The sequence below is a fragment of the Cohnella hashimotonis genome (assembly GCF_030014955.1).
In the GTDB taxonomy this organism is placed as follows: Bacteria; Bacillota; Bacilli; order Paenibacillales; family Paenibacillaceae; genus Cohnella; species Cohnella hashimotonis.
In genome coordinates, this window is record NZ_JAGRPV010000001.1 from 5130613 (window position 1) to 5188283 (window position 57671).

At 56.7% G+C, this 57671-nt stretch carries 39 protein-coding genes and 2 tRNA genes (2 of these 41 only partly in view); 11 read left to right on the forward strand and 30 right to left on the reverse strand.

The window, feature by feature from the left end:
- From KB449_RS20740 to thrS, 9 genes are all read right to left on the reverse strand, one after another.
- On the reverse strand, nucleotides 1-781 hold the start of the coding sequence (locus tag KB449_RS20740; RefSeq protein WP_282910177.1) for a phage tail spike protein. Its footprint begins 1958 nt before the window's first position; only the first 781 of its 2739 coding nucleotides appear in the window; the start codon lies at nucleotides 779-781; its stop codon lies off the left edge, out of view.
- 14 nt (nucleotides 782-795) lie between these two features.
- Nucleotides 796-1572, reverse strand: a complete 777-nt coding sequence (locus tag KB449_RS20745) for a distal tail protein Dit (protein WP_282910178.1) — start codon at nucleotides 1570-1572, stop codon at nucleotides 796-798.
- Nucleotides 1573-1618: 46 nt separating this feature from the next.
- On the reverse strand, nucleotides 1619-5740 hold the full coding sequence (locus KB449_RS20750; protein WP_282910179.1) for a hypothetical protein: 4122 nt from the start codon (nucleotides 5738-5740) through the stop codon (nucleotides 1619-1621).
- A gap of 36 nt (nucleotides 5741-5776) precedes the next feature.
- Entirely contained in the window at nucleotides 5777-6265 is a 489-nt protein-coding gene (locus KB449_RS20755; RefSeq protein WP_282910180.1) for a hypothetical protein, read from the reverse strand.
- A 185-nt stretch (nucleotides 6266-6450) separates the two neighbouring features.
- Nucleotides 6451-7245, reverse strand: coding sequence for a hypothetical protein (locus KB449_RS20760; protein ID WP_282910181.1), 795 nt, complete (start codon nucleotides 7243-7245; stop codon nucleotides 6451-6453).
- 15 nt (nucleotides 7246-7260) lie between these two features.
- Complete coding sequence (locus KB449_RS20765; RefSeq protein WP_282910182.1) at nucleotides 7261-7746, reverse strand: hypothetical protein; 486 nt, start codon at nucleotides 7744-7746, stop codon at nucleotides 7261-7263.
- Between the two features lie 529 nt (nucleotides 7747-8275).
- Complete coding sequence (locus tag KB449_RS20770; protein WP_282910183.1) at nucleotides 8276-10849, reverse strand: RNA dependent RNA polymerase; 2574 nt, start codon at nucleotides 10847-10849, stop codon at nucleotides 8276-8278.
- A gap of 6 nt (nucleotides 10850-10855) precedes the next feature.
- Nucleotides 10856-10981, reverse strand: coding sequence for a hypothetical protein (locus KB449_RS20775; protein WP_282910184.1), 126 nt, complete (start codon nucleotides 10979-10981; stop codon nucleotides 10856-10858).
- Nucleotides 10982-11294: 313 nt separating this feature from the next.
- Complete coding sequence (gene thrS / locus KB449_RS20780; RefSeq protein WP_282910185.1) at nucleotides 11295-13214, reverse strand: threonine--tRNA ligase; 1920 nt, start codon at nucleotides 13212-13214, stop codon at nucleotides 11295-11297.
- Between the two features lie 494 nt (nucleotides 13215-13708).
- Here thrS and KB449_RS20785 point away from each other — a divergent pair, with 494 nt between their 5' ends.
- The 7 genes from KB449_RS20785 (at nucleotide 13709) to KB449_RS20815 (ending at nucleotide 20370) form a co-directional block, all read left to right on the forward strand.
- On the forward strand, nucleotides 13709-14410 hold the full coding sequence (locus KB449_RS20785; RefSeq protein ID WP_282910186.1) for a response regulator transcription factor: 702 nt from the start codon (nucleotides 13709-13711) through the stop codon (nucleotides 14408-14410).
- Nucleotides 14411-14472: 62 nt separating this feature from the next.
- Nucleotides 14473-15708 (forward strand): sensor histidine kinase, encoded by a 1236-nt coding sequence (locus KB449_RS20790; protein WP_282910187.1) that lies wholly within the window; start codon nucleotides 14473-14475, stop codon nucleotides 15706-15708.
- 114 nt (nucleotides 15709-15822) lie between these two features.
- On the forward strand, nucleotides 15823-17085 hold the full coding sequence (locus KB449_RS20795) for a glycosyltransferase family 39 protein (protein WP_282910188.1): 1263 nt from the start codon (nucleotides 15823-15825) through the stop codon (nucleotides 17083-17085).
- The gene (locus KB449_RS20800) at nucleotides 17072-17797 is read left to right on the forward strand and encodes a glycosyltransferase family 2 protein (RefSeq protein WP_282910189.1); all 726 of its coding nucleotides are present in this window, start codon (nucleotides 17072-17074) and stop codon (nucleotides 17795-17797) included. The genes KB449_RS20795 and KB449_RS20800 overlap by 14 nt, the downstream gene beginning before the upstream one ends.
- A complete protein-coding gene (locus KB449_RS20805; RefSeq protein ID WP_282910190.1) occupies nucleotides 17787-18239 on the forward strand; it encodes a DUF2304 domain-containing protein in 453 nt (150 codons plus the stop codon). The genes KB449_RS20800 and KB449_RS20805 overlap by 11 nt, the downstream gene beginning before the upstream one ends.
- Complete coding sequence (locus KB449_RS20810) at nucleotides 18236-18580, forward strand: EamA family transporter (RefSeq protein WP_282910191.1); 345 nt, start codon at nucleotides 18236-18238, stop codon at nucleotides 18578-18580. The genes KB449_RS20805 and KB449_RS20810 overlap by 4 nt, the downstream gene beginning before the upstream one ends.
- A gap of 20 nt (nucleotides 18581-18600) precedes the next feature.
- The gene (locus KB449_RS20815) at nucleotides 18601-20370 is read left to right on the forward strand and encodes a stalk domain-containing protein (protein WP_282910192.1); all 1770 of its coding nucleotides are present in this window, start codon (nucleotides 18601-18603) and stop codon (nucleotides 20368-20370) included.
- 570 nt (nucleotides 20371-20940) lie between these two features.
- Here the strand turns inward: KB449_RS20815 and KB449_RS20820 are convergent.
- The 3 genes from KB449_RS20820 to KB449_RS20830 all read right to left on the reverse strand — a co-directional run bounded on the left by KB449_RS20820 (nucleotide 20941) and on the right by KB449_RS20830 (nucleotide 22532).
- Nucleotides 20941-21639: a MarR family winged helix-turn-helix transcriptional regulator gene (locus KB449_RS20820; protein WP_350356235.1), complete on the reverse strand. Its 699-nt coding sequence runs from the start codon at nucleotides 21637-21639 to the stop codon at nucleotides 20941-20943.
- 169 nt (nucleotides 21640-21808) lie between these two features.
- Nucleotides 21809-21884, reverse strand: a tRNA-Lys gene (locus tag KB449_RS20825).
- Between the two features lie 572 nt (nucleotides 21885-22456).
- Nucleotides 22457-22532 (reverse strand) — tRNA-Lys (locus tag KB449_RS20830).
- Nucleotides 22533-22762: 230 nt separating this feature from the next.
- Between KB449_RS20830 and KB449_RS20835 the strand changes: the two genes are divergently transcribed.
- Nucleotides 22763-24718, forward strand: a complete 1956-nt coding sequence (locus tag KB449_RS20835) for an ABC-F family ATP-binding cassette domain-containing protein (protein WP_282910193.1) — start codon at nucleotides 22763-22765, stop codon at nucleotides 24716-24718.
- 86 nt (nucleotides 24719-24804) lie between these two features.
- Here the strand turns inward: KB449_RS20835 and KB449_RS20840 are convergent, their stop codons facing one another.
- Nucleotides 24805-25818, reverse strand: coding sequence for a copper amine oxidase N-terminal domain-containing protein (locus KB449_RS20840; protein WP_282910194.1), 1014 nt, complete (start codon nucleotides 25816-25818; stop codon nucleotides 24805-24807).
- 260 nt (nucleotides 25819-26078) lie between these two features.
- Here KB449_RS20840 and def point away from each other — a divergent pair, with 260 nt between their 5' ends.
- Nucleotides 26079-26606: a peptide deformylase gene (def, locus tag KB449_RS20845; RefSeq protein ID WP_282910195.1), complete on the forward strand. Its 528-nt coding sequence runs from the start codon at nucleotides 26079-26081 to the stop codon at nucleotides 26604-26606.
- Nucleotides 26607-26676: 70 nt separating this feature from the next.
- Complete coding sequence (locus KB449_RS20850; protein WP_282910196.1) at nucleotides 26677-30369, forward strand: Npt1/Npt2 family nucleotide transporter; 3693 nt, start codon at nucleotides 26677-26679, stop codon at nucleotides 30367-30369.
- A gap of 427 nt (nucleotides 30370-30796) precedes the next feature.
- Here KB449_RS20850 and KB449_RS20855 read toward each other — a convergent pair whose 3' ends face one another.
- Genes KB449_RS20855 through KB449_RS20865 form a run of 3 tightly spaced genes read right to left on the reverse strand, consistent with a single transcriptional unit; the run spans nucleotide 30797 to nucleotide 33899 of the window.
- A complete protein-coding gene (locus tag KB449_RS20855; protein ID WP_282910197.1) occupies nucleotides 30797-31882 on the reverse strand; it encodes a Gfo/Idh/MocA family protein in 1086 nt (361 codons plus the stop codon).
- A complete protein-coding gene (locus tag KB449_RS20860; protein WP_282910198.1) occupies nucleotides 31863-32900 on the reverse strand; it encodes an AraC family transcriptional regulator in 1038 nt (345 codons plus the stop codon). Before KB449_RS20860 ends, KB449_RS20855 begins: the two co-directional genes overlap by 20 nt.
- 6 nt (nucleotides 32901-32906) lie before the next feature.
- Nucleotides 32907-33899: a Gfo/Idh/MocA family protein gene (locus KB449_RS20865; protein ID WP_282910199.1), complete on the reverse strand. Its 993-nt coding sequence runs from the start codon at nucleotides 33897-33899 to the stop codon at nucleotides 32907-32909.
- 193 nt (nucleotides 33900-34092) lie between these two features.
- Between KB449_RS20865 and KB449_RS20870 the strand changes: the two genes are divergently transcribed.
- Nucleotides 34093-35313 carry a M20 family metallopeptidase gene (locus KB449_RS20870; protein ID WP_282910200.1) on the forward strand — a complete coding sequence of 407 codons (1221 nt, stop codon included), beginning with the start codon at nucleotides 34093-34095 and terminating at the stop codon, nucleotides 35311-35313.
- A gap of 170 nt (nucleotides 35314-35483) precedes the next feature.
- On the opposite strand, the gene KB449_RS20875 is transcribed toward KB449_RS20870, so the two are convergent.
- The 14 genes from KB449_RS20875 to KB449_RS20940 form a co-directional block, all read right to left on the reverse strand.
- The gene (locus tag KB449_RS20875; RefSeq protein ID WP_282910201.1) at nucleotides 35484-36578 is read right to left on the reverse strand and encodes an SGNH/GDSL hydrolase family protein; all 1095 of its coding nucleotides are present in this window, start codon (nucleotides 36576-36578) and stop codon (nucleotides 35484-35486) included.
- A gap of 117 nt (nucleotides 36579-36695) precedes the next feature.
- On the reverse strand, nucleotides 36696-38561 hold the full coding sequence (locus KB449_RS20880) for a carbohydrate-binding protein (RefSeq protein ID WP_282910202.1): 1866 nt from the start codon (nucleotides 38559-38561) through the stop codon (nucleotides 36696-36698).
- 5 nt (nucleotides 38562-38566) lie between these two features.
- Nucleotides 38567-43027, reverse strand: a complete 4461-nt coding sequence (locus tag KB449_RS20885; protein ID WP_282910203.1) for an S-layer homology domain-containing protein — start codon at nucleotides 43025-43027, stop codon at nucleotides 38567-38569.
- A gap of 114 nt (nucleotides 43028-43141) precedes the next feature.
- On the reverse strand, nucleotides 43142-44341 hold the full coding sequence (locus tag KB449_RS20890; protein ID WP_282910204.1) for an enolase C-terminal domain-like protein: 1200 nt from the start codon (nucleotides 44339-44341) through the stop codon (nucleotides 43142-43144).
- A 68-nt stretch (nucleotides 44342-44409) separates the two neighbouring features.
- Nucleotides 44410-45171, reverse strand: coding sequence for an SDR family NAD(P)-dependent oxidoreductase (locus tag KB449_RS20895; RefSeq protein ID WP_282910205.1), 762 nt, complete (start codon nucleotides 45169-45171; stop codon nucleotides 44410-44412).
- A gap of 3 nt (nucleotides 45172-45174) precedes the next feature.
- Entirely contained in the window at nucleotides 45175-45669 is a 495-nt protein-coding gene (locus tag KB449_RS20900; protein WP_282910206.1) for a GNAT family N-acetyltransferase, read from the reverse strand.
- Between the two features lie 14 nt (nucleotides 45670-45683).
- Nucleotides 45684-46655, reverse strand: coding sequence for an NAD-dependent epimerase/dehydratase family protein (locus KB449_RS20905; RefSeq protein ID WP_282910207.1), 972 nt, complete (start codon nucleotides 46653-46655; stop codon nucleotides 45684-45686).
- Nucleotides 46656-46683: 28 nt separating this feature from the next.
- Nucleotides 46684-49335: a family 78 glycoside hydrolase catalytic domain gene (locus KB449_RS20910; protein WP_282910208.1), complete on the reverse strand. Its 2652-nt coding sequence runs from the start codon at nucleotides 49333-49335 to the stop codon at nucleotides 46684-46686.
- Nucleotides 49336-49428: 93 nt separating this feature from the next.
- Nucleotides 49429-51159, reverse strand: coding sequence for a dihydroxy-acid dehydratase (ilvD, locus tag KB449_RS20915; RefSeq protein ID WP_282910209.1), 1731 nt, complete (start codon nucleotides 51157-51159; stop codon nucleotides 49429-49431).
- 32 nt (nucleotides 51160-51191) lie between these two features.
- Entirely contained in the window at nucleotides 51192-52076 is an 885-nt protein-coding gene (locus KB449_RS20920) for a carbohydrate ABC transporter permease (RefSeq protein WP_282910210.1), read from the reverse strand.
- 17 nt (nucleotides 52077-52093) lie between these two features.
- Complete coding sequence (locus KB449_RS20925; protein WP_282910211.1) at nucleotides 52094-53002, reverse strand: ABC transporter permease; 909 nt, start codon at nucleotides 53000-53002, stop codon at nucleotides 52094-52096.
- 63 nt (nucleotides 53003-53065) lie between these two features.
- Nucleotides 53066-54778, reverse strand: a complete 1713-nt coding sequence (locus KB449_RS20930) for an extracellular solute-binding protein (protein ID WP_282910212.1) — start codon at nucleotides 54776-54778, stop codon at nucleotides 53066-53068.
- 145 nt (nucleotides 54779-54923) lie between these two features.
- Nucleotides 54924-56555: a response regulator transcription factor gene (locus KB449_RS20935; protein ID WP_282910213.1), complete on the reverse strand. Its 1632-nt coding sequence runs from the start codon at nucleotides 56553-56555 to the stop codon at nucleotides 54924-54926.
- A protein-coding gene (locus tag KB449_RS20940; RefSeq protein WP_282910214.1) for a sensor histidine kinase crosses the window boundary here: on the reverse strand, nucleotides 56552-57671 show its 3' portion. 629 nt of this gene lie beyond the right edge of the window; only the last 1120 of its 1749 coding nucleotides appear in the window; the start codon falls outside the window, past its right edge; it ends in the stop codon at nucleotides 56552-56554. The genes KB449_RS20935 and KB449_RS20940 overlap by 4 nt, the downstream gene beginning before the upstream one ends.

The following is a 57671-nucleotide window of genomic DNA, read 5'->3' on the forward strand; positions in this document are numbered from 1 at the left end:
CGTCCCGCTCGAACGGATACATAAAGAAACTGTAATCCTCGATATAGTTTTGCCCGGTGATCGTCTGGCCCGTAATGTCGATGCCTTCCGCCCCGGCCGCACTGAAACGGGTGTAGAACTCGTCCGAATTCTCGGTGACCGTCGCATGCTTCAGCAGACTGCCGTAGCTGACCTCCAGTCCCTTGTTCCGGCCGTAATTGTCGAACTTATACAGATTCACCTTGCGTTGCACGGAGTCGTAGTCGATTAGAGCACCGAACGTATTGGCAATCTGCGTGACGAAGTCAAGCACATTGCCGCTGTAGTCGAACGAGCGGTACATCAAGTCAAACGCTGCATCCACATAGCCTAACGACCAGATCGTCGGGCCGAGCGCATCCTGCAGCACCTGCGAAGCCGAATGGCTGACGGCGCTGTACCGGCGAATCGTCTTGTCTGCCAGCTCGAAGGCCAGTCCGTAGGCTTCGATCGATTTGTAATCCGAGCTCTCGTCCATGCTGCTCGACGGCGTGCGGATCAGATACCATTCCTCCGTTACGCCCTGCACGAATTTGATCAAATATCGGTTTCTGGCGTGTTCGATGTTCGGGTTCGGAATGAGCCGGCTCCGCTTGTGCACGCGATGCGGCAGCCTGAAGTCGATTGTCGGGATCGCGCCGAGCTGAATCGTCCTCGTAACTCCATAGGCCTCCGTCAGCTCGCCGACGATCGTCCGGTCCGGCCTGGCGATATAAAGCCTCGGTTTGACCAGCTCGGGATAGTCTTCAATATCCAGTATCATGATGCGGTCACCTCCTACTGATTTCGTTTGAGCTGATACTTCAGCTTAAGCCTGCACTTGCCCTTGACGAGTAAATAGTTGTAGTACACGGGCAGCCTCAAGTAATCCCCGACCAAATTCCCGTAGCGATAAGTCTCGATAAGACTGGATTCAATATCCCTGGACTCGCCGTCCATCGTGACAATCTCTCCATCCACAAGATCGGTCAGCGTCGTCTCAGCACCGCCGTTCGACTGGTTTATGATGGTCACATCGCCGGCGCCGACCTTCTCGATCGTCACGATCGGCAGGCATTCCTCGTCCCCGAAGTTATTGAACGCGATGCTCGTCCCCGCAGCCGGATTGGCCGAGAGATCGTGCAGTTCCTCATACACCGGCGTATAGGAATAGGGGTCCGCGCATTCGAAGAGGAGCGTCATATAGCCGCTCCGCGCGCAGTCGTGGACAAGCTCGTTGTCCTCGACGAACAAGCCGTAGAAAATGCGGTCCGGATCGTCGGAGAACACGAGAGGCGCGTGATATTGAGGGGAATAAAGCCATCGCACCGCCTCCCGAATCCGCTCTTCATTCCACGCGTCCATAAACGCCAAGGTGATCGGGAACTTAAGGGGCTCCTTGTCGAAGCCCATGAAGTAGGGACGATCGTTGCCCCTGACTTTGTCGCTGCGAAGCGTTCGGCGTCCGACGAGCGGCTCGGACTGCAAGCCTGTGTTCAGGTTCACATTGACCAGATTAAATTCGGCCGACGAACGGCCATTGTACATTACATATTCGCTCGAACGAATGGACAAATTCGCACACCTCCTTAAGGATAGAAAAAGAGGACCCGGCGGGTCCTCAGCGCTGCTTGGTTCGAATCTTGCGTTCGATTAAATCCATGAACGATTGCGCCCCCGCTTCCCCGCCCTCGAACGTATTGCCTGAGATCGTGAAGCTGAAGTTCGTATTCCCCGCCACCGGCACGGAGACCGTAGATATAGCCGGCGAGAGACTGCCGATGATGCGGTTGGCGATATCGTTGATGAACTGGATCGGTTTGTTCAGCACGACCTCCGAATTGCGAAGAATACCCATCACTTCGTCGGACTTCAACGCCTTCTGCACCCAGGAAATTTGCGTCGTTTTGGGCTCGCCGACTTCGCCGCCGTCGTGAAAATAGGTGATGTTTTTGGCCTCATCGTAGCTGAGGTTCGCAAAGCCCCATCTCTTTCTTAGCGCTTCGGCTTCCTGAGTCAATGACTGATAGTAGGAACCGTCTTTAATCGCTTTCGACGTGCCGATCTGCTCCGCTTCATGCTTTAGCTTCAAGTACCGCTCGTAGTCCGTCTGCTTCGCAGACGCTCCCGTGCCTGAAGCAACTGCATTCATGTCATTTGCAGCGAAGGTCGTCGATGGGTTGGTGCCCAGCATATTGATGCCGTTCAACACCGCTTTGACTTTCTGAATTTCGTCCAGCTTCTGAGCGATATTTATATCGATGCTGCTGCCGATCGCATTCATGTAGGTCTGTGCATTAGCGGAAAACCCCTGCAGCGCGGACTCCATGTTGGTGATGCTGTTGTTTAGGATGGCTTCTTTCAGAGCGCGATATTGGGAATCCTGTGCAAGCTCAGTCTGCCATTTCTGATCCGCTGCCTCCTTGGCGGCATTGATCTCCTTTTCTTTATTGGCCAGCAGATCGTCGAAATTTTCTTCCCGCAATGTACGCGAACGATCTTGCTCAAGCTCGGCAATCTCTTCGTTTTTGTCCGCCAGCTGCTTGCGGATTTCAGCCTGCTTCGCTTTCCCTTCAATCGAAGAATCAAGGGAATATTTATTCAGACGATTCTGAAGCTCCTGTGCCTCTTTTTGCAGCTTGTCTCGCGAGGACTCGAAGTCTTCCGTTTTATTTTCACGGTTGAAGGCTTGTTTCTGGAGACCGATAATCTCCTTATAAGCGTCCATTTCTTTTTCGAGTGCCTTTACTGCGGCCTCTCCTTGACGCTTGTAGTGCTCTTCCACAACGCTCAGCGCATCCTCGGCAGCCTTTTTGACATCGGCCGCCCAGCTGTCTGCCGCCTGCTTCTGCGCGACTTGCAGGTCCAGGAGCTTCGCCTTTTGTTCGGTCAGATATTCGTTCACGGCCGCGATCTGTCCTTCTTCCAGACCGCCCTGCTTCAGCCTTTTTTCAGCCCAGTCGAACTCGCTCTGTACAAAGTTGACTTTGCTTTGCAACAGCGTATTTTGCTTTTCCTGCTGCGCATTGTACGCAGCCGTTCCCTTCTCGTACAGCTGCAGTGTCTTCTGTCCGGCGTCAAATTGGTCGTCCAGCGCTTCGAACCCTTTGCGTTGCTTGTCGAGGTAGGTGTTCGTGTTCTCAAGTTTTAGCTTACTCAACGCCTCTTGGGTCTCTTCAATAGAACTCTTAAAATTGAGGATCTCTGCCGCATTCGCAGACCATCCCTGCTTCACTGCGTAGAGTTGGTCGAACAAGTTTTGCGCTGCCTGCTGTTGCTCCTCAAGGGCCTCAATAGCCGTATTTTTCTGCTCGACTGTAAGCTTCTTGTCTTCGTGAACGGCTTGCGACTTCGTCGCGAATTCATTTAGATCACGCTTGAAGCCCACAGACGCCTCTCCGTCCGCGTCGAACCAATCCGAGGTGTCGAATTTGGAGTTATTCGCACGCAGATTGGTCGCCTTTTTATTCAGAGTGACTTGAGCCGCTTCAAGCGCAGCTACAGCATTCTTTTGAGCTTCCAGCTTTTTCGTCGTAAAATCAAGCGTTTTTCCGTAATCCTGCGCTTTCTCGGCTGCCTTGATCTGGCGATCCAAAGCTTCGATATTTTTGTTTCGTGCATCGAAGAGCGCGTTTAGTTCCTTGACTTCTTCCTTAGTAATGTCGAGGCTCATTATGGCGTCATCGAGTACGGGTTTGGGATCTGACGCCCCACTGCCGCCTGATCCACCTCCACCGCTACCACCACTGCCAGTCTCCATTGAATCTAACTGGTTATAGTAGAAATTTAAATGCTCGTCCTGTTCCTTTGCCATTTTTTCTCGACGAGCTTGCTCCGCTTGCTCTTTTAATATTTCTTCGTTTAGATATTTAGCGCGATCGGCAGTATAAGCCGTTTCATTATAGTTTTTAAGATTAAATGAGACTTGATCGGGATCGTACAACTTGAAATCAGGGGACCCCGGTTTAGGCGCTTCTTTTTTTTTAACAGGTCCTTGATCCTTACTGGACCCGCCTTCCCTCAAAGCTTGCTGTTCCAATTGATAAGCCTTAATACGCTGCTTGGCATTGTCGATCGCAGCATCCGTCGACAGCTTTTCATTCTTGGCATCTTCAATTGCTTTTAGCAGCTTTTCTTTGCGCAGATCCTCCAGAGCAGAGGTCTCGATCGTCCAGCCGTCGGCTGTCCGCTGAATGTGGGAAAGCAATTCGGGGTACTGTTTGATCAACTCGTCGACTGCTTGTTTACTTAATGTTTGTCCATTTTGCATGGTTGCCATCGCCTGATTCAGTGGCTCTAGCTCCTGCTTGGTTTGGCTGAATGTAGCTGCGATCTTGGCCGACTCGGCATTCAGATCCAACGTTGACGATGTACCGTATTGGATCTGATCGATATAGGCCATCAGTTGATCATCGGTCAATTGAAGCGATCTTTGAAGCTGGGTTGCTGCCCTCGAGAACGTTTCCGCCCCTATATCCGAACTGTACATTTGCTTAATAGCATTCGCTATTTCCGTTGTTTTAGTTCGGATCTCGTTCTTGTTCAAACCTTCCAGATTGAAGCCGGCGAGTAGGTTTTGAACGTTCTCTGTCACTGTTTCATCCACTTTAATGCCGTTAAGCTCCAGCGTGCTCTCAACAATATCCGCCATGTTATTTTTGATATTGGCGGCCGCTTCGGCGCTGCTTTGTTCGAGATTCAAGATGTCTAGATTAAGCTGTGCAATTTCGGCAGCGGAGAGCTTGTCATCACTTCGTTTCGCATAACCATCGGCATACCCGGATTCGACTTTTTTCCTTTTTGAATCAATCTCGCTTTGATTACCTGAAATTTTGGACAGATCGTCTTTAAAGATAGATGCTTTCTGGCCGACCGTTTTTTCATTGTTAACCTTTTCCGTCAACGCGGCCAACTTTTCCGTATAGCTGAGTTCTTGCTGAATAGCTTCTACATTTTTCAGATGGGCGTTGCCTTGCTCGTCGATGTGATCGACCAGATTGGGCAGCAGCTCAGCGATCTGATTCATCGTCTTCTGATAACGCTCGGCCTGCTCGCTATCCGCAAACGTCGTGCCATGTTTGGTAGCGGTATTCAGCTCCTGATATTGCTTAACCAATTGCTTAATCGTATCTTTATGATTCGTCCACGTCTGGGCCAGCTTCTCGATTCGCTGCCGTTCGGCTTCCATCTCTTCTTTATGTTGCTTGTGCTTTTCGATCAACGAGGTGATTCCACTGACGACAAAAGAGATAGCAAGCGACAAACCGAGCGAGAGCGTGGCTTCAAGAGCAGCAGCGGCAACTCGAACGCCAATAAGCCCTAGTCTAAGCAGGTTTAACTTTAAGGCGGTCGCTCCTGCAGCACCTGACATCGTAGTTATTTTGTTTTTCAGGGATTCGATTTGAGAATGCAATAAACCATCTTTAGGAATCAGCTTCTCAAACAATCCCTCTCCGCCCAGTCCTGCTATACCTCCAGAAAAAGAATTCAACGACGACGAAAGGTTCTCCGCAAACTTCGAAGCCGAGTCCGACGCCTCTTTCGCTTTGCCCGTCAAGGCATCCAGCTGACTTTGAATGTCCTTTAACGCGGTTAGGTTGCTCTCCACGTTCACGATCAGGCTCAGCTTCCGAAGCGCCGAGCTCTTCTCCAGCGATTTGATCGCTTCATTTATGTTCTTCAGGGACGACGCCTGGTTCAGGATCGCCGACACCTGCACGTTGAGATCGTTGGTACTCGCCATATGTATACCGCTCCCCCTCTAGTTCGTGTCCGGCGGTCAGTCGTCCGCCGGCTTGCTGATCTCCTCGCTCCGCTCTTCGCGAGACATCATCTCTTCCAGTGGCGGCGCCATGGCGCCGGCATCGCCGCTTTGCTCCATCCGCATCACAGCTTCCGTCAGCTTGTCGAGTTCTTCCTTGGGGAAGGCCCGTACGATCTCCTCCAGCAAGCCCAGATCGACGAGCTTCTCGCATAGCACGATCAGCTTCTCGACGTCCTTCGGCAGGTTCGCGAGCGACGTGAAGTGCTTGATCAGCAGCATATAATAAAGGAAGCTGACATCCTTGACGATCTCAAGCCCCAGCCCCCTTTGCTTTAATTGGGCTACCATCCCGGCGTAGTCCAGCACAAATCGCTGCATATCGGTCGCCTTGAACGCCATATGAACATCCACATAGCTGCCGTCGTGCAGCGTGACGCGTTTTAGACGCCCGAACCGCTCCCTATGCAGCTTCTGGACTTCCGTTATCTTCAATGCCTTGCTCATCTTCATCTCTCCCGAATGATTAATAGTGTTGATACGATAAAGTCTATTGCATATGAAGCGGGAACGATCCCGCGCACGCCGCCTCATTCCCCTTCAGTTGCAACAGACGGAACGCAAAGGCAAGAAGCCGGAGCGGATGATTGCGATCCGCTCCGGCTGATGCTCTGTCCTAGCCGACCCGCTCCTTAGATCAACTGCGAGCCGTCATACAGCGTAATCTTGTAAAGATCCTGCTGACCCGGACGCTTGAGAATGGAAATCGGCATCGAGTGCTCGCTCGGATCGCCGGTAGCCTGCATCTGGATGTTCCAGTTGTCCTCCATCTTGGCGGCGCCGATCTCGATCTGCGCCAGGTAGTCCTTCTGGTCGTACGGAGATTTGACGATTGCATCCAGTACGAGGCCGAACGAGCCGGCGAACTTGTCCGCGGAGATCGTGATCGTCTGCGCACCCGAGTCCGTATTGGTATTGTAGTAGGCGACGATCTTGGCGCCGTCGGCCAGCTCGCTCGCATGGAAAGACAGCACCTTAGCCGTACGGCTGTATTCGCCGGCAGCGACCGTCGAGGACGCGAATTCGATCTCTTCGCCATGCGTACCGTCTTCGTTTAGTTTAAAGACGGCGACCAGGGCGCCGCTTCCGCTCGGCGTGAAGTTCAGCGTCGCCTTGTCGCTCGACACCTCGAGCACGTCGCGCTGCTGAACGGCCTTTACGCCTTTCAACACATCGTTGCCGGTCATCATAGCCAGCGCCGCATTGTCGAACACGGCGTTCGACATCGTGATTTTGGCGTCGCGGGTCGAAGAGAAGCCGACGATTTTCGGATTGCCGCTGCCGCCGCGAGCGTATACGGTCTCGGCCGTATTTTCCAGTTGGGACGTCTTGAGATCGGACAGGTAGAAGAGCGGCTTACGCGTAGCTACGTCTACGAAGGTTGCTTTCGGTACATCGCGGATTACCCATTGATTAAGTGCTGTCATAGTTGGAACATCTCCTTATTTGTGGTCGATTATTTTAGCGATATGAAGGTCCTTCAGGTTCATCTTCTTGGCATCGATATTGCCGGTATAAATACCGAACAAGGTGTAATGAATGGAGTCCAGGTTCTCCACCCTGCGATAGCCGTCGTAAAACTGATACATCGAAAGTCGCATAATCTCATCCAACAGCGGCTTCCCCGACTTCCAGGAGAGCGCCGAGATCATGCTATGTAGATTAATGTCCGGCTTCGGTTTGGGACGCGCCTTTTTCCTGGCGAGCATCTCGGCGATCACCTTGGCCGTGACCTCGTCCGCGGGATTGTATTGGTCCTCATCTCGCTTCAGAAGTCTCACATGATTGCCGATCCTCACAACCTCCTGGATGAGGTCGAAGTTGGTCCGGTCTATGCGCGAGCCGTTGGCGAAGTAAAAATACGGATCCGCCGACGTCTGCACGTCGCACATCTCCGTCTTGGCCTTGAATACCGTGCGGAACGCCAACTCGGCTATCTGCCGGAATTCTGGATTGCAATAGCAATTTATGAAAAAGACCTCGAAATGACTTAGCTCTTTCGATAGGTCTGTCGGGAGGCTGTTCTTGTCGAACAGCAAAACGGATAACAGCTGATTATATTTACCTTCTCCCATTTCCACGACCTCGCGGACCGTCGGTGCGTACAGCGGTTCGCAATTAGGGATAGGAACAGGCAATGCGGCTAAGAGCAGCAACTCGATGTCTTCCCGGTTCACTTATCAATCATGACGACCAGTCCCTTCACAAGCATTAGAGCAGCAATGAACCCGCACTGAATTTTTTCGGAACGCGAGGGTGCCGATTCTGGCTATCGGCAGCATCCTCTTCCCATGCGGCGGCGGGTTCATGCCGTCTCCCTTAAAGACCGTTCTAAAATGGGCTTATCTGCACGAAAACCTTGATACATCAAGGATTTCTCTTCCACCCCCAGGTTTGATGCCGGCTCCTAACAGCCCCAAAACCCCGCCATATCAAGGATTACAGGATTTTCAATAATCAAACATATGTTCGCCTTTTTATTCGCATTCGTTCCCTTGTTCTTTCCCGATTGGCTTTAGCGGCACATGGCTCGCATTTCTTTTGATTACGGGACGTCTTGATCACCCGCTCGCCGCATCCCTCGCACATGATATGGCCGTCATCTAATTTCATGGACACATTCTTTTTTAGATTTCGAACCAGAATATCGCCGAAGCACGACCACAGCGTCGTTTTGTAGCTGCTTTGTTTCAATCCGTACAAATAAGCCACAAGCACATCAACGACTGCGTCGATGTCGTCATTGATCTCCAGCAGCTCCTTGCGTATTTTCATGTATAAGTAATCTTGCTGTGTGTCTTCGCCGTCTCCGGCCATTGTTTTTCCAAAGAAATGCTTTTTTAAATCGCGTTCCGCATAAGCCTTGATGATGGCTGCATCCGGTTCCCGATCCGGCTTCGACATCAGTAATCGATAGTCCAGCTTCCCGATCTGCGCTGCGGAGAACCGGATGCGGACGTTGGGAATGAGTTTGCCCAAGCGGTTGATAACGCTCTGGTTGGCAGGCTCGATCTCATGCTCTTGCTTGTCCTTGGCGTATTTAAAAAAGTGCGGAAGCTTGGCCCGCGCATAGCTCTTGATCAGTTCGTGTTTATCCTCGGGCCGCTCCAACTTATACAGTGTCTTCGCATAATCGATCGTAAAGTTGTTTTCCATGCACAGCCATTTGATCACATCGAGATCGACCGTCGGACTGTTCCAGATTTTCGTGATCTCATTGGAAATGGATCCGATATTGCCACCGGTATATGCAGCCCTGATTCCTCCATATATGCTGCGGGCATTGATCGTCTGGGCGCCTGCCTTGGCCATCTCGTAATATAGGGGAACAATGTCGCGCATTTCTCTTTCCGCTGCCTTCACCAGCGCCGGCTCGGCGCATACGAGGCTTTTGTCCCCGTCGTTGTCGAACATGAGCAGCTTGCCGATGGCATCGCGACAGCTCGTATACAAGCCTTTGGTTACAAACCATCGTTTCTTTTCTTTGTCCGACTTGTTCGTCCTTACCGCATGCTCCCGGTACATATGTGGGGCGCGCAGGCAGTCCAGCCTTGTCTCGTTGCCGTAAAGACTGCAGAACACTTCACCGTCCGCCAACAGACCCGACGGGCGCGCTTCGCCGAGAAACAAACGCTGGCAAAAAGCGTAAAGGTCGGGACAAATGTACGTATATTTGCCATCGACGTCCAGCTTCCCAGACTTGGCTGCCTTGATTTTACTCTTTTTGACCTGCTTCAATATTTCTTTGCTATACGTGTCGCTCAAGAGCTCCGGGTAGATCTCAAGCGCTTGCTGGTAGCTATTTTTGTCTTTATTCGCATCCACCACGCCCAGTACTTTTAGCATCGTTTCTTTATCCGTCCCAAGCCTGACGATGAGATCCCGGGATGCCGCGCTAAGCTCCAGGAGCTCGTCATCTGTCAGCGATGTTAAGGTCTGCAGCATTTGATAGTTAAGCTTAGCGTCGGCGAGGCGCTCCTCTTCCTCGTTGCATTTCCCCGCCCGGCAGCCATGCGTCCGATACAAACGCTGATACTGTTGCCAGGACTGATAATAGTTCCACATTTTAAACTGGCTCTTCGTAAAAATGACCTCGATGCCTTCTTTGAGAATATCCCGGCTTTGTCCGTAAATGTCCTTCACGATCCCGACGCGCATATCCGATCCGCTCTTTCGATGTTCCCGGATAAACTTATCGAACGGAAACGGAACGAGCAGTCCTTTGATCCAAGGCAGTCTGACCATCATGCTGCGCTTTTGAAGCCGGGGGAGAATCATGCCGCAGCCGTCCGTATGCGTTATGGGAATATCCAGCTCCGTCCTCTGGATCTCGTACGTGCCGATGTCGATATGATCGGCAAGGCTCCGGACCGCCGTCTCCAGATCGTCGACGACGATCGCCTTGTCGATATCGAATTCCGGCCACTCTTCCGTTGCCGTAGCGCAAAGCGCGAGATACGCCAAGTATTTGTTGCTGTTGATGCCTCCCTGACGGTTGATCGATTCCGTCGTCAGGCCGCAGGACAGCGCCATCTGATGCTGCTGCAGCAGGCTTTCCCGGATGAACAGCGTTTTTTTCGTACGAATCTGACCTGCGCTTGCGGTAAAGCACACATATTTGCTGCCTCCGTGCATGAATCCGTTCAAAATGAGATCCTCCAGGACAGCCAGATAGTACGTTTGAATAACGAACAAATCCTCGGACAGCGCATCCGGGGCAATGCCGAGCGTCCGGGTCAACGCGGATTCGAAAACGCCGATGATGTTTTTCTGCTTAAGTCCGCGGGCATCCAGTTTTCTGATGTCGACGTTCTGCGCGAACGCCTGCTTCATTTGTTCCTTCAGCCTCTTTAACCGTTTATTCGCAAAGGCAAGGCGATCTGCCGCTCGATTGCCAAGATTTTGAGCCGACTTCAAATAGGCCATGTACTTTCTTGTGCGATGCATGCGCCGACTGATGCGTTGTTCGACTGACGTATAAAAATGGCCCGTATCCAAACCGTACATATAAATTTGCCGATGTAAACTCATGCAAATCTACCTCCTGTCTAATAAGTCCTGTTCTGCCATTCGAATGATCTCACGCAAATCCTCATCGTAATAATCGCCGTAATCCAGTTCGCCATCGTAATATAGATCCTGCCAGTTAAGCGGTTTGTCCACTGCTGCACCTCCAGCTTGCAATTCATCCTTCTACTTAGAGATGGCATTCGTTCGACAAGCCGGTTGCTGACTGTCACAAAAGCACGACAAAAAGCCCCCGTTTTTGTTCGACGAGGGCCAAATTTAAATTAATATCCTATCCGTTAATCAACCGCAGCTTCTCCAGTAGACGCTTCAAGGCGATCGTCGCCGTCGACCGGCTCGAAGCCGTTGACGGATTGAAGCTTTCGGCGGCCTACCGGCCAACCTCCGGCAAAAGCGGCTCGATGGTTCGAAATAGGAACCCGCGATCTGCAGACTCAGCGAGACTCCATTATGGATTGATTAGATTCTTTGTCTTTATCTCTCGCACAAGCCTTTCCGACAGCGCTCCAATCGTCATCTCCTCCGCCTCCCCGTCGCCCCGGCGCCTCACGGACACCGTGCCGCGCTCGCGTTCTTTTTCGCCGACGACCAGCATGTACGGCACCTTCTGCAGCTGCGCTTCGCGAATCTTATAGCCGAGCTTCTCGCTCCGCAGATCCGCTTCGACACGGATGCCCGCCTCGGCCAGCTCGCGCTTGATCTGCAGCGCATCATCGGCGAACGGATCCGAGACCGGCAGCAGCTTCGCCTGCACCGGTGCCAGCCATAGCGGGAACGCGCCGCCGTAATGCTCGGTGAGCATCCCGACGAACCGGTCGATCGAGCCGTAGATCGCCCTGTGAATGACGATCGGCCGATGCTTCAGGCCATCCTCGCCGACGTACGTCAGATCGAACTTGTCAGGCATCTGGTAGTCGAGCTGGATCGTGCCGCATTGCCAGCTGCGCCCCAGCGCATCGAGGATATGAAAGTCGATCTTCGGCCCGTAAAAAGCGCCGTCGCCTTCGTTCAACTGGTACGACAGTCCCAGCTTCTCCAGCGCGTTCTGCAGCCCCCGCTCGGCCTCGTCCCACGTTTCCGCCGTCCCGAGATAGTCGTCCGGGCGCGTCGACAGCTCGATCTTGTAGTCGAAGCCGAACACGCGGTAAATCTCGTCGATCAGGGAGATCGTTCGTTTGATCTCCTCCTCGATCTGATCCTGGCGCAAGAAGATATGCGCGTCGTCCTGGCAGAACGTGCGCACCCGCATCATTCCGTTCAAGGCGCCGGAAAACTCGTGCCGGTGAACTTGGCCGAACTCGGACAGCCGAATCGGAAGCTCGCGGTAGGAATGCAGCTCGTTTTTGTAAATCAGCATATGTCCCGGGCAGTTCATCGGCTTCAGCGCGAACTTCGTGTCGTCCACCTGCGTGAAGTACATGTTGTCTTTATAATGATCCCAATGGCCCGATTGCTCCCAGATGCGGTTGTTCATCATGAACGGCGTGCGCACTTCATCATAATCCCGCTTGCCCTGGATCTCGCGCGAGAAGTTTTCGAGCTCCGTCCGGATCGTCATCCCCTTTGGCAGGTAGAATGGCATGCCTGGCGCTTCTTCGGAGAACATAAACAGCTCAAGCTCCTTGCCGAGCTTGCGATGATCGCGCTTCTTGGCTTCCTCCAGCAGGCGCAAATGCTCGAGCAGATCGGCTTCCTTGGGGAAAGAAGTGCCGTAAATGCGCTGCAGCATCTTGTTGTTCGCGTCTCCCCGCCAATAAGCGCCGGCTACGCTCATCAGCTTAAACGCCTTGATGCGCCCGGTCGACGGGAGATGCGGCCCCCGGCACAGGTCGGCGAATTCGCCTTGCTCGTAAACCGTAATAACTGCATCCAAAGGCAGGTCGCGGATCAGTTCCAGCTTGAGCGGATCGGCCGCGAATCGACGCTCGGCCTCTTCCCTGCTTACCGCATGCCGGACGATCGGCAGATCTTCCGCGGCGACACGCGCCATCTCGCGTTCGATATCGGCCAGATCGTTCTCCGAGAGCGTTCGCTCCAGCTCGATATCGTAATAAAATCCGTCCCGAATGACCGGACCGATGCCCAACTTAACCTTTTCCGCGCCGCCGTATAAGCGACGGATCGCCTGGGCCATCAAATGCGCCGTGCTGTGACGGTAAATCTCCAGGCCTTCCTGCTGCGCAAGCGTCAAAATCTCGACCCGCGCGTCTCCTTCGATCGGCGCATCCAGGTCGACCGGCTTGCCGTCGATTTTGCCCGCGATCACATTCTTGCGGAGGCTCGGCCCGATCATTTCCGCCAGTTCGCCGACGGTGGTACCGCCAGCCACCTCTCGCATTTGTCCATCCGCCAACGTTACCTTTACCATTGCACAAGCCTCCTTAGGGTGTATTTGAACGCAAAAAAACGCACAATCCCTCAAGGGACGAGTGCGTTCAGCTCGTGGTTCCACCCTAATTCGACCTGCGTCGCACACGCATCGGCAGCAAGCCGACCCATGACGGGCAAAGTCCTCATCGGTATCCGGTAACGGGGATAAGACGGTATCGCCTACTGACGCGGCGCTAACGGACCGCGAGTTCGACGCTACGGCTGCAAAGGGGTAATCCGCTTCCGGTCGCCGTAGAGGCTCGCACCTTGCACCTCATTCTCTGTCCGGTCCATGAAGGGGATCATGTCTTTGGTCAATGCCTGAATAGATAGGATTGCTTGGCGTTTATTATAGTGCCCGAGGCGGCTTAGGTCAACCGCATGTTCGCCGTCCCCGCAAAGTTTAAGCATGTCTTAAGAATTGCCGGTGCCGCTTGTATGCTATATTGAGGTTAACGGATCACGGAAAAGTTTGTTGCGCAGGAGGAAGAAATGGCTGTAAGAGGAACGATATTGCTGGTCGACGACGAAAAAGAAATCATTAAGCTGATGGAAATATACTTCGTGAACGAAGGCTACTCTCTGCTCAGGGCGTCGGACGGGCTCGAAGCGCTTGACCTGCTCGAACGGCATCCGGTCGACCTGATCATCATGGACGTCATGATGCCCCGGATGGACGGCATCGCAGCCTGCATGCGCATCCGCGAGACGCGCGAGCTGCCGATCATTTTGCTGTCGGCCAAGAGCCAGGACATCGATAAGATCGCGGGACTGAGCATCGGCGCGGACGACTACGTCACGAAGCCTTTCAACCCGCTCGAGCTGGTGGCGCGCGTGAAGTCGCAGCTGCGACGTTACAAGCAGTTCGGTCGGCCGGATATCCGCGACGAAGCGCAGATCGAGATTGACGATCTCGTCATCAATACCGCCACGCACAAGGTTACGGCCGACGGCGAGGAGATTAAGCTGACGCCCCGCGAATTCGCCATCCTGCGGCTGCTCGCCGTCAATCGCGGCATCGTGCTCAGCATGGATAAGATTTACCAGGAGGTATGGAACGAGCCGTTCATGGAGTCCAAAAACACGGTCATGGTCCATATCCGCAAGCTGCGGGAGAAAATCGAAAAGGACCCGCAGGCTCCCCGTTATATCAAGACGGTGTGGGGCATCGGATACAAGATCGATCCGGATTAAGGCCGCCGGTTGCGCCTTGACCGTCAACCATTTTTCGCATAGAAAGAAGCGTGTTTTGCCTCATGTCCTTTAAGCTCGACTTCAGATGGCTGCAAACGGTCCGCTGGAAGTTCCTGGCCGCCGCGCTCGCGGCCGTCGCGCTGACGGCGGCGACGTTGTACGGCTTATATCTGCTCGCGCAATATCTGATTAAGATTCCCTTCTTCCATGTGCCGATGGCCCCTGCGATCAATCGCGTCGGCTCCACGCCCATTCTGATCGTGCTGGGTACGGTCCTCTTTTTCGTCTATTATTTCCTGTTTAGCCGAAGCACGATCCGCCGGCTCGAAGAGCTGGACGCCGCGCTGCGCGGCATGGAGAACGGCGAGCTCGTCCCTGGGACGCTAACGCCCTCCAAGGACGAGCTCGGCCAAGCCGCGGGCAGCATCGACAGGCTGGGAAAGAAGCTGACCGAATATTCGGAACGCATCACAGAGGGCTTGCAGGCGGTCGCAAGCGGCCGGCTCGAATACCGCATCGAGGCCGATCGCTCGTACGGCGATCTCGCGCGCATCGCCGACAGCATCAACGCGATGGCGGAACAGCTGGACCGTTCGATTCGCGACGAACGACACGCCGAGAAAACGAAAAACGACCTGATCACGGGCGTATCGCACGACCTTCGAACGCCCCTTACGTCGATCCTGGGCTTCTTGGAGGTCATCGAGCAGGACCGGTACAAAGACGAGGTCGAGCTGCGCCATTACGTCAATATCGCCTACGAAAAGGCGCGTTCGCTAAAAAAACTGATCGACGATCTGTTCGAATATACGCGCATCGGAGGCGGCATGCCGCTCGCCTGGACGGCGCTCGATCTGACGGGCCTGCTGCGCCAGCTCGCGGAAGAATTCGTGCCGATCCTTGAGAAGGCTTCGATGACCTGCCGTCTGGCCGCGCCGGAAGCGCTGCTCGTCATCGAAGGCGACGGCAACCTGCTGGTGAGAGCTTTCGAAAATCTGGTCTCCAACGCGATCGCGCACGGCAGCGGAAGTCCTTATGTGGACATTCAGATCGAACGCCGGGAGGATATCGCGCTGATCCGCATCATCAACTACGGCGAGCCGATCCCCGCGATGGATCTTCCGTTTATTTTCGACCGCTTTTACCGCGGGGACCGGTCCCGTGCCTCCGGCGGGACAGGCCTCGGGCTCGCCATCGTCAAGAGCATCGCCGAGGTGCACGGCGGACGCGTCGATGCCCGCAGCGACAGGAGCCGTACCGTCTTCGAAATATCGCTGCCCGTCGCGCGCAGCTCATAACATCGTCAGCTTTTGTTAAGGATTTGATAAGCTTTCGTGCAGGCGGTCGTTAAGATTCCTCTACTATACTTGCTTTCGTTGGCAAGGATACGAAGAGGAAGGGGATTTATGGACATGAACGGGTTAACGTCCGCCAGAATGCCGGCGTTCAAGCCGGCGTTTGCCGTCGCGTTCGCGCTGATTTTCGCGTTGGCCGCATTTTTAAGATTCGATTTTTTAACCTCCGTCACGCATCACGTTACCCACGATACCGTCTACTACGATCAAATGGTCCGGCAACTGCTGGAGAAGGGCGTTTACGGCTACAAAAGCGAAGCGCCGAACGCGCAGGTCCCCCCCGGCTATCCCCTGTTCATGGCTGCAGTGTACAAGCTGGTCGGGTATACGGACCGCGATCCGTATCCGTACATTCGTTATGCGCAGGCTGCGATGAGCCTCGCGACGATGTGGATCGCCGCCCGCATCGCGCACCGTCTCGGCGGTCCCGTCGCAGCGCTAGCGACAGCTGCCGCTATGGCCGTCTATCCGCCGTTCGTCTGGGTGAACGGCGCGATTCTGACGGAGACGCTGGCCGCCCTCCTGCTGCTGACTTACCTCGCGCTTCAGCTCCGCGCGCTGAACAAGCTGACGCCAGGCGCTTCTATGCTGGCGGGCGCCGCGCTCGGGCTTGCTATGCTTGCGCGTTCCGAGTTCGCCGTCCTGCTGCCCGTCTCCTATCTGCTTTTCTGGCTGATCCGCAAGGACGCGATCAAGACCGTCAAGCTTCTGCTCTGCGCCGGGCTAGGCACGGCTCTCGTGCTGTCTCCTTGGATCCTCCGCAACGTCGTTACCCTCCACAAGCCGATCATCGCCTCTACGCAGGTCAACCCGTTCGCGGCCGGGACTTATCCGGACAAGAATTACGAAGACGGGCTCGTCGACCGGCACGGCAAGACGCAGATGGAAGTCGCCAAGGAGCGCCTCCGCATCGGTTTTACCCAACATACCTGGACCTATGTGAAATGGTACACGGTCGGCAAGCTGCGCGAAATCTACGGCCGTATGTTTTTTGGATCCGGGCATGCGCCGATGTACATGGACTTTCCGTTCCGGCAGCCTTTTCACGTCGCCATCGTCTTCGGCGGCTTGCTTTCCGGCGCGCTGATGCTGCGCAAATGGCGCAGTCCCGCAACGCTTCCCCTCGTCATTCTCGCCGCGATCTCGGTGACGCGCCTCGCTTTCGTGCCTGAGTACAGGTACAACTTTACGGCGATGCCGATCCTCATCGTGCTGGACGGGCTGCTGGTCGCCGCGCTCGCCGGTTGGGCGCTTCAGCGCGTTCGCGGGTCCAAAGACGCGGCTCCCGGGAAGGAGGCGGTCACGTATGAAGCAGGCTGAACTGCTCATTATCGTCCCCGCCTTCAATGAAGCAGAAGGAATCCGCGGCGTCCTCGCCGATATCCGGAGCCGTATACCGGATGCCGACATCGTTGTCGTGAACGACGGCTCGGCCGATGCGACCGCCGCGGAGTCGGCCGCCGCCGGAGCCGCCGTGATCACGTTAAGCTGCAACCTGGGCATCGGCGGCGCCGTGCAGACCGGCTACCGCTATGCGGCGGAGCGGGGCTACCGCCTGGCCGCCCAGATGGACGGCGACGGGCAGCATTTGCCCGAGGAGATGGGCCGCATGCGACTCGCCCTCGCCCGAAGCGGCGCGGATATGGTCGTCGGCTCGCGCTTCGTCGAGCGGCGGGGCTTCCAGTCGAGCCGCGCCAGGAGAATGGGGATTGCGCTGCTTGCCGGTCTGCTCACGCGGCTTCTGGGCCGCGAAGTAACCGATCCGACTTCAGGCTTCAGGCTATGCGGACCGAGGGCGATCGCGCTGTTCGCCTCCGATTATCCGACGGACTACCCCGAGGTCGAAGCGCTCGTCGAGATGGACAACGCGGGCTTGCGCTGCGTCGAGGTGCCCGTCGTCATGCGGGAGCGGCGGACCGGCACGTCCAGCATTTCCCCGTTCAAATCCGTTTATTACATGTGCAAGGTGACGGTCGCCGTGCTCATCGCGAAGACGCGCAAAAAGAAATGGAGCGTCCGCTATGAAGCTTAATCTATACCTGCTCAGCTTCCTGCTCAGCGCTTCCTTCTTCGTCGTCCTGATCTATATGATCCGCGGCCGCAAGCTCAGGGAGCAGTATGCGCTGCTCTGGCTGGCGCTCAGCGCCATCATGATGACGCTGTCCCTGTTCCCTTCGGTCATCGATCGCATGGCACGCCTGATCGGGGTGGCGTATGCGCCGTCGCTCCTGTACTTGCTGGGACTCGTCTTCGTGCTGTTCCTCCTGCTGCATCTGACGATCGCGATGTCCGCAACGACTCGCCGCGTCATCGACCTTACGCAGACGCTTGCTCTGCTCGAGCAGCGCAACATAAGTGCCGATAACGGTTGCGCCGGACAACAGGAGGAAGCTCGCATTAAACTTCCTTGCCATAATACCCAGGTTTTTGCGGACAAGAGCCATAGGACGGACCCAGGCGGGAAAACGATATGAGCGGCCTTATGCTGGCGGTCAATATCGTCCTGCTTGCGGCCGGACAGCTATTTTGGAAAAAGGCGCTTACGATCGCAGGCGGCATCAGCCTTCAAAGCTTGCCGTCGCTGGTCATGTCTCCCCTCTTCCTGCTCGGGGCGATCTGTTATGGCGCCGCGACGCTGTCCTGGATTGCCGTGCTGTCCCGGCTGCCGCTCAGTCTCGCTTACCCGCTCCAAAGCCTGACTTACGCGCTCGTCATGCTGGCCGCCTGGCAGCTGTTCGGCGAAGCCGTGCCCGCGACTCGCTGGATCGGGGCCGGCATCATCCTGGTCGGCGCAATCGTCGTCGGCCTGAAGTAAAGAGAGGAGAAATACATCGCATGCGATTGGCAAAATGGAGTCTGGCAGCGCTGCTCGCCGCCGGTCAGACGGAGGTTTTGGATCCGTCGCCAGCCCGGGCGGAGGGCCTTACGCTGGAGAGCGGCGCTGCCTCAGCAACAAACCTGTCCGGCAAGCTCTTCTTGACCGTGGGCAGTGCGAATGCCGCTTTCGAAGGAGAGACCTATGCGGCAGCACGCCCAGTCGTCGTCAAGAAAGGCGTGACCTACGTGGCGCTTCGATTCATGGCCGAGCGCCTGCAAGGGACGCTGTACCCCGATCCCGCGACCGGCGAGACCGTGCTATTCGCTGGAGGCGTGTCGCTGAAATATAAGCCAGGGAGCGAACAAATTAAAGTCGACGGGGCCGCGCGCAAGATGAACGGTGCGCCCTATGCGGACCGTTACGTTTTGATGGTCCCTTTGACTTCGATCGCACAAGGCTTGAACCTGCCGCTGTCCGTAGCCGGCTCGTCGCTCGTTCTGCAGCTCCGCGCCCCCCATTCGGTACCCCAAGCCTACTTCGAGACGGACAAGGCGTCGTACAAAATCGGCGAACCGGTACAATTCACGGACTTGAGCGCGGACGAGGACGCCGCGATCGTGACGCGCACTTGGAATCGGAAGCAGCCTGCGTACTTCGAACCGGGCGATGCGACGATTACGCTTACGGTCAAAGATCGGTACGGCTCGGTATCGTCCTACAGCCGCACGATCCATATCGAAGACGAGGTTTTATATACAAAGGAAACGTTCGATTTGCTTTACGCACCGGTCGGCCAGAACATAGCGGTTAACGGCTATGCCGTGAAAACGATGGAAGCCCTGCCTTATTCCTACGGTACCGAAGGACCCGCACTGCTCCGGAGCAGCGGTCCGGAGACGGTTTACGAGGACGGCATTTTATACGGGGACGTCGCGACGGGGCCGGTCCGATTTCTTTTGCATCATAAAAACAGCGCCGGCCGAAATATGAAACTTGCCGTCTTGGCGACAAACGCGGGCACGACAGCGGCCACCCTCACGCCGGGTGCTGCGGGCGCGGCGGGCCCGACCATCTCTCCCGGCCAGGCCGGAAAGATGTCGCTTGCGAGGTATTTAAGCGCGCTCGCTTCGGGCGAAGCGGATCAGGCTATCACGCTGGAACCGGGCCAAAACGCCCTGCTGTTCGCCAACCTGCAGTCCCTTCCGGCCATGCCGGACGGCGATGTCATCACTTTTACCGGCGAGGTCAGCAGCGATGCGCAGATCCGTTATACGGTCTTGATGACAACGGAGGGCCGCGATCCGATTCAGGCGCTGCCTAATCTGCCGGTACTCGATCCTAGGGAATCGATCGTCCGCGGCACGTTCCCCGGTGCGACGAGAACGTTCGACTATGCAGAGCCCGTAGGAAACCGCATGGTCAAGCTCTCCCTGACCGACAATGCGGCGGACCCGTTCCAGGAAGGAACGGACGGCATTTTGAATACGGTCGCCGTTAACTCGGGAAATTACGGTTTATTGTACAGCGTGAAGCTGCGCAATGTCGCGCCGCGGACGCTGATCGTCTTCAATCCGCGCGGCGGTATGTACGCTGGCGCGGCGCTCGTGAACGGCCAGACGGTCACCTTCTCCCATCTGGGCGCCGCCGGCATACAGAACGAAGCAAGCGTGCTGTACCGGACGGGGAATGCTGAGGAGGAAGTCGACATCGCGATCAGCCCCGCAGCAGGCAGCAACCTGCCGTTCTGCCTGCTGTTCGTGCCGCTGCCGGATACGTCCGGCGGGTAGGGAAAACTCAGGTCGGGCGCGGCAGGCATGTTGGGCAATTGCGAGGTCGAATAGACTCTCGGTAAAAGATGCTGCGCATCTGGGTTCGGGCAGGCGGCTTACGGGCAGGCGGTTTAGCCGACTGGCGATTCCAGGCTGAATAGCGAGTCGGACGGACTGACGATCCAGGCGGTCGGGCGATTCAGGCTGCCAGGCATGTCGGGCGATTCAGCGGTCTGGCGGTCGGAGGGTCTGGCAGTCGGAGGGTCGGGCGGTCGGACAATCTGGGGGTCGGGCGGTCGGGCGGTCGGACGGTCGGACGGTCTGGCGGTCTGGCGGTCTGGGGGTCTGGCGGTCGGGCGATCTGGGGGTCGGGCGGTCGGGCGATCTGGGGGTCGGGCGGGCGGGCGATCTGGGGATCTGGCGGTCGGGCGGTCGGGCGGTCGGGCGGTCGGGCGGTCTGGCGGTCGGGCGGTCTGGCGGTCTGGCGGTCTGGCGGTCTGGCGGTCGGGCGGTCTGGGGGTCGGGCGATGTGGGGGTCGGGCGGGCGGTCTGGCGGTCTGGCAGTCGGGCGAAGCCGGCGATCTAGGATCAGCCGTCCCGCCCTTCTCCCAGTGTCGCCGCATGCAGCCCGATCCGTTTGAGGAGCTCGGCGAGCATGCGCTTCTCTTCTGGCGTGGCAACCGACAGATTGCGCGAAATCATGGCCGAGTGCTTGGGGAAAATATCGTCGAACAAAGCGCGACCAGCGTCAGTCAGCACCGCGTTCGACGTCCTGCGGTCCTCCAGACTCTGCCTCCGCTCGACGTAACCCTTTTTCTCCAGCTTGTCGATGACATAAGTGATGCTGCCGCTCGGGATCGCCATCCGCTCGCTGATCTTCTGGATCGGCTGCGGCCCTTTGTTGTACAGCAGCTCGAGGATCATGAAGTTGTCCGGGCTGAGCCCATGACTCTCGATATCCCGTCCGACATTGCTGAAGATCGCTCGCGAGGCGCGCAGCCAGATGCGGAACAACCGCAGATCGTCCTCCGCCACATCACGCAGAAGCTCCATCGGTTTCATTGGCTCGGCAGATTCTGCCGATTCCGCCGGCTTCGTCGGTTCCATCGATTCTGCCGATTTCTCCAGCTTCTTCGGTTCCATCGATTCTGCAGATTCCGCCGATTCCTTCGGCTTCGTCGGTTCCAACGATTCTGCCGGTTCTGCCGGTTCTGCCGGTTCTGCCGGTTCTGCCGATTCCTTCGGCTTCGTCGGTCCAATCGGCTCCGTCCGCTTCATCGGTTCCATTGGTTCGCCCTCCTCCCTTGCTAACGATTCGTTATAGGAAAATCCTAATCTTAGGATAAATGAAAGTCAAGCTGAAAGGAATATCGTCCGGCGCGTTTAAAATCGAAAATGTAACCAAATGCAAAAAGAGCAGTGACGATAAATCGTCGCTGCTCTTGAACTTTAGAGGTGGTAGGCCCTGTGGGGATCGAACCCACGACCCGTTGATTAAGAGTCAACTGCTCTGCCAGCTGAGCTAAGGACCTGTAAAGAACTTTTATAATATAACATAGCCGGGACAGGAATGCCAAGCCTTTTTCAAAAAAAGTTGAAATTTTCGATCCGCGCCGCGAAGCCGCAAGAGCTGCGGCAATTTCGTAGCGATTCGCGAGCATAAATGCGCCACTACGCCAGCCTCCGAATTCGAGGTGATCCGCGCAAACGGGTACAATAAAGATCTGTTGCTGCCTTTCTTCGCCATACGCTCTCGGCCACGCAGAAATAACGATGCGCGACATCCTTACTTCGAGGAAAACAGCGCTACGGGACGCATTAGCGATACGCCATATCCTTATATCGCTCGGAACGTGCCCCATCACCGATATAACGATGCGCCACATCCTTATTCATGGAAAAACAACCCAAAGGGACAAAATAGCGATACGCCATATCCTTATATTGCTCGAAACGTACCCCATCACCGACATAACGATGCGCCACATCCTTATTCCATCATTTGCAGCACGACCGCCTCTTGATCCGGCGATCCGGCTCCTGACCCCATAAAGTAAAAAGAGAACGGTGCGAAAGATCGCCGCCGTTCTCGTCGTTTACGGGATGGTAGGCCCTGTGGGGATCGAACCCACGACCCGTTGATTAAGAGTCAACTGCTCTGCCAGCTGAGCTAAGGACCTGTAAAGAACTCTTATAATATAGCACACCCTTCTCCCTCAGTGCAAGTCCAAATTCAGAAAAATTTTCGAAAGGTCGAACAGCGAACGTTTTACGCCGATACGGACGGCCCTTAAGCGGCATTCGCCGTGAGAAAACGGTTGTTACCGTACAGGCGACTGCCGCCGGGAATATGTTATGATACGTTTAATTCCTGTCATCTCCTATATAAATATAAAGCGAGTGGTAACCCATGGCGACGATTGTTACGGTCGAGCATTTGACTAAAAGCTACGGGGACAAGGTCCTCTTTGAAGACATCTCCTTCGGCATCGAGGAAGGCGACAAAATCGGCATCATCGGCGTAAACGGAACCGGTAAGTCCAGCCTGCTGAAGGCGGTCGCGGGCATCGAGCCTGCCGATGCCGGCCGGATCAGCGCGGCCGGACGCACGCGCATCCGCATGCTCGCGCAGGATCCGGTCTTTGCGCCCGGGGAGACGGCGCTATCGCACGTGCTCGGCGGCGATTCGCCGCAGCTCGCCGCGCTTCGCGCATACGCGGCTGCGCTCGAAGCGCTGGAGCGCGAGCCCGAGCGGGCCGGCCTGCAGGAGAAGCTGATCGCGGCCAGCCAGAAGATGGACGAGCTAGACGCCTGGACGATGGAGACCGATGCCAAGACTGCGCTGGCCAGGCTCGGCATCACGAGCTTCGATATGCCGGTAGACACAATGTCCGGCGGCCAGCGCAAGCGCGTCGCGATGGCGGCGGCGCTCCTCCAGCCGTCCGATCTGCTCATCCTGGACGAGCCGACCAACCATATCGACAACGAGTCGGTCTCCTGGCTCGAGAGCATGCTGCAGAAGCGCCGCGGCGCCCTGCTCATGGTCACGCACGACCGCTACTTCCTGGACCGGGTGAGTAATCGCATCCTGGAGCTGGACCGCGGGCGCGCCTTCTTCTATGAAGCGAACTACAGCCGCTTCCTGGAGCTGAAGCTCGAGCGCGAGGAGCGCGAGGCGGCCTCCGAGGCCAAGCGCAAAAACCTGCTGCGCAACGAGCTCGCCTGGATCCGCCGCGGCGCGCAGGCCCGCTCAACGAAGCAGAAGGCGCGCATCGACCGGTACGAGGCGCTGAAGGCCAACGCGCCCAAGGCATCGGCCGGCAAGCTCGACATTTCGATCGCCTCCTCCCGGCTCGGCCGCAAGATCGTGGAGCTTGACGATATGTCCAAGCGTTACGGCGACCGCACGCTGATCGACGGCTTCAGCTACACGGCCGTGCCGGAGGATCGCGTCGGCATCGTCGGCCGCAACGGCACCGGCAAGTCGACGCTGCTCAAGCTGATCGCCGGCCGCCTGCAGCCGGATGGCGGCTTGGTGGAGCTCGGCGACACCGTCCGGATCGGCTGGTTTTCCCAGGAGCATGAGGAAATGGACGAGAACCTGCGGGTCATCGAATATATCCGCGAAGGCGCGGAGCAGATTACGACGGCGGAGGGCGAGCAAATCTCGGCCGCGCAGATGCTGGAGCGCTTCCTGTTCCCGCCTTCGGCGCAGTGGACCCAAATCTCCAGGCTGTCCGGCGGGGAAAAGCGTCGGCTGCAGCTGCTGCGCGTACTGACCGAAGCGCCGAACGTGCTGCTGCTCGACGAGCCGACCAACGACCTGGATATCGCGACGCTGTCGGTGCTCGAGGATTATCTGGACGACTTCCCCGGCGTCGTATTCGTCGTCTCGCACGATCGCTACTTCCTCGACCGGACGGTCGATCGCATATTCGGGTTCGAAGGCGGCGGCGTTATCCGGCAGCATACCGGCAACTACTCGGATTACCAGGCGTACGCGGAAAAGCAGCTGGCGCTCGAGGCGGCGGCTCAGAACGCGGCGACGGCGAAAAAGCCGGCGACGACCGCTTCTGCGGATCCGGCTTCAGGCTCCGCTGCCGACGCGCGCGCAAGCGGCAAAGCGCTGAAAATGTCTTACAAGGACCAAAAGGACTACGAGCAGATCGACGGCTGGATCGCCGAAGCCGAGGAGCGAATGGCCGATCTGGGCAAGCAGATGGAAGACGCCGCGAGCGACTCTTACCGGCTGCAGCAGCTCACGACGGAGCTGGCCGAGCAGGAGGCGAAGCTGGACGGCCTGCTCGAGCGATGGACGGAGCTTAACGAGCTCGCGGAAGCGATCGCGGCGCAGAAGAAAAACTGAAGGCGAAATACAAGAAGGACCGGATCGATCGCGAGATTGATTCGGTCCTTCAATTTATGGAAAGAACGTTGCCGATAAAAACATCGTTACTTCAACTCGACCTTAACCGCCGTATAAGACGAAGTCCACATGCCAGTTACCCAAGCTCTGATCGTTTTCCCGACCATCCGTTCGGTGAATACGCGCTCCACTTCGCTTCCTTCTATGAGCAGCTTCGCATCCTCAAAAAGGGAGATGGTCAGCGGGTACTCCCTCGCTATGCCGCGGAACGCCCCCGACACCTGAATCGTCTTGCTGGCCGTGTCGACTTTTTCGACGACGCCTTGGATATCCGGATCGCGGGTGCAGCACTCGGCGACATCGATTTCCAATGGAAACGCCTCGCCCGCGATGCGGTATATTGCAGCCCTGACGGCGGTAAGCTCCGCATCGCCAAGCTTCCTTTCCACCTCCCCGTAGCTTCGGATTTGCAGCAGCACCCGCCGGTTTTCCACGCTTCCGCTCAGCGACATCGCGCCCAGACCGTCCATAAGCTCGGCTTGGCGCTCGAAGACGGCGTCCATCAATTGCGCGAGCCGCTTGTCGGGCCATTCCTCCGTCTCCTCTTCGACCCTCTCGTAATCCACGCGCACGGTGAAAGGAGAACCGCCCGCCGCGATGCGTGCGCCGAGAGGCAGGCTGACCGATCCGAGCGGGACATAAAGCGTGCCAGCGCTCATCGAAGCGGGCTGGCTCAACAAATATTCCTCGCCGTTAAAGACGAATTTGGAGGCGCCCGCCGTAATCGCCGCAGTATTGCCGTCTATCGTCGCGGTCGCGACATTCGTATCGTCTTCCCATTTCACCTGACCGCCAAGCGCGGAGAAAAAGGGGCGAAAGGGTACGAGCGTACGCCCTTGCCGAATCTTCGCGGGAATCTCGACGCTTGCTGCTTCGCCGACGGTCACGATCACCTTGACCGGGGTCTGCGCCGCCTTGGCAGCCACGGGTATTGCACCTGCCGTAAGCGCAGGAATGCCAGCAGCCGCCACCGCTCCCGGCATAACCGGCATCGACAGCAGCAGCGCCGCCGCAGCCATCAAGCTCGTCCAATTTCCCATTATCCTCATCCTCCTGCCGGTTCACATTATTTCTAAAGGATAAATGGAATTTTTAAACAAAACAAGATGCTGTCTTCCGTTTATATTCTCAAGAAAGACCGGACTTCCAATGCGCACGCCTCCTGCGTAAATACGATATTATTCAACACAAAACAGATAAAAAGACGCAGAAGTTGCATGCATATGATGCGTCCTACGGTTCACAAAACCACGGGCAGACGGTAAAATAAAGCTATATTTGGAAGGAGCGGAGAACTCGCATGACGATTCGAACGATACTGCCGTTCGGCGAAGAGCTGCTGCGGAAAAAGTCGAAGCCCGCCGATGGCATCACGCCGCGCATCGAAAAGCTGCTGGACGACATGGCGGAGACGCTCTATGCGACGGACGGGCGGGCCGGACTCGCGGCGCCGCAGATCGGCATTTTGCGACGGGTGATTGTCATGGATTGCGGCGACGGACTGATCGAGCTGGTGAACCCGGAGATCTTGGAGATGAAAGGCGAACAGGTCGGAGCCGAAGCGTGCCTGTCCTTTCCGGGCTATGCCGGCATCGTGAAGCGCGCGAGCGAGATTACGATCACGACGCTGAACCGGCAGGGTGAGACCGAGACGATCCGTGCCGAGGGCTTCCTGGCCCGCTGCATCCAGCACGAGATCGATCACCTCGACGGCATCCTCTTCATCGATCGCGTCCACGGCGCCACCTTGTATCATGAGGAAAACGGGGACAAAATCTCGATCCATCAAGTGAGGAAAATCGCAGGTCCGGCGCCTGCCGTTCGCTAGTCTTTTACCGAATCCTATCCCATGTCGTCCAAAGGGGAATACCCGTCTGATTGCCAACAAATTCAGTTCCATGCTCGGCCGGTTCGCCGGCCAAGGAGCGGGGAACGGCGGCGAGTACGCGAAGGTCGCGCTGCTGTTCCTCTATTTTTTCTGCACCGTAGCCGCCTCCATTATGGGCAGAACGGCCGCCGACGCGCTGTTCTTAAGCCGCTTCGACAACGCCGCATTGTCAGGCATGTATTTGCCGCAGGCTGCGACCATGATCCTCACCAGCCTTGTCTTCCAGCGATACGCCCACCGCGTCCGAATCGAACGCCTGCTCTTCGGGCTGCTCCCGGCCATCGCCGCCCTTATCCTTGTCTCCCGTATCGGCGTCGGCCTTGAGCTGGGCTGGGTTTTTCGCACGATTTACGTCGGCTACGACGTATTTAATTTTCTGATGATCGTCTGCTTCTGGCAGTTCGCCACGTCGGCGCTCGATCAGCGCAAGGCGAAAAAAATGATCGGCCTCGTCGCCAGCGGCGGCACGCTCGGCACGGTGGCGAGCGGCTTCGGCATCCGCGGCATCGTCCCGGTCATCGGCACCTCCAACCTGCTGTACGTATTCGCCGCGCTTGTCGTTGCCGGCCTCGCATTTGTGATCGCGATCTGCGCCATGCGCGCCCACGGCGTCGACAAAGTTGCGACCGCGAGCGCCTCTGCCGCCGCCTCTGCCAAGACAGCCGGCTCTACCGTCGGAAGAACGGACGGCTTGTTTAAAAACGTTCCCCATCTGAAATACATGGTCCTGCTGGCGGCTTCGGTCACGCTGTCGCTGACGCTGATCGACTATCAATTCAAGGTACTGCTCAGAGAGACGCTGCAGAACGAAGCGCTGGCAGGGTTTATGGGCAGCTTCCAAGGCATATCCGGCATCATCGGCCTGCTCGTTCAAGTCACGTTGTCCGGCTGGGTGCTCACGCGCTTCGGCGTTACGACGGCGCTGCTCGTCTTCCCCGTCACGCTCGCGGCCGCCAGTCTCGGCCTCATTTTCCTGCCGGTGCTCGCGATGTCGGTCGTCGCCAAGGGCAGCGATAAGGTGCTCGGCGATACGCTCTATTCCTCCGCTAACCAGCTGATCATGTTCCCGGTGCCGCCCGCTTGGCGCTCCAAAGCCAAAAACTTCATGGAAGGCATCGTGCGAAACGGCTCCAAAGGCCTCGCGGCGCTGCTGCTGCTCGTGCTCAGCCATTGGCTCGCGCCGTCGCAATTCAGCTACATCGTCGCGATTCTGCTCGGCATCGGGATCGTGTCCGGCCTCAAGATTAAGAAAGCCTACTTGCAGACGCTCATGTCGACCTTAAAAACGGGGCAGGACGATCCGCAGCGGACCGAGCTCGACTTCATGGACCCGGCGAGCCGCGCCCTCCTCGCGGAGGCGCTGCGTCAGCACGATAAGCAGCAGGCGCTGTATGCGCTGCGTCTGCTGAAGGACATCGAAGCGTTCGATCTTAAGCCTTATCTCCCCGGGCTGCTGGCTCATCCGCACCCGGAGGTTATAGTGGAGACGCTGGAGTATATCGAACAGCTGAGGCCTGCCGGCCTGGAAGCGCCGCTGCTCGAACTGCTCGGCGCGGACAGCGGACCTGTCCGGGCCAAGGCCATCCTGGCACTGGCGTCTTATATGGACGAAGCGCACCTGGACGCGATCGCCAGTCGGCTCGAGGACGACTCGGCGGACGTCCAGGCGGCTGCGATCGCCGCGCTGGTGAAGTATTTCGGCATCGAAGGCATGTACCGGTCGGTCAGCGTGCTTAAGCGGCTCACCGAGAGCGAGATCGAGGCCGAAAGGATGGCCGTCGCCTCCTTGTTCGGACAGATCGGCGTGCCCAGCTTCTACAAACCGCTGCTCGGCCTGCTTCGGGATCCGTCGAGCCAGGTCGCCGTTCGCGCGCTTGATTCCGCGGCGAAGCTCCGCGTGCCCGCCTGTATCCCGCCGATCGCGGATCGCCTGGCAGACGGCGGCGCGCGGCGCCACGCTATTGTGGCGCTCGCAGCCTACGACGAGTCGGTCATCGTCCCTGCGCTCCGCGCTTACCTCGGCCGGGAGGATATCGCCGTTCATCTGCCAGCCGTATTCGAGCGCATCGGCACCCAGCTGGCGAGGGACACGCTGCTCGACATCTACGAATCGGCAGGCTACGCGCTGCGCGACCGTATACTCGAATCGCTGCTGCGCATGCAAAAGGACCTGCCCGCCGTGCCGGCTGCACAGGCAGAGCGATACGCACGTCTGGAATTGGCGCTCGACGAGCAGTACGGCGAGCATGGCGCTGCCGTTGCCGGCCACGTTGCCGGCTCCGAGCTGTCGGGCAGCGTCGCCGAGATCCGCGCAGGCATCGTCCGCCGGGTCTTCCAGCTGCTCTCGCTCCTCTACGACGAGCGCGCGATGCAGGCCGTCTACGCGAATTGGACCGAGGGCGACGGCCAGCGGCAGGCCAATGCGATCGAGGTCGTCGACCAGACGGTTCAAGGTCAGCTGCGCGGGCCGCTGATCAAACTCATGTCGGCGTCCCGGGAATTGAGCGCCTCTAAGACGGCGAATGCGGCGCCGCACTGGGCATGGCTCGCTGCGCAAGGCGACGCTTGGCTCTCTCAGCTCGTCGCTTACGAACGCGCCAGGCAGGCAGGCGTCTCTGCCGACCCCGGCGCGGCGCTGCAGGTCGAGCAGGTTCGGCTGCTCAAGAAAATCAGCCTGTTCCAGGGCGTGCCGCGCGCCGAACTGGCGGCGCTTGCGGATACGCTTCAGCCGGTTACCGCGTCGGCCGGCGACGTGATTATCCGAGAGGGCGAGCCGGGCGACTGTCTGTACATGATCGAAAGCGGCAAGATCGGTGTATTCAAGGGCGTCGCGCGCGTGCACGAGCTTGGGAGCGAGGAATATTTCGGCGAGATGGCCGTGTTGACCCACGGCGCGAGGACGGCTACGATCGCTGCCGAGACAGACGTTCGGCTATGGAAGCTCGACTCCGACATCTTCTACGAGCGAATGATCGACAGGCCGAGCATGGCGGTGGAATTGATGAAGCTGCTGTCCCGTCGGATCAGGGACGCGCTCGCCGCCGCAGGAGCCGGCGCGGCTGCCGCTGTCTCTTCTGCTGCTCCTGCTCCTGCTCCTGCTCCTGCTCCTGCTCCTGCTCCTGCTCCTGCTCCTGCTCCTGCTCCTGCTCCTGCTCCTGATCAGGCCGCGGCGAACCTCGCCTCTAGCGCGGACGAGGCAGCGCGCGAAGCGGCTGCCGCCGGTACGGGACACTCAAGCGATCCGAACGCGGACGTCGCCGAGACGCCGGCTGGCAGCACGGCGCTGTCCGGCAACGCGACGCTTGTCAGACGCGTGCTGGTGCTTCAGCAAGTGCCGCTGTTTCAGCATCTGAGCATCGAAGGCTTCCTCGATCTCGCACAATTGGTGCAAGAGGAAGAATACGGACCGGGCAAGACCATCTGCAAAACGGGCGAGTACGGAGATACGCTTTACGCGGTCGTTGAAGGCTCCATCGGCGTCCGCCGGGATGGCCGCGAGATCGCGAACCTGGGGAAAGGCGAGTATTTCGGAGAAATGGCGATCATCGACAGCGGCCCCCGCTCCGCGGACTGCGTCGCCGTCAGCCGCGCTTCCCTGCTCGCGCTGCGCAAGGAACAGCTGCAGGCGTTCTGCTTCCGGGATACGCAGGTGCTTCGCGGCATGATGCGGGTGCTCTCGGAACGACTGCAAGGAATCGCATAATAAGAATAGCCGGGCGATCCGTTCGCCCGGCTTTTTTCTGTTCTATCGACTATCTGCGCCAGGGACCGATACTGTCGCCTGCATTCGGCGAGCGAGACGAGAAAACCCCTCACGAACTTGCAGCTCATATAAAAGAGCACTAAACACAAAGGGATGAAGCAGAACGATTCCTGCTTCATCCCGAGAGAGACGGAAAAACCGTTAACTCACACGCTACCCCGGCCGACACGGCCGAGATAGCGGGAAAAACCGGTTAACTCGCACGTCAACCCAGCCCACACGGCCGAGATAGCCGGAAAAACCGGCTATCTCGCACGTCAACCCAGCCCCCGCGGCCAGATAGCCGGAAAACCGGCTATCTCGCACGTCAACTCAGCTAACACCCCATCCCGGCCTACACGGCCGAGTTACACGAAAACAACCGCGATCACTCCGGCAGCTTGATCTCGACCTCGCGGCGCTGATCCGCCGAGCGCAGTACGCCGTCGATGATCGCCTGCTGGATCAGGATCTGCTCTGCAGGAATCGGCGCCGGACGACCGTCGCGCACGGCTTCGGCGAAGTCGCGGACCTTCTCGTAGAACAGGTCGAGCGAATGTCCGATCAACGGCACGGCCGTCGAGGTTTGGCCGCCGAAGTCGTCGTGATACAGCGTCATGCTGCCGATCGCGCCGTCCCAGACGCCAGACCACGGACCGGAGCCCGCAGGCGTTACCTTGAGGCCGGCATCGGTGCCGAGGAACATCGTGGCGCCCAGCGTATCCATATGCATCGCCCAGGAGATCTTGAACTGAAGCACGAGGTCGTTATCGAATCGGACCATCGCCACGCCGAAGTCCTCGACCTCGAACTTCGAAGCTTCCTTGTGATAAAGCGGGTTCGTGCCGAAGTGGTTCGACGTGAACGCGGATACCGATACCGGGCGTGGATAACCGAGCGTGTTCAGCGCCATGTCGAGCGAGTAGCAGCCGATGTCCGCCATCGCGCCGGCGCCTGCAAGCGCCTTGCTGATGAACGTGCCGCCAGGCATGCCGCGCCGGCGTCCGCCGCCCGTTTCCGCATAATACACATTGCCAAGGCGTCCGGATTGGATAATATCCTGCAGCAGCTTCATGTTCGGATCGTAGCGAGGCTGGAACCCGATCGACAGCATGCCGTCGTGGGATTTCACCGTCTGTACCATGTCCAGCGCTTCTTCAAGCGTGACCGACATCGGTTTTTCCAGCAGCACCTTCTTGCCTGCGCGCACCGCATCGACGCTCGTACGGTGGTGGGACGCGTTCGGGGTACAGATGCTGACGGCATCGAGATCGTGCGCGAGCAGCTCGGTGTGGCTGTCGTACGCGCCTGCGCCGACGAGTTCTTCCCGCTCCGCGAATTCGCGCGCCCTGCCCGGCAGCACGTCGGCAACCGCTACGATGTCTACGTACGGCAGCTTGCGGTAAGCCATGACGTGGTAACGCGCGATGCCGCCCGTTCCGATAATGCCGACTTTAATTCTTTTTTCGCTCATGATGATCTGTCTCCTCTTCCGGCGCGCCTGGCTGCCTTATGCCGTGCAAGCGGCGATAAGCCGATGGCGTCATGCCGAACTTATGTTTAAATACCGGGTATAAATAGTTTGGGTTGCCGTAGCCGTGACCGGCGGCGATCGTCTCGACGGGACTTGACGAGCTGAGCAGCTCCTCCGCGATCCGCTGCAGCCGGACATGCTCCACCCAATCGCGGAACGCAGTCCCGCCCTCGCTTCGGAAAATCCGCTGGAGCTGTCGCGGGCTGACCTGTACCCGCTCGGCGACCTCGTCAAGCGAGATCGGGCGGGCCGCGTTGTCCTCGATGTACTGCACCGCAAGACGAAAGCGATGGTCGTTCATGTCCCGCGCGGGAATGCTGCCGGCGGCTTCGGGTGCGGCATGCGCGCGGGCTGCGCGCAGCAGAATCTGTACGATGTGCTGCTTGAGCGTCGTATAAAACCCGACCGGCTGGTCCTCCCAGGCCCGGTAAGCGTCGAGAAACGCGTTCATCCCGTGATAGCGGTCGAGCGCAGGCACGGCCGGCATTGTCTGCAAAATAGCCAGGCACTCGTCCGCCTCTCTCCGCTCGAGAGAATCTCCCCACTCCGCATCCGTGCCGGCATCGTCCAGCCTCGTAATTTCGCAGTGAAGGCACAGTTCGTACATCGGCTCTTCGGGACCCGAGCGCTGCTCGTGCACGACGTCGGGACCGGTGAGATAGAACAAGCCTTCCTGCAGCGGGTAGGTCGCATCCCCGACGATCAACGTGCCCTTGCCCTTCGGAATAAAATGAAATTCATACTCCGAATGCTTGTGCGCCGCAATGACTTGACCCGGCGCGAAGCTCGTCAGATGGCAGCGCAGCACCCGAATGCCAAGACCGCCCCACCGGAAGCGAAGGTCCAGCCGGTCCAGCGCGTCCCAGCGGCGCTTCATGCGTGCGAAGGCGAACGGCGGCTCTGCAATCCTGCGCTCCGCCTGCTGCGCTTCGGTCCGGTTCGGGGTTTGGCCGCTCATCGGCGATTAGCCCTCCAGATCGGACAAGCGCACCGATTTGCCCTCGGCGGCGGCGCGATTCGCGGCTTCCATAATGCGTGTTAGGTCGAGCGCATATTCAATGTTTTCAGTCGCCTCGGTGCCCGCTTCGATATGGCCGACCCACTGCTCGAACGCGAACGGAAGACGGTCGCCTACCGGCACTTCCGTCCACACCTTTTCCGAATCCTGCGTGCTGCGTACCAAAATCTTCTCCTCCGGAAATCCGTACAGCAGCGTGCCGTCGGTACCGTGAAGCTCGATAGAAAACGGCGAGTGGCTGTTCACGAAGCCGGCTTCCGCGATGCCGACCGCACCGTCCGAATAAGCGAAGACGGCAACCGCGTTGTCCTCAACCTCGCGACCGCTTACGAAGCCGAAGGTAGCGCTTACGGACTCCGGCAGGCCGAGGAATTTGCGCACCAGATATACCGGATGGCAGCCCAGATCGATGAGCGCGCCGCCGCCGCATTGTTCCTTCGAGTAAAAATGGGCAGGCAGCCAGTTCGCGGTCGATCCGTTGTGGGACAGCCTTACCCGCGCCAGCGTCAGCTTGCCCAGCTTGCCGGAGGCGATCACTTCCAGAATCGATTGCGTATAGCCGTCATAGAGACGGGGCAGGGATACTGCCAATTTAACGCCGGCATCGCGGACGGCGGCAGCGATCTCGTTTGCTTCGGATACGGTTGTGGCTACGACTTTTTCGGTGAAAATATGCTTGCCCGCACGCGCGGCCTTCACCATGACGTCTCTGTGCATATTCGTCGGCGCGTCGACGACGACAGCGTCGATATCGTCGCGCGCGAGCAGTTCGTCCAGATTCGCAATAAAGGGAACGCCATACTTGGCGGCCTTCTCCGCGCCCCGGTCGGGCAGCTCGTCCCAGATCGCGGCGATCTCCGTATTCGGATGGCTCAGCACCTGTTTCGTATAATCCTCTGCGTGTACGTGCCAGTAGCTCAACATGCCGATTCGAATCATTTTGACTGCTCTCTCCCTTCAAATATACGACACTACCACAAGATATCACGGACCGACACCCGATTTAAATGCAATTTCGTGTCATGTGGACTATAATTATACGACATGCCCCCTCTTCATTTTAACTGAAGTCGCGATTGTGTTAAACTTCGCGGTAGACGCCTTTTATATGGAAAAGAGAGAAGGAAACAAGATGAACGAGCAGCTGTCTCACGATAAATCGCGAATTCGCGATGCCATAGACGCCTATGCCCCGAAGCTTCGCGAGCTTGCCGCCTTTATCGCGGCGCACCCCGAGCTCGGCCATGAGGAAAGACTGGCTTCGGCCCGTCTGGCGGAAGCGCTGGAGGAACTTGGCTTCGCCGTACAGCGCGGGACGCTCGGGCTCGAGACGGCGTTCATCGCAGAATACCGGTCCGACAAGCCCGGGCCGACGATCGCCTTGCTGGCCGAGTACGACGCGCTGCCGGAGATCGGGCACGCCTGCGGTCATCATTTGATATGCACGATGGCGCTCGGCGCAGCCGCGGGACTGGTGCCGCTTCTGGCGGAGACAGGCGGCATCCTACGCGTATACGGCACGCCGGCCGAGGAGACCAAAGGCGCCAAGGTGGACATGGCCGCGGCCGGTCTGTTCGAAGACGTGGACGCCGCGCTTATGGCGCACCCATACCACAGCTTCGAGCGCTCGGGCTCTTCCCTTGCGATGGACGCGCTGCAATATGAATTTTTCGGCAAGGCGGCGCATGCCGCAGCCAATCCCGAGGACGGGATCAACGCGCTGGATGCGGTCATCCAGCTTTTTAACGGCGTCGGCGCGCTGCGGCAGCAGACGCGAAGCGACGCCCGCATCCACGGTATCGTGTCGCAAGGCGGCACGGCGCCCAACGTCATCCCCGATTACGCCGCCGCCAAGTTCTACGTCCGCGCCAAGAGCCGTGCCTACACGGACGAACTCGTCCGCAAGGTGAACGCCTGCGCCGAGGCCGCCGCAATCGCCACCGGCAGCAGACTCGCCATCAGCAACTATGAATATTCGTACGACGAGCTGCGCACGAACGAAGCGCTCTCCGACGCGTTCACCGCCAACCTGATCGAGGGCGGCGTTCGGGCAGAGAAGATCGCCGCCGGACACGACAACGGGTCGCTCGATCTGGGCAACGTCTCGCTGCGCTGCCCCGCGGTCCACGGCTACGTCAAGGTCGTCGACGCCCCGTACGCGCTGCATTCGCTTGAATTCAGGGACGCCGCGCAGCTCCCGCGGGCATACGACGGCATGGTGTTCGGCGCCAAGACGCTGGCACTAACCGCCTACGACGTGCTGACCGACGCCGATTTGCTCACCCGCATTCGCGCCGAATTCGCGGCCGCGACGGCGAGCCGCAGCGCCGATCGTTTGACTGAAAAGCATTAGGAGGCGGATCAGGACTGCTCGGTCGCGTGTTAACGCACGCAAGACGTTTTTAGGAAGCGGGAAATTGTCGTATACACATAAGCAAGCGGTCGCCCCCCCTTCTACAGGGGACCGACCGCTTCTTTTATCGCGCTTTCTATAGGCAAAAAAATGAGGCATGGAGAATGGATCTATCCGATAATCCCGATCAATCCGATTCTGCAATTCGTCCCTTTGCATTCGGCCGTATTGCCGTGAACGACCTCCATCTCGAATTCGTGCGTCGTATGCGGCAGATCGTCGGCTATCGTTAGTACCCGGTACCAGCCTTCATTCGGGACCCAGTCCGGACGCGGGATATGCGTGGTCTCCCAGGGCCCGCGATCCAACCGGTAGCGGAATTCACAGGAATATTTTCCAAAATCGAGCCCGAACGACAAGCCCCGGCCCACGAACGAAAGTTGCAGCCTGGCGCCGATCGCCGAAGTCGTCAGCGCCTGATCGATCCACTCCAGGTGGGGCCAACGCCGAATGGCCCAAGGGCCTTCGGTGACGATATCGGAAAAAGGAAGACTGCTCGTCCGTTCCCAATTGCCGCGATGCATCGGCTCAGGGAGCGGTGACGCTTGGTCGGGAATAGCCGCGAGCATCGGTTCCGACAGCTCCTTCTCCAAGTAAGCGATGACGCTGCCGGCGTAGCTCAGGCTGCCGCGCTCCGTCGGATGCAGGCCATCCGGAAGCCATTCCTCCCAGCGCATCCTCCCTCTTTTGATTTCCTCCCATGCGTATTTCCCCATCCATACCGAACCGGTTTGATAGTGATCCGCGAGTTTTTCGAAATCTGCAATGGAAGCAGGCACCCCGCCCGCCATCATCTCTGGATAGAAGGACTGGCAGAAGGTATGTACAAGGACCACGTCCCTCATGGCGCCGTGCAGCAATTTGCGCATCAGCCCCTCCCGGGTTTTCAATCGCCTTTCGGCGGGCTCTTCATTGTCGTTAACGGCATAGTCGATAAAGACGATGTCGCATTGACGTTCGATCAGGTCATGCTCCGCACGGAATACGGCAAGCTCGCTGCCCGTCCCTCCGATGGCCGCATTCTCGACGAAGAGCCGAACTTGCGGATAGGTCTCCGCAAACCAGGCAATGACCGGCTCCGGCCAGTTGTTCCTCGATCTGGCATCGGTAATCGAGCCGCCGATGAAGCCGAGCGTCAGCGTGCCTGAATCGATCGCTTTGCGCAGATGTCGAAGGGGCCGTCTATGATTCCATATTTCCATCATCTTGTATCACGAACCTTTGCTTAAAAATTGAGAGCGCAATTTGAGAATAAGGCTGCACCCGGCTGTCGCGTAACAGACGGTGTGCAGCCTTATTCGTTGACATTCATTTACTTCCGTTTATTGCTGAATGAAAAACCACTGCGCGGAATACCAGGCGGTATCCGACGGAGCGCCGGCGATATCGCTCGTCGCATATCCGAGCTGATCTTCCACATTGATATAGTTATTGTTCGAAGCGCTTTTGATATATTGCGCGCTGGAGGAGGCCGAGGCGCTGCCCGTCGTCCATTGGCTCGTCATGTCCGTCGAGGCGATCGCCGTGCTTTCAACATGCGTTGCGCCGTTTTTAATGTTGATATATTCGCCGGTCGCTTTATTTTTAATCCGCTTGTTGGCGCCGACGGATTCGAAGCTCCAGAGATACGCATCCGTGGTGCCGCTGCCATAGTTTACGCGGGTGCCGCCGTCATACAAATATTCGTTCGGCTTCCAACGATTCTGGATCTTATAGTACGTAGGCGCCGCCGCAGAGGTCGTTACGGTGTATTTATCGATGTCGGCCTCCGGCGTATCCGTCGAATCTCTTTGGATTTTGATCGTATTATTCGTTCCTGCGTTCAAGGGGATGTTGATCGACGCGGTATTCGCAAAGGTCGTCCATGCCCCGGTATTGGCAAAGGATAGCTGCTGCTGCTTAACGCCGTTGACATACAGACTCAGCGTCCGAGAAGCGCCGTTGCCGTTGGAGAATCGGATGACGAGTGCCGCAGTCCCTCCCGGGCCGCCGTTTACATTGTTGATCTGTGAATAAGCGCCTACATTATCCAAATAACCGACATCCTGGCCATTGGAGGCATTGGTTTCATTGATCACTTGAGCGCCATTGCCGTAGGTTCCGTTTTCGGCTTCATAGACGTAGGTCCCCTGCGTGCCACCGGATCCGGGCGGATTGTTTGCCATCATATTCACGACCGCCGCATAGGCCGGCTTGGCGGTTCCATTAAAGCGGATGAGCCCGAAGAAGTCTTCCGGATTCATGACATCTGTGCCGTTATCTTTGAACGAGTACATCATCCATGGCCCCCCGGAGTAAGAGAAACCCTTCCAGATGTTATACGCGTCCACCATGTACTGAGCTTGCTGCGCTTCCGTCACGCCCCGCTCGCTGATGGAATTGGTCGGGTAGCCGAACTCCGTGGCCCACATTTTCTTGGCGCCGTCTCCATTGGCCGCCATCACGTCGTACAATTGCTGGGAATTCAATAACGTATTGTACAGCGTTGGGATAGTAGGGTCCGCCGGCCAAGTATAAGGATGATGACCGAGCGCATCGAAGTAGTTTTTGCCGCCGTTCGCATAGATCCCGGTTACATAGTCCAGCGGGGAATAATTGGTTCCATCCGTGGCTGCGGGAGCCAGTCCGCCCGAAATCACCCGAACCGTTTTTCCTAATTGCGTCGCGGCCTGGCGAATGCCCGTCGCCCCGGGGATCAGTATTTTTTGGGTATAGGCAGCGGGACTGATTCCCTGAATATTAGGCTCGTTCCACAGTTCCCAGTCCGTGACGCCCTTCGGAATATAGTGGAGGCCCAAATTGTACATGAAATTCTGATAGGAGGATGCGTTCGAAGGCACCGGGTCGCCCGACCAGGCGGTCACGCCAGTCGGCAGCGCGAGTATTTTGATGCCCTTGGCAATCGCGGCATCGACGACTCTGTCCGTGTCGGTAAAATCGTAGGAGCTGCTGCCTCCGGCTTGAATGAGCGCCCAGCTGAAGTCAAAACGAATATAAGCCGCGCCTGAAGCCGCTATTTGGTTGAGATAGCTGTCCAGCTCCGCGTTCGTTTTGTTCAAAATGACGTAGCCTGTAGCGAACCCGAAATTCGTATTCGTGGGCGCCGCCTTCGCGGAATCCGGTTTTAACCCGAGCAAACCTAGAAATAAGATCAGGGCCATGCTAATTAAGCCAAATCTTTTTAACATTTCAGTCACTCCCCGGCATTATTTTTCAAATACATTTGATAAATCATCTTGGCCGCTTCTTCTCTGCTCAACTCGGATTTCGGTAGCATCTTATACGAATGGCCGGATGGAACGCCCTGGATAATTCCGCGATCCAGCAGGAAGGCGATGCTCGAAGCGGCATAAGCGGATATATCGTCTTTATCCACGAATCTGCTTAAGCTGCCAGCGGAGGCTTCGGCATCAAGCGCTTCTGCCGCCGCTAACGCTCTGGCCGAGATGACGGCTACATCCTCTCGCGTGATAGGGATTTCCGGGTTGAAGGCATCTTCTCCGGTCCCTTTCACGATACCCATCTTTTTCGCTACGCCGATCGCATCGTAATAATAGCTTTCTTTTTTCACATCGCTAAAGTTCACGTCGTTATTCGCATCCAGACTCAAGCCTTTTATAACCATCATGACGAAGTCCGCTCGGGTCATCTTTTCCTTCGGTACGAAAGTTGTATCCGTCTTCCCGCTGATGATCCCTTTCGCGGCCAGCGTTTCGATCGCATGCTTCGCCCAGGAATTCGCGATGTCCGCGAATGTTTTCTGAACGTACGCAACCGCAAATGCGCTAAAGTGCGTTGTCCTGAAAACAACAGATTGCTTGGCTTCGTCATATTTACCGCTCGGAACCGGAATCGCCGTTCCATTCGCGTCGATATATACGACCGTCAGATTTTCAAGAGCCGGCAATTCTTCGGCTGCAGGCTTATAAGGAATAGATACGGTTACCGGCAGACTCCGATTGCTCCAATCGATCGGCTTCCCGTCAGCCGTGGCCCGCAGCTCGATCATCGGTTTACCTGTGACGATCGCTTTGGTCTTGTCGTCCAGGTTTTTGTCCTCTGCCGTTCCAATCGAGATTCCCACGAAGGCCGCGCTTGCTCCATCCGTTCCCTCGAACAGGTTCGCCGGGAGGGTCACCGTGCCCAGCTCGGTTACCATCTCGATCGTAAGTCCGCTGTCCAACGTCTTCAGCACGCTCTGCGGCAACTCCACTGCATACCGGGCGGCTCCTTCCACAGTCTGCAGTTGAATAGTCACCTTCTTCTTGCCGGCTTCTGTCGCGACGACGCCAGTCAACGCCCTATTCAACGCTTCCGCGCTGGTCCGAGCCATTGCGGTACCCTTCTGATCCAGAACCGGCTTCATCGTGATCTTGCCCGGTTCCGGCGATGGCGTCGCACCCGATGGCGTTGATGATGCAGGGGGCGGCGATGGTGCTGGCGCCAGCACCAAATCCCCATAATACATCGGGTCCTTGGTGAGACCGATTCCGCCCATGTATTCCATCCATCCGTCTCTTCCCTGGCCATCGTCTTCATTGATAAGGAAGGAGAAGCCGAAGCGGTCGCCCGGCTGAACGGCAGCGCCTTCGGCGAGCAATTCGTTCCACGGAATCGCAGTCTCGTAGATCGTGTGCTTCGTCGCCTCGTCTCTGACGATTCGGGTATCGGCACCGTCGAATTCACCCGGCTGCTTGCCTGCGATGGCCGTCCATCTCCAGCTCTGCACCTCATGATCGTCGGACAGCGCAAACCCGATCTCATGGTTACCCATGCTGCCGATCCCGTCCGCTCTGGCAGGGTCGAACGCCAACTGAATGCCGTCTCCGGCCCAAATGCCGTCGTCCGTGGCGGTCTGCCTTTGTACGTCGTCGGTTACGTCTACCGCAAAGTACAGCTTGCTCGCATCCCATTTCACATAAGCTTGGGCGCTCATATCATCGACTCCGCCCCAATCGGCCATTTCTTGAACCTGATCGGGCGTATTCAGGTTGATGCGCATCGCGCCGCTCCACTCGCCCGCGGATATGACGCCGTCAATCGCGGGAGCCGTCACGGCTTGTTCCGCGGCAAGGAAACTAACGGGGAACTGCTGTTCGATCGAATACCCGTCGGACAATTCAATCTTAAGCTTCACTTGGTTCAGCTTAGAATTAGGCTGATCGACCGGTATCGTCACGGTGCCCGTCTGTCCGGGCGGGATCGGCGTTATCGTTTTAACGGTCGCCCATTCCGCCGGGTTCTCGATGGTCATCGTACCGTCGATCGCCGATAAACTCGAATGGTTTTTCAGATGAATGTCCAGGCTCCATTTATTCCAATCCTGCGAGTCTACGGATTTCGGTTCAACCGTAACTTTGACAGGACCCACTACCGTAGGCTGCACTCGAATGCTTGTTAGGGTGCTCGTGCCCGACTTCACTTTGATATTCATGTTGAACGGCTTCATCTGCTCCCCATCCGGGACCATCACCCTCAATTCAATAGGGGCCGTTCCCGCTGCAAAGGTGCTGCCGCCTTGAAGCGACCAGCCGTCCGGCAGTTGCAGCTCGAAGCTTCCCGCAATATCGGCCGTGCTTGCAGACCGATTAATGATGATGGGGAACACCTCTCCGGGTATCGCTTCAGGAGCTAGATTCGCAACGCTGAACGAAGGAGATGCCGTTTCCAGTCCCGCGATATCGCCCTCGATATAAATGGGGTTATCCGATACCGCAACGCTAAGCACGCCGTCGACCGTCGTGTAATCTGCGCTGTTCCCCAGCATATCGGTTACCTTAAATGAGCCTTCTCCGACAGACAGGCCGATCGACTTCGCAGCGAATTCGTTCCAGGCTACGAGTACATCCTGATTGTCCGAATCCCGATGGAACTTGTAAAGGTTAAGCGTAGCGTCCGGCTTGGAGGAGGAGACGAAGCGAGCGCCGGCAAGCTTGTTCGCCAGGGCATTGTAAGCGACATAATTTAATTTCGCGCCGGAAGGATTGAACGAATCCGTTCTCGCGTTGATTAACCCGAAGTTATGTTCATTATAGGTGACATCCGTGCCGTCATTTTGAAAATCGTACCAAAACAGCTTCGCAATGCCTCCTGCCGACATGGACAGCACATTGGCTCTGACGGCATAAGCGCCGGATATCTCCTCGCTCACGCCTCTGTCTCCGATATGGGTAGGCCAGCCCATCTCCGTGTAATAGAGGGGCAGCACATCGCCGTATTCGGCAAGCAGGTTTTTCAGCCTTTGCGTCTTGCCGAGAAGATCCCCGGCTTCAGGGCTGACCGGATAGGAGTACGGGTGAACGGATAGGGCATCCATATATTTGGTTCCGTACTTCTCCCCGTCCGGGCCCGTCGTCTCCATCATCTTCCTTAACCAGTCGATATCGACACCGCCGAATGCGCCTCCGATGACGACATTGTCAGGGTCGACGGCTTTAAGCGCCTTATAGGCGACTTTGAGCAATTCGGCATAGTCTTCTTCCGACCGGTCGGTCGGGTTAAAGATGTTAGGTTCATTCCATACTTCAAATTCCGCAACCTTGCCCTTTAAATGCGTAGCGACAAAGGTGACGTAATTTGCGAACGCTTTTAATCCTTCCTCCGAATAGGGCATCCCTCCCTCATCGTAGAAATTATTCCCGTAAGATAAAATGATGAAAGGCTTTATCCCGTTGTCCAATGCCTCGTCTACGATCTCGTCCCATTCAGGTAAAAATCGCAGCACGCCTTTTTCCGTCTCAGCGTAAGACCACATCATTCCGTCCCGTTCGGACTCGAATCCCGCCGTCGCCATCGCGGACAAATTGCCGTCTACGCCTGTCAAATAATCGCTCAGATGGACGCCGGCGGCAAAAATATCATCGTTTCCTCTTGCCGGATTGACCGGATACACGACGCTGAATGAAACATTTTTCTCGAATAGCTCGGCGTTATTCAGCGCATCCTTACCGGTCACTCGCAGGTTGAATACGCCATGCTGCGTAATCGGCAAAGTCAGATGCTCTTTAACGATCTCTCCGTCGGCCGGCAAATGTTCATCGGACAGTTGAGCGGTATATACGGTATTTCCGGTATAGTCGGTAACCTTCAGATCGAGATTCAAGTCTTGATCCCGATCGATAAAATCCGTTAATCGAAAATTAAAATAGACGTCCTCGGTGACGGAAAAGATGTTCCCCTTCTTGGAGCTCGTCAGATCTACGCCATAAGGCTCCATATCGATCTGAAAATAATCCAGATCGGCATTGAAGACATCGTCGTTAAACGGATTGGCGTCTTCCTCCAGCTGCAATTTCACTTTATTCGCGCTTCCTTCATTGAGGGGGATTTGAACGGGAGCGGTATCCACGAATGAAGTCCATCCGCCCGTAGACGGGAAAAAGATTTGCTGCATTTTCACACCGTTCACATATAAGCCCATGATCGCCGTTTCGGCATTCCCGTTCGCATAGCGAATCACAAGCGGCGCCGTGCGATACGTTGCGCTTGTTACGCTTATTTCCGTAGAATCGCCCAGCATCGGCAGTTCGGCGATCATCCCGTTCGAGGCTTGATCCGCATGGCCTGGTCTCCCGCTTCCTCCGAAGGCGCCGTCCTCCGCTTCATACCGGATCATCGTGCTGGACGTTTCCGCGTTTACCGCTGCGGGTTTCATGAATGAACCTTGAACAACTAACGTAAAAAGCAGGGCTAAGACTAGCATTCTACTCATCATCGGCTTGATCTTCATGCAACAAGTCCTCCCTTTATACTGCTTTGACGACACTGATCATGGCCTGGCCGGACTGCCGTCCGGCAAGCGTGCGAGCGTCCATGCGGGCAAATCGTCGTTGCATGGAAATCGGGCTGCCAATGCTTCATCGATGTCGATCCCAAGACCCGGCGCCTCATGGATGTAAGCGTATCCATCCCTCACTGTCGGGCACCCCGGAAACACTTCGCGCATTCGCTCGGACAGCCCGCTCCATTCCTGGATGCCGAAATTTACCACATTCAGATCAAGATGCAAATTGGCCGCGACCCCGACCGGCGATACGTCTCCCGGTCCATGCCAGGCCGTGCGGACGCTGAAAGTCTCGCATAAAGTTGCCAGCTTTTTCGCAGGCGTAAGGCCGCCGATCGCGCTGATATGCACCCGAATGAAATCGATCATTCCGCCGGTGATCAACGGAACCCATTCGTTCGGATGTACGAACAGCTCGCCCATCGCGATCGGCGTCGCGCTCTGCGCTCGAATCATTCTGAAGCCGTCCAGCTGCTCCGGGGCCAGCGGATCTTCAAGGAAGTAGAGCCGGTAGGGCTCCAATTGCTTCGCTAGCCTTACCGCCTCGATCGGAGAGAGCCGCTCGTGAATATCATGCAGCAGTTCAATCTCGTTGCCGAGCTTCTTTCTCATGTGCTCGAACAATTTCGGGACGCTGCGCGAATAAGCATCGGGGTCAAAATAAGCGCCAGGCAGCGCCTTTTCCGGAGCGTGTACGGCATGAATGCCGCCGTATCCGCCCCATTGGCAGCGAATATGACGAATGCCTTCCTCCATGAACTTGCGAACATTTTCCTCGATCTCGCCCAGATCGCTTCCGTCCGCATGCCGATAGACCGCTGCAGCTTCCCTGCATTTGCCGCCCAGCAATTGATAGACCGGCTGGCCGCATAATTTCCCTTTGATATCCCATAACGCCATATCGATACCGGATATCGCATTGTTCAACACCGGGCCGTTGCGCCAATAAGCGCTAACCATCGAGGTTTGCCAAATATCTTCGATACGCTGGGGGTCCTTGCCGATCAAGAACGGTTTGAGATATTTTTCAACTGTCGCGGCGACGGACAGATAGCGTTGCGTAAATGTGGCGCAGCCCAACCCGTATAATCCGGGCTCCGACGTTTCTACTTTGATTACGACGAGGTTAATGCCGTCGGGGGCTGTTAGAATAACCTTTACATCTTGAATGGAAATGGCGGACATGACGCAATTCTCCTTAGGCAATCGATTGTACGACCGGTCGATTCAATTGCTATTGCAGATGCTTAATGCTATTCCGGCAGCCCGGGCAGGATTAATCCCCCGTCTACGCGGAGGTGAATCCCTGTAATATAAGCGGCCTTCTCTGAGACCAGCCATACGACGGCGTTTCCCATATCCGCTGGCAGTCCCCTCCTTCCCAGCGGGATTTTGTCGTCCAGATGGTGCTTTCTCTGATCGAAGTCGCGAACCTGTGTGGCACCCGGCGCCAGGCAATTGACGCGGATTCCGAAGGGTGCCAGATCCAGCGCGGCTGATTCGCTGGACCGTTTTAACCCGGCTTTCAAGCCTCCATAAACGGCATCGCCGGGGTATGCGCGTTCTGCCCTGGATGAAGTGACGTTAACGATATGGCCTCGTACGCCCTCTGCGATCATATGCCGGGACACCTCGCGCATCATGAGCAGCGGCGCCCGGAAGTTCAAATTCATGATCAGCTGGAGATGGTCTTCGGTCAGCTCCTGAACCGCGGCAAATTGACAAATGCCTGCGTTATTCACAAGCACACTAATCCTTCCCATCTCCCAGACGACTCGGCTTACGGTCTCCGACGCGGTGGCACTCTCGGTCAGATTTCCGGGAAAGATGCAGCATCGCCTTCCCGTCTCATCCGCGATTTGGCGCGCGGTTCCTTCCGCACCCTCCTCGTCCAGGTAGTGCGAGATGGCCAGATCGTATCCGGCCTTGGCCAGAGCTAATGCGATTCCTTTACCGATTCCGCGGCTTCCGCCCGTTACCAAAGCGTTTTTTTTAACCGGAATCCCCTCCTCCATCCATCAAAACCGCAAGATCATCAGATACTCGCCGCGCTCGTCCCGTCCGATCGTCTGAAAGCCATAGCGAGCATAGAGCGCTTGCCCGCGTACGTTTTCCTTATGGGTGGTCAGGAGTATGCCGCCTTTCCCGCTGCTTCTCGCCTCTTGGATGCTGTGTTCCAGCATGGCTTTGCCAAGTCCCTTGCCTTGGTATTCGTCCGCTACCATCAGACCGATCCATGGCACCATGCAGCCCCAATCCCAAAACCACAGCGTTGCGGCCATGCGCTCGCTCGATGTCGCCGGGGACCAATCGATTACGATAAAGCGGCGAATGCCGGACGTGTTCGATTCCTCCCTCGCGAGGCGGGACGCTTCTTCCGCGGTAAACGGATATCCGGGAAAAATCGACTTCGTCGTCTCCGATAACGCGCCGAAATACTCGAAGATCAACTCGGCGTCGTCTTGCTCCACCAGCCGGATCGCATATGTGCCCGGCAGCTTCAGATGGCTCATGTCTCACCCTCCTCCTATAAACGGAATGCGTCGGGCACATCGACCTTGCCGTGCTCGATTAACCACTCCAAAGACTCTTTCACCGCGGCAAGCGAGCTGTATCTGGGCTCATAGCCGATTAATTTCCTGGCTTTTTCGATGCTGGCATTCGGGCTGTGCGCGATATGATCCCAGATAATGCTCGCCTCTTCTTCGGATACGGCGCTTTTCATCGACGCGTACGGCACATACTTCAGATTCGCTTCCTGACCGAACCAGGAAGCGACCGCCTCCGCATATCCTCTCAGCGTCAGTGCGGCCGGCGATACGACGTGGAAGCTGTTCCCGACTGCCGAACTCCAGCACTGCGACGCTTTGATGAAGGCTTGGGCGACATCCTCGGCGTGCACGTGGTGAACGGTCTCCATGCCCAGGTTTGGAATCACGACTTCTTCCCCTCTGGCCAATCGCGAGAAAATCCGCGGGTCGAAGTGACCGGCCGGGTTCAACGGTTCCCAGCCCGGTCCGACAATATGACCGGGGTGGAGAATGGTCGCCGGGAAACCTAATCTTCTGGATTGATCCAGCAGCCAGCTTTCGATACGCGCTTTCATAATTCCGTATTCTCCGAAAGGTCTGCGAGGCTGTTCCTCCGTCGTCGGCACGGAGACGCTCGGACCGTGAACCCATAAGGTGCCGCAGCTGAGATAATGCTGGATATGGCCATGCAGCGCTTCTACAAGCTGCTTCAGTCCATCCGGATGAAAGGAAATCATATCGACGACGATGTCCGGCTTCAACGCCGCGATCGTTCGTCCGAAAGTGCCTTGGGCTTCTTCCGTCGTTCGATCCGCCGAGACGGATCTAACTTCTCTCCATGCCGGATCGGGCCAATAGGGCCGATGCTGGCCGCGGCTGACTTGAATAACCTCATGTCCGCCGCGCACGAGCTGAGGGATCATATAGGACCCGACATGTCCGCTGCCTCCGATGACGACATACCTCACGTTGATCTCTCCTCTCCCGATATATAGGTTAGTATTCGAACGAATAATGGCCGGAACCGACGAGCAGGCGAATTCCCGATTCCGCGATTTCGGATGATAAGAAGCCCTCGACCGCAGTATAGGGCTGCCCCGTTTCCGTTAAGCGGCCGGGGTCTGCGCCCGAGAGGATAATCGTCGCGGTCGTGTTCGGCGGAATGGACACCTCCAATCGCTTCCGAGCGTTTCCCGTCGTTTCCCAAGCCGAACGGATCTCGCCGTATGCGGACCAGTAGACCGCTTCCGCCGCCGATAGTCCGTCTCCTCTGTGCGGTTCGATGATGATGTGCTTGAATCCCGGAGCTGCCGGATCGGTATCGATACCGGCTACCGCGCGGTACAGCCAGTCGCCGATCGCGCCGAAGGCATAATGGTTGAAGGAGTTCATCTCCTCGCTCCAGAAGGAACCGTCGGCCTTGATGCCGTCCCAATGCTCCCAGATCGTCGTAGCGCCCTGGCCGACCGAGTACAACCAGGATGGAAACTCTTTTTGCAGCACTAATTGACAAGCGATGTCGTGATACCCGAATCGGGTCAGGACATGGCACAAGTAGGGAGTCCCGACGAATCCCGTCGTCAAGTGCATCCCGTTCTCTTTAACGTGTTCGGCGAGCATGCGGGCAGTTCTGGGGCGGTCGTTTTCCTGGAGGAGGTCGAACATTAAAGAAAGCACATAGGCGGTCTGCGTAGGGGATACGACCCGGCCGTTCGGCGATACGAATTCTTTGCGATATGCGTTGACGATTCCTTCAAGAAGATTCTTGTAGCGGACGGAATCTTCCTCATAGCCAAGAACGGCGGCCGCTTTGGCAACCAGACTTGCGGAGTGCGCGTAAAAGGCGGTAGCGATTAGATCTTTGGGCGTGGCGCCGACGACTCTGCCGCCCGGTCCGTCCAGCGCCAGCCAGTCGCCGAAGTGAAAGCCTGAATTCCACAAGCATTCGTCCTCGCCTTGGTTCCTTATATAATCGACCCAGGCCTTCATGCTCGGGTATTGCGTTTCTAAAAGACGGACATCCCCGTAGCATTGATAGATCGTCCAGGGAACAATGACCGCCGCATCTCCCCAGGCGGACGAATTATAGCCGCAGAACGGCAGATCGGGAACGACATGCGACACCCCGCCATCCGGCTGCTGGTCCGCGGCCAGATCCTTCAGCCACTTCGCGAAGAATGGAGCCACATTGAAGTTGAAGGCGCCCGTGCGGGCGAATACCTGCGCATCCCCCGTCCAGCCGAGCCGTTCGTCCCGCTGCGGGCAATCGGTAGGCACCTCCAGGAAGTTCCCCTTTTGCCCCCATACGATATTGCGCTGCAGCTGATTCACCATCTCGTCGGAGCAACGGAAGGATCCCGCCGGCTCCATGTCGGTATGAATGACGCAGGCGACGAAGCGGTCCGCCAAGCCCTCGATCGGCAAGCCTTCGACCTGAACGTAACGAAAGCCTTGGAAGCTGAAAGAAGGCTCATATTCCTCGGATTCTCCGCCCTTGCAGATGTAGCGGACGGTCTGCCTGGCGGATCGGATATTATCCACGTAGAAGTTGCCCTGCTGGTCCAGCACCTCGGCGTGCCGCAGCGTAATGACGGTTCCGGCATCCGCCTCCACGCGAAATCGCATCCAGCCGACCATATTTTGGCCCATATCCAATACGATTTCTCCGCGCGGCGTCACGAAAACCGCAACCGGCGTCCGCTTCTCGACGATTCGCACCGGTTCGCCCTCCTGCGCGATGAGGGGATCCTTTGTCAACGCTCGGACTTCTACAGACTGCCAGTCTGACGCAGGGAAATCCGCTCGATGCCACCCTTCCTGCGCCAGCCTGGCGTCGCAAGTCTCCCCATGATATAGCTCCGACATCAGCAAAGCGCCCGTACTGCCGCGCCAACCTTCGTCTGTCATGATCATTTCTTGACGACCGTCCACATAGGTCACGTGGAGCTGCATCAGAAGCGCCCGCTCCGTACCGTAAAAATGACGGCCGTCCATCCACCCGAGATCCCCGATATACCACCCATTGCCGAGCATGACGCCGATCGCGTTCGTTCCGTTTGCGAGCAGATGCGTGACGTCGTAGGTTTGATATTGCAACCGCTTACGGTAGCTCGTGTATCCCGGCGCGAACAGCGTGTCGTCCGGCGTCTTGCCGTTGACGAACAGCTTATACAGGCCGTGAGCCGTCGCATAGATCCTGGCTTGCGACACCTCGCCTTGGATGCGAAACGTCTTGCGCAAATAATCGATCTCGACATTCGGCTTGTCGGCGCGCGCAGGAGGCGCGATCCAGTCGGCAAGCCATTCTTCGCGCTTCAGTAACGCCGTCTCCCAAAATGCCCCGTCGCTCCATTCCGACTGGCAGCCCGTCCGGTCTCCGGCTTGAACGCGGTAATAATATCGCGTTCGCGACTGCAGCGGTTCCCCTTCGTATTCGACGTGGACGGAGCGGTCGCTGCGGACAAGTCCCGTGTCCCATACGAGCCGGCGGAAGCTCTCATCGACGGCTACTTGAATCCGGTACGTCTCTTGCCCGACATTCCTTCGGTCTGCGGCAAGCTTCCAGCTTAGTCTTGGCCGCAGCACGTCGATCCCGACCGGATGCTTGCGGTACTCGCATCTCAGATCATAGACAATTATGGACGGCATGCTTTTCCCTCCTCAAATGTAGCCCGCATCCGGATGTCCAAGAATCAAAGGTCCGTAAGCCAACAAGGAACGGTTCATCGTCGATCCTCCCGATTAAGAGCAAGATCCGCCTTCGAGGGCGGGACGTGCCGTTCGCGTGTATTGCAGCAATGCGCCTTTGTGATGAAATTCCGGCGGGCTCCAGCTCTCGAATCGCAGGCGGATAATCTCGGCGATCTCCGCAGCGCTTCGCTCCCGGCCTTCCGTGCCGACGATATCGATCGTGCGGTTCGGAATATCGATCAATACGATGTCGCCGTTCGCAATGACGGCGATCGGGCCGCCATCCAGCGCTTCCGGTCCCGCATAACCTACGCATGGACCTCGCGTCGCGCCCGAGAACCTTCCGTCCGTTACCAGGGAAGTGGTGCGGGACAATGTCGGGTCCGACGCGATGAGCTCCGACATGAAGAACATCTCCGGCATCCCGACGGCTTTTGGCCCTTGATACCGAATCACGACGATGTCGCCGGGATGGATCTCTTTGGCCAGCAGGGCATCGACGGCGGCGCGTTCGGTATCGAATACCTTGGCAGCGCCTTTATGGACCAGCATGGCTTCCACGACCGCGGATTTTTTGATCGTGCACCCGGCGGGCGCCAGATTCCCTTTGAGCACGGCGAGCGAACCCTCGGATTTCAGCGGCTTCTGAAGCGGGTAGATGACATGCCGGCGATTGAGCTTGTAATTGGCGAGGAACATTTCCGCGAATTTAGGCATTTCGTTGTGGCGGAAGGCTTCGAGATTATCCCGGAGCGTATGACCGGTAACCGTCATAACGTCGAGATGGAGATGCGCTTCGAGTTCTTGCATCACGAGCGGTACGCCGCCCGCATACCAGAACAGCTCGGTCGGATAATGTCCGGCGGTCTTCGTATCCACCAGTACCGGAATCGTGCGATGGATCCGATCGAACGTCTCTGCATCCAGTTCGATTCCGGCTTCTCTCGCGATCGCGATAAGATGCATGACTGCATTCAGTGATCCCCCTACGGCCGCGTGCACCATGATGGCATTCTCGAATGCCTCCCGGGTCAAAATCCGCGAGGGCTTGATGTCGGCCTGAACGAGGCGCATCACCTGCTGACCCGCCGCTCTAGCCGCCCGCTTGATCTCCGCATTCGTCGCTGGGATCAGCGCCGTCCAAGGGAGCGCCAAGCCCAAAGCTTCTGCCATGACCTGCATCGTCGCCGCGGTCCCCATATACTGACAGGCCCCGCAGGTCGGACAGCACGCGCGTTGAAAAGCGAGGAACTCCTCCTTGGTCATCTTGTTCTGATCGACTTCCACGCTCATATGCCACAGCTCTTCGTTCGACCGCATGCAGGGTCCCGCCCCCATCGCACCGCCAGGAACATGGATGGCCGGAATGTCCAGCCGGGCGATCGCCATGAGATGGGCGGGCACGGCCTTGTCTCCTGCGGAAGCAAGCACCATCGCGTCGAAAGGAGTGGCCATCGCATGAATCTCAACCATGGAGGCAATCATGTCGCGGGAGAGCAGGGAATAATGCATGCCGTTATGCGCCTGCGCCACGCCGTCGCAAATATCGGTCGTCGTATAAATGGCCGGCTTGCCTCCCATTTGGAAGACGCCCTTCTCCATCTCCGCCACCAGCTCGCCGAGATGATAGGAGCTCGGATGGCTGGAGCCGTTCGTGCTCTCCACGAGCACCTGCACCTTGTCCAGGTCTTCGACCGTCCAGTCCATCGACATCCGAAGCGCATCGCCTTCGAAGCTGATTTTTCGGACCTTTTGACTTTCCAGTTCAGTTGCCAAGCCCATCTTGCTTTCCACCTCATCCGATTAGAATCGTCCTACTCCTTCACACTGCCGAGAACGACGCCCTTGATGAAAAATCGCTGAAGGAACGGGTAGACCAGCAGGATCGGCAATGCGCCCAAAAAGATTTGCGCCGACTTTGCCGTTTGATCGTTAATATTGGAAAAATCTTTGATTCTTCCCGACGTGAATAAGGAGAAATCCTGATTGATTACGACCGTTTGAAGGTAGCTTTGCAGCGGATAATGCGTCGGAGAATTCATGAATATCATGCCGTCGAACCAGGAATTCCAGTGGCCGACCGTGGCGAATAAAGTAACCGTGGCGAGAGAGGCCATAGACAGCGGGATGTATATTTTCCATAAGGTCGTCCAATGACCGGCGCCATCTATAAAAGCAGCCTCTTCCAGCTCTTTTGGCAAGTTCCGAAAAAAATTAAGCATCAGAATGACGTTAAATACGGGGACTGCGGAAGGAAGGATCAGCGCCCAAATCGTGTCCATGATCATCGTATACTTAACGGCCATATAGAGCGGGATCAAGCCTCCGCTAAACAGGATCGTGACCACAAAAACCCACGCATAGGCCGTTCTGGGGCGAAAATGGAGCGAATCTTTGGATAAGGGATACGCAATTAAAACCGTCAGCAGCATATTCAGCGGGACACCGATCCCGACACGCTTCAACGTAACGAGCAACGACCTGGTGAACTCGCTTTTCCCCGCTACGAATTCATAATTTTTCATCGTAAAATCCACGGGCCACAGCTTGACATAACCGGCAGCCGCGGCTTGGCTGGAGCTCAGGGATACGGCGAATACATGAAGGAGCGGAAGGATGCAAAAGATCGAGATCAACGCTAATACGGTATAATTGCAACCGACAAACAGCTTGCGGCTGAGCGAATAAGGTTCGACCAAGGCTATCGCTCCTTTCGTTAAAAAATCCTGTAGTTGGCAAAGCGATAGGCCAAATAATAAGAAAGCGAGATAAATGCGAGCGTGACGACGGATTGGAAAAATCCGATCGCGGTCGCGACGCCGTATTGCGCTTCCAAGAGGCCGATCCGGTACACAAACGTGTCCAGAATGTCGCCTGTCTCATATACCTGGGCACTGTACAGGTTAAATACTTGATCAAACCCTGCGTTAAGCACGTTGCCGAGGCTCAGAACGGACAACAGCACGATGATCGGCACGATGCCGGGCAAGGTGACATGCATCGTCTGCTTCCAGCGGTTCGCGCCATCGACGATAGACGCCTCGTACAGGGACGGATTAATGCCGGTCAGCGCAGCCAAGTAGACGATGGTATTGAACCCAAACTCCTTCCACACGTCCGAGCCCACGAGTACATACCGGAACCAAGCGTTGCTGCCCAAAAAATAAATCGGCTTGATGCCGACCCAGGCCAGGATCTCGTTCACGATTCCTTGGGAAGGAGACAGAATGTCGATCAGGACGCCGCCCAAGATGATCCAGGACAGAAAATGCGGCAAATAAATCAAAGTCTGGACGCCCCGCTTGAACGCTTCTTTACGAACCTCGTTCAATAGTAGCGCCATGACGATCGGAACGAGCAAATTCGCGAACAGCTTCATGAACGAGATGAATATCGTATTCCACAGCACCTTCGTAAAACCCGGCAATTCAAAAACATAGCGAAAGTTCTCCCATCCGATCCACTCAGATCCTCCGATGCCGCGAGCGGGAATGAACTTCTGGAAGGATATTACCAGGCCGAACATAGGCCCGTAGCAGTAAATCAGTACCAGGAGCAATCCGGGGAGTATCATGAGATGAAGCGGAAGATTGCGATATTTTTTATAAGAAAGTCGTCTCTCCATGGTCGGCACCTCCTGTAAAAAACGGGAGAAAGGTCCGCCCTTCCTCCCATCCGGTTAAGTGAATTACTTGGATGCCGCATTGACCTCTGCCGTAATCTGGTCCCCGCCGAGCTTTTTCCAGTCGCTGACGAATTTATCGAATAACGCGATGGGCTCGCCCATAATGATTTTGGTGTACGTTTCGATTTCCATCTTTTGCAAGGTTGCGTTTTTGGCCGTCATCGTCTCCGTCGGGCCGTAAATATAATCGCTTGGCTTCAGGAGATTCTCGGTTACGTACTTGTCGATGACCTTATACGACGAGTCTTTACCGAACACTTTATCGAAGCCCCAGTCGGTGACATCGGTCGAGCCCTGCGCCACCGCTAGCGATTTATTATAAGCATCCAGCTGCTGCGCGCTAAATCCGGTCGTATCCTTGCTGTCGAGCGCCGCGATCACCTTATGGTATGCCGTCAAGTTTTGGTTGGGGTTGCCCAGCGTAATCGGGAAGTACTGCCACACCTGAATGCCGTCGACCTCGTTATACGCTGCGCTGAATTCCTTGGGCTTCGAATCCATATCGACGGATAAATTCGCCAATTTAAAGAATGCTTCCGGGTGCTTCGCCTTCTTGTTCACTACGTAGTAGCTGCCAATCGAGCTTGCCGCCGTCTGCGGATTTGCCGGCGAATCGTCGATCGAGACGATCGGATATGGCTGCCAGTCCGCGTTCGGGTCGTTTTTGCGGCTGTCGCCAAGCTGGCCCAGCGTATGATACATGAGTCCGTATGTCATTCCGATCTTGCCTGCCGCGACCAGCTCGGCTTCCTTGGTCTCGTTTTTAACGCCGAATTCTTTGTCGAGCTCTCCGTCCTTATACATCGTTTGCAATTGAGTCAGCGCAGCCTTCATCTCCGGTTGTATGCTGCCGTAGACCAGCTTGCCGTCCTTGTCCTTGACCCAGTTTTGCGGATATGCATGGTAGCCGTTAAAAAATCCTTCCAGCGATCCGAATGCATCCCCGCCGTTCGTCAACAATAGCGTCTTGTTCATGGCGAGTCCGAACGTGTCGGGCTTCCCGTTGCCGTCGGGATCTTGCGTCGTAAACGCTTTCGAAATGGCCAGCACGTCCGCCATCGTCTTCGGCTCGGGCAAGTTTAATTTTATGAGCCAGTCCTTGCGGATCCACAGCATCGGGGAGGAATCGGAAGTCGCAGAGCCTCCGGGAAGAGACATCATCTTGCCGTCGAAAGTAACCAAATTCAAGCCGTTCGTAAGCGCCTCCGTATACTGCTTCACAGCCGGCATCGCATACTTGTCGTACAAGTCGGTCAGATCCATGATTTCTCCCGCCTCATACAGCTGATGGAGCTGGGTCGCGTCCACGGAATAGAAATCCGGCAAATCGCCCGAGACGATCGAAAGGTTCATTTTTTCCTTGCCTTGATCGGAATTGACCGTCCATTTGTTCTTGATAGTAATCCCGAGCTGGTCCTTGGCGTACCTCGTCCACACATTGTTGTCGATGGATTCTCCTTCGAAGAACTTGACGTCGCCGCCGAGTACGCGAACCGTAGAGACTTCGATCGGCGGATCGTATTTGCCGAGAAATAAATCGTCGTCTGCCGTGGATCCGCTTGCCGCCGGCGCAGAACCTTCATTCGAAGATGCCGCGGCGGACGGGCTCGGACTATTTTCCGCGTTTTCGCCGTTTTCTTTTCCGGAGCAAGCCGATACCAGCAACGCCAAGCTGAGAAATGCAGAAGTCCATGCGATCCTTGACCTGTTAGGCATGATTTCTTTCCCCCCGACTTCTGATAGACATCCAATTCCTTGCTTACTGATAATGATAGAACTCTCGGCCAAAACTGTATATTTCACTTCTTTTAGAAAGCTTATCTTTCGTTATGCGTTGTTGCCGTTTCGGACAAAGCCGAATCTAAGCTTCAAGCTCTGCGCGATATTCGCTCGGCGTCACGCCTGTATGCTTCTTGAAAAAACGGGTAAAGTAGCCTGCCGTACCGAAGCCGATGCGGAGGGCGATCTCGTGAATCTTCCATTTGGGGATGGCCAACAATTCCTTGGCGGTCGCGACTCGCGTATCGGCGATCACGTCGGATAGGTTGCGGCCGGTATTTTGCTTGTACAGCGCCGACAGGTAGGAGGAATTCAGATAGACGAGATCGGCTAAGGTGTTCAGGGACAAATCGCCGTCCAGATGGTCTCGGATATGCTGGTTCAGCTTGTGGATGACCCCGTTGGTACGTTCCACGAGCATGCTGTTTCTGCGGGAGAACAGCGTATCCGCCACTTCGAGAAGATATTTTAAGGCAGCGTCTTTGGACGGATGGCTGCCCAGATCCATCAGACGGTCGACCATGTTGTCTTCCGGGGCAATGCCGTTCGATGCTTTGTTCATTTGGCCAAGCAGAAGCACGGCGATCGAATAATACGTCTGCGCATACAGCCGGAAGCGATTCGGAAGCTTGGCAAACGCGAACTCCAATCTCTCGGCGAACGCCTCCGGCTGGCCGGACTCCAAGGCAAGCTCGAGGTCCAGCAGCCGCTGCGGAGAGAGCTCGACTGCCATATTCTGAGGCTTGTCCGGCTCGCATTGCGTAATCAGCATCTCCTCTCCGTTGCCCAGTCCCAGTACCATCGTTTTTTTGACGATTTGAAAATCCCTCGGAACGTCCTCCCAGGCGCTCGGTCTTCCTGTCGTTACAAGCGAAATGGGCAGATGCAGCAGGCGCTTGGTCGTCGACTGGATGCTGTCCAGCATGCCGGCTACGAATGTCAGCGTATCCGTCCATTGCTCTTCAAGACTCGTGACCGCCGTCTCTTCCATGATGCGGTGCGGCTGAATCAACCAAATGAATTGCGAATCGTACAACAAGACGGACATGAATGCGGTCGGGCGCAAATATTCCTCCGCTATATTTTGAATCGCGTTGATGAATAAGGTTTTATTCGAAGGACTCGTATTTTCTTTCCATCGATCGACTCTGCCATGCACGAGCAGTACCGAAGCTTCCGCCGAGAGCGGGATTTCAAGCTCTTGAAATCTGGTTTTCCTTCCCGACAGGGAATAACCGCCGATGTCCGTCAAGCTGTTAAACCAATCCCTTCTCAGCAGCGTAAGCTCCTGTTTGACTTGTTCTTTCGCCCGCAGCACGAATTGCTCATTGCTCGCTTCCTCCTCCAGCTCCTTAATCGCTTTGCGTATCGAAGAGAGAATGGATTCGTCTCCTTCCGTTTTCAGGATATAATCGACGCCGCCCCCCCTGATCGCGCGCTGAATCGAGGAGATATCTCCGATTCCCGTCAAGAAGATCACCTTGCACTTGGGCCAACGAGCGCGAATCCATTGCTGAAGCTCTATGCCGTCCATTTCGGGCATCCGAATATCGCTGAGCACGATATCCATTTTCGCGCGGGTAAGTCTCTGTATCGCCTCTTCGGCGGAATAAGTCCTGTAGACGTCCAGATCCAAATCCGGAACCTCCGACAGCATTTCGTATAAACCGTCTACCGTGTATGGCTCGTCGTCCACGATAAGCAATTTGATCATTGATCTCTCTCCCCGATCGGAATGATGATTTCCACCTTCAAGCCGCCGCGAGCCCCTTCGCTCAGGCGCAGTCCCGCTGCTTCGCCGAATTTGATCTTAAGCCTGCGATGGACGTTAATCATGCCCGTGCTCTCGGCGAATCCGTCGTTCGCGCGCAGCACTTGCTTTAATCGCTCCAGCTTCTCCGCGGTGAACTCATGCCCGTTATCCTCGATGGCAATAATGAGCTCGTCTGGACGAAGGCTGAATTCGACGTTCATCCAACCGTTTTTCGACTTCAGCTCCAAGGAATGTTTGTAGGCATTCTCGATGATCGGCTGCATGATCAGCCTGGGTACCTGGATTGCCGCCGCGCCTATCGGCAAGTCACCGAAATGAGCCTCTACGCGATTGGCAAACCGGATGGATTGGATCTCCATATACGTTCGGGCATGATGCGCTTCCATCTCGAGCGGCACTTCATCCGTTCCATCCCGCGTAATAAATTGAAAATATTCTCCCAGATGCTTGGTCAGCCGCATGAGGTTCTCATTGTCCTCCAGCTGCGCCATCCGATATAAAATAAAGTAGGTGTTATATAAAAAATGCGGATTGATCTGCGACTGCAGATGACGCAGCTCGGACAGTCTGGCCCTGTATTGCTGCTCGTACACCTCATGCACCAGCACGTTCAACTTCCTGGCCATGCTGTTGAATTCCTCGTACAGGTAGCCGAACTCATCCTTCAGCGGATAGGTGACGGTATGATTGAACTGGCCTTGCTCGATCCGCCGAAAAGACTGGAGCAGCGAGATGAGCGGCTTGTGAATGATTCTGTAAATGCTATAAGAGAAAGCGATTACAATTACGATCGAAGCCAAGGATAAAATGATCAGCCATACCCGGTGGGAGGCGAGCTGCTGGTTCACGTCTTTGGTAGGGACATACATAAGCAAGCTCATGCCTAAATGCTCCGAGTCTTTGCGCGTGATCAGGTAGGATTGTCCATCAACGTCAACCTTGCGCGTCGCATTGCTGTCCGTACTCTCCATCAGCTCCGGCTGGTCCATGATGATTTCGCTTTCGGCGTTGAGGGTCGTTTTCGCGATGATTCGATTCGTCGCTTTCTCGACGAGA

Coding starts and splice junctions, on each gene's coding strand:
- KB449_RS20790 (WP_282910187.1), top strand. CDS start 14,473: ATGTCCTTTAAGCTCGACTTCAGATGGCTGCAAACGGTCCGCTGGAAG.
- KB449_RS20865 (WP_282910199.1), bottom strand. CDS start 33,899: ATGATTCGAATCGGCATGTTGAGCTACTGGCACGTACACGCAGAGGAT.
- KB449_RS20885 (WP_282910203.1), bottom strand. CDS start 43,027: ATGAAACCCGCAGCGGTAAACGCGGAAACGTCCAGCACGATGATCCGG.
- KB449_RS20815 (WP_282910192.1), top strand. CDS start 18,601: ATGCGATTGGCAAAATGGAGTCTGGCAGCGCTGCTCGCCGCCGGTCAG.
- KB449_RS20810 (WP_282910191.1), top strand. CDS start 18,236: ATGAGCGGCCTTATGCTGGCGGTCAATATCGTCCTGCTTGCGGCCGGA.
- KB449_RS20760 (WP_282910181.1), bottom strand. CDS start 7,245: ATGACAGCACTTAATCAATGGGTAATCCGCGATGTACCGAAAGCAACC.
- KB449_RS20870 (WP_282910200.1), top strand. CDS start 34,093: ATGAACGAGCAGCTGTCTCACGATAAATCGCGAATTCGCGATGCCATA.
- KB449_RS20785 (WP_282910186.1), top strand. CDS start 13,709: ATGGCTGTAAGAGGAACGATATTGCTGGTCGACGACGAAAAAGAAATC.
- KB449_RS20910 (WP_282910208.1), bottom strand. CDS start 49,335: ATGCCGTCCATAATTGTCTATGATCTGAGATGCGAGTACCGCAAGCAT.
- thrS (WP_282910185.1), bottom strand. CDS start 13,214: ATGGTAAAGGTAACGTTGGCGGATGGACAAATGCGAGAGGTGGCTGGC.
- KB449_RS20900 (WP_282910206.1), bottom strand. CDS start 45,669: ATGAGCCATCTGAAGCTGCCGGGCACATATGCGATCCGGCTGGTGGAG.
- KB449_RS20890 (WP_282910204.1), bottom strand. CDS start 44,341: ATGTCCGCCATTTCCATTCAAGATGTAAAGGTTATTCTAACAGCCCCC.
- KB449_RS20795 (WP_282910188.1), top strand. CDS start 15,823: ATGAACGGGTTAACGTCCGCCAGAATGCCGGCGTTCAAGCCGGCGTTT.
- KB449_RS20875 (WP_282910201.1), bottom strand. CDS start 36,578: ATGATGGAAATATGGAATCATAGACGGCCCCTTCGACATCTGCGCAAA.
- ilvD (WP_282910209.1), bottom strand. CDS start 51,159: ATGGGCTTGGCAACTGAACTGGAAAGTCAAAAGGTCCGAAAAATCAGC.
- KB449_RS20935 (WP_282910213.1), bottom strand. CDS start 56,555: ATGATCAAATTGCTTATCGTGGACGACGAGCCATACACGGTAGACGGT.
- KB449_RS20770 (WP_282910183.1), bottom strand. CDS start 10,849: ATGAGTTTACATCGGCAAATTTATATGTACGGTTTGGATACGGGCCAT.
- KB449_RS20805 (WP_282910190.1), top strand. CDS start 17,787: ATGAAGCTTAATCTATACCTGCTCAGCTTCCTGCTCAGCGCTTCCTTC.
- KB449_RS20925 (WP_282910211.1), bottom strand. CDS start 53,002: ATGGAGAGACGACTTTCTTATAAAAAATATCGCAATCTTCCGCTTCAT.
- KB449_RS20820 (WP_350356235.1), bottom strand. CDS start 21,639: ATGGAACCGATGAAGCGGACGGAGCCGATTGGACCGACGAAGCCGAAG.
- KB449_RS20850 (WP_282910196.1), top strand. CDS start 26,677: ATGCTCGGCCGGTTCGCCGGCCAAGGAGCGGGGAACGGCGGCGAGTAC.
- def (WP_282910195.1), top strand. CDS start 26,079: ATGACGATTCGAACGATACTGCCGTTCGGCGAAGAGCTGCTGCGGAAA.
- KB449_RS20880 (WP_282910202.1), bottom strand. CDS start 38,561: ATGTTAAAAAGATTTGGCTTAATTAGCATGGCCCTGATCTTATTTCTA.
- KB449_RS20755 (WP_282910180.1), bottom strand. CDS start 6,265: ATGAGCAAGGCATTGAAGATAACGGAAGTCCAGAAGCTGCATAGGGAG.
- KB449_RS20895 (WP_282910205.1), bottom strand. CDS start 45,171: ATGGAGGAGGGGATTCCGGTTAAAAAAAACGCTTTGGTAACGGGCGGA.
- KB449_RS20750 (WP_282910179.1), bottom strand. CDS start 5,740: ATGGCGAGTACCAACGATCTCAACGTGCAGGTGTCGGCGATCCTGAAC.
- KB449_RS20855 (WP_282910197.1), bottom strand. CDS start 31,882: ATGAGCGAAAAAAGAATTAAAGTCGGCATTATCGGAACGGGCGGCATC.
- KB449_RS20840 (WP_282910194.1), bottom strand. CDS start 25,818: ATGGGAAATTGGACGAGCTTGATGGCTGCGGCGGCGCTGCTGCTGTCG.
- KB449_RS20860 (WP_282910198.1), bottom strand. CDS start 32,900: ATGAGCGGCCAAACCCCGAACCGGACCGAAGCGCAGCAGGCGGAGCGC.
- KB449_RS20835 (WP_282910193.1), top strand. CDS start 22,763: ATGGCGACGATTGTTACGGTCGAGCATTTGACTAAAAGCTACGGGGAC.
- KB449_RS20930 (WP_282910212.1), bottom strand. CDS start 54,778: ATGCCTAACAGGTCAAGGATCGCATGGACTTCTGCATTTCTCAGCTTG.
- KB449_RS20800 (WP_282910189.1), top strand. CDS start 17,072: ATGAAGCAGGCTGAACTGCTCATTATCGTCCCCGCCTTCAATGAAGCA.